Source organism: Streptomyces sp. NPDC101490 (genome assembly GCF_044767145.1).
Taxonomy (GTDB): domain Bacteria; phylum Actinomycetota; class Actinomycetes; order Streptomycetales; family Streptomycetaceae; genus Streptomyces.
The window spans coordinates 1-57,671 of record NZ_JBIWNI010000010.1 but is presented as its reverse complement, the minus strand read 5'-3'; the positions used below and the strand labels follow the sequence as shown (position 1 = coordinate 57,671).

Sequence of the window (57,671 nt, the reverse complement as noted above, 5' to 3'; positions counted from 1 at the left end):
TCTACTTAAGGAACGTGTGGTCATATGGAACGAGCCCGTCCCGCCGATCTCCCCGTGACCACCACGGCCGCCCTGCTGCGCCTCGGCCGGATCCTGTCGACCGTCTCCACGGGCACCGCCCGCCACCTGGCCCGGCGCAACTGGCAGCGATTGAGGGGCCGTTCGGCCACCGCCGAGGAGTGGCCCGAGGAGCTCTCCCGGATCATCGAGCGGCTGGGCCCGGCGTTCATCAAGTTCGCGCAGATCGCGAGCACCCGCGAGGACGTCCTGCCGCCACGCGCCTGCGCCGCGCTCGGACGCCTCCACGACAGCGTCGAACCCATGCGGCCCCGGGACGTCCACCGGGCCCTGGTGGAGCACTTCGGCCCCGACTGGGCGGAGTCACTGCCGGACCTGCGCACCGAACCCCTCGGCTCGGGCAGCATCGCCTGCGTGTACCCGGCCCGTCTGCGTGACGGCCGGCAGGTGGCCGTCAAGCTCCGCCGCCCCCGCCTCACCGACACCGTCCGCCGTGACGTCGCCATCCTGCGGGCGGTCTTCGCGCTCGCGGGCCGCCTGCCGGGCCTGCGCGGAGCCCCCCTGGCCGAGATGGCGCAGGCCGTCGGCGCGAGCGTGCTCCGTCAGCTCGACCTCGACACCGAAGCACGGAATCTGGCGCTCCTGCGCGAGGACCTCTCCACCCTCGAATTCATCACCGTGCCCGCCCCCGTACCGGCACTGTGCGGAGAGTCCTGTGTCGTCATGGACTTCGTTCCCGAGGTACGCGCCCATGTCGAGGTCACCCGGCTGAGCCCCGAGCGCCGCCGGGCGCTCGCCGACCAGACGCTCCGGGCCGTCTTCGAGATGCTCTTCTGCACCGGCCTGGTCCACTGCGACCTGCACCCGGGGAACCTGCGCCTCACCCCGACCGGTTCCGTCGTCGTACTCGACGCGGGATTCGTCTACCGCGTCCCCGACGTCGTGCGGGAGAACCTGGCCCTGTTCTTCCTCAACCTCGGCTTCCGCAACGGCCCCCGCTGCGCCGAAGCGGTCCTGGCCAGTGCGGAACAGGTCGACCGGCACAGCGACACCGCCGCCTTCACCGAGGACATGACCCGTCTCGTCGACCGCTTCGGCGGCACCACCGCCCGGGACTTCGACCTGATCGCGTTCTCCACCGAGCTGTTCGCCAGCCAGCGGCGCCACCGCATCTACGCCTCGTCGGAGTTCGTGTTCCCGCTCCTCGCCCTGCTCATGGTGGAACAGACGGTGCGCCGCCTCGACCCCGACGTGGACTTCCAGGCCATCGCCCGCCCCATCGTCTTCCGTGCGGCCTCGGGCCGACCCGCCGGCGAACGCCGCCGTCGGCTGGAGACGGCGCTCTGAGCGGAAGCCGACGGGTACGGCGGCCCGCTCCGACGGTCGGCGTCACGGGCGGCCACGACTGTCACGGGAGTACGGGCCCGGTGGCCGCCGCCCCCTCGACGGGGTGCGGCGGCGGGGCGAACGGGCCCCAGGTGAAGGCGGGCAGCCAGCTCGCAGGAGCGGCGCTCCAGGACAGCTCGCCGAGCTGCCGGACCGTACGCCGTCCGGTCAGCGCACGGAAGATCTCCGGGCTCTCTCCGCTCAGGGTGACGGCCGGTTCGCCCTGCCCGGCCGTCCACACCCGGTCGGGCGTCTCGACGCGCAACGCCGACAGGCCGTGCCCGTCCAGCGACAGGGTGAAGCCCATGACGGCGAGATCCAGCGCGTCGGGGAGGGCGGGGTGGCGGTCGGGCAGGGGCATGCCGAGGGCGGCGCGGATGTCCAGCTCGTGCGAGAGCGCGTCCAGCGGGAGGACGCGGCGGCGCAGCCAGTCCATCCCCGGCAGCACCCGCGGCAGCTCCTTATCCAACTCGGCCCAGGTGGTCAGGAGTTCGGCGAGAGGGATGCCGGGCGGCGGGGCCGGGGGCTCGCTGATCTCACCCGGGTCCTCGTCGACGGCCATCCGGCAGACCTCGACGAGGTGTCCGACCAGATCGCGCACGCTCCAGCCGGGACACGCCGGGACGAGGAGGTCCGTGACCGAGGGGTCCGAGGTGACGAGCCGGGTGATGTTCTCCCGACAGGCCCGGTAGGTGAGGTGGTGGACGGCTTCCGGTAACAGTTCATCGGTCTTGTCGGTCATCCGGCTGACTCCTCCAGGGGGCGACGTTCGCTGATCGGCCGTCCCGGCCCGAGGCCGCCGTGGACGGAGTGGTACCAGGGGTGGTGCGGCAGCCGGTTCGTCCGACGGCCGGCCGGTTCGGCATCCGGTCGTCCGACGGCCCCGGCATCCGGTGCGGCTCCGCGCCGCACACGGCCCTGACCGCCACGGTGGCGCTGATCCCCGCAGGGGTCGGACAGCGGCAGACGCGGCGGCGGGGGCCGCGGCCCAGCATGTCAGGGGCCGGTGCGGTCGGACACCCCCGGGGAGCAACCCGTCGGCGTTCCCGTACTCAGCCCTCCTCCGTCTCGTCCGCCGTCCGCAGCCAGACCTCCTCGGCCGGATCGAATTCGCTGGTGGTCATCCTGTGCGCGCGCCAGCCGAAGCCGCAGATGGCCAACGGCCCTTCGGTCAGTGGGTCCAGGCCGAATCCGTTCTCGATGTCGATCTCGTTGATCGCGGAGGTCACGAACGCGCCCAGACCGAGTTCGGTCGCGCTCAGGTACAGGGTCTGGGACAGGTGCCCGCTGTCGAGCACCAGGGCGCGGTATGCCTTGGCGTGATGGCGGTACTTCCAGAAGCTGCGCGCGAACCGCGGCGCCAGGACCGCCAGCACGGGCGCGTCGGAGAACCAGTGCTGACCGGCCAGGGCTCGGCGCGCGAACCGCTCCAGCGGTTCGTCCGGGGCGGGCAGGGGCTCCAGGGCGTGATCGACCGCGTGGTAGTGGTACAGCCCGGGCGCGAGCCCGTCGACGTTCTGCACGATCAGATACGCCTCGGTCGGATGCAGACCGCCCCCGGAGGGCGTGTGCTTCTTCAGGAACACGGTGTCGTCGTCGATGCGCACCCGCGACTGTGCGGCGAACACGCGCTGCAGCATGTGGGCGCACAGGGCCAGCGGCAACGCCCGCTCGCCGTCGAAGTTCCGGCAGGTCGCGCGCCGCGCCAGCATCGCGTCGAACTCGTTGCCGTCGACGCGGGGCAGCGGCACCCGGTCCGCCGCGTCCCCGCGACCGGGTGCGTGCGTGGGCGGCGGGCCGAGCTTGCGCCGCAGATCGGCGGCGGTGGTCATCTCGTTGGCTTCCATGCTGCTGACGCTGTCCAGGCCCTCCCACCGCGCGAGCCGGTGCATCATCGCCGCGGGCGGCCACCAGTGACCGGCGCGCAGCACCTCGTCGCGTTCGCGATGGGCGGAGTGGCGTTCGTCATCGGCGATCACCAGCCCGCTGCCGATCAACTCGTCGACCAGAGCCGACTCTTCGGCGTCCAGCGTGTCGGTCTCGTGCCATGCGCCGGGGCTCAGCCGGCCGAGCAGCTCCCGCTGCGGCGCGTCGACCTCGACCTCCGCGTCGAGATGCGCGGCCAGGGCCAGCCAGCGCCGGGTGCGGCTCAGCCCGGCACCTCCGGTCACCAGCGAGTCCAGGTCGAAGTCCACGTCTTCACGGGGCTCCAGGAACAGCACGGCACAGCGGCGGATACGCATCGGGATCCGTTCGGCGGATGGCGGATCCGGAGTGCGGGATCCGATGTCGAAGGCGCCACGGCAAGGCTCCCGTGCCACACGATGGTCGGCTATGGTTTTTATCATGCGGACTCAAGTACTGGGGAACGAGAAGCTGCGTCTTCCGGCCGATGTCGTCGATCGTCTGCTCGATCTGCTGAGCACCGACGACCGCTTCCGTCGGCTGTTCGCGGAGAACCGCCACGCGGCCCTGGCCGAGGCCGGTTGCGCCCTGTCCGAAGAACAGCTGCGCGCGGCTTCGTCGTTCAGATGCCTGACCGTGGAGCGGCTGGCCGACAAGGACGTCATCGCCGGTGCTCGCGAGGAACTGCGCGCGCACCTCCTGGCCGACGCGGCGTACAGCAATCCGCACGCCCTGGAGGCCGGGGCGACACACGCGGTACTGCGCCTCAACTGACCTCATGTGACGACTCGTCAGGGGGAGACACCATGCCACCGACCGTGTCCGACACCAAGCTGCGGATCCCGCCCGAGGTCGCCGACCGGCTGCTCCAGCTGCTCGCGACCGACGACGCGTTCCGCGAACTGTTCAAGGGCGATCGCCACGCGGCGCTGGTCCGGGCCGGTCTCGACGCCGATCCGTCACGCCTCAGGGAGACCTCGGCACTGGCCTGTCTCGTCGTGGACAAGCTGGCGAGCAAGAGCGACATCGCCGCCGCGCGCGAGGCACTCACGGCGCACCTGGCGTCACACAACAACCACAACAACCCGCACGCCTTCGAAGCCGGGGCGATGCACGCGGTCCTGCGCACCGGCTGAGCGCGATCCGCGCCCCGGCCGACAAGCCGTGTCCGGAGCGGTCACGAGCCGTCCAGCGCCGTCCCGGACCGTACGGGTCGCACGAGGCGTTCGGCCCCTGCCCGGCTGAAGGCCGGATCGACCGCCGTGGGCACCCGGTCGATCCGACCGGGTGCCCACGGGCGTCCTCTCCGGGCTCACACCCCCGCCGGAGTCAGCTCCTGTTCGGACTCCGGCGACGGGGCCGCGTACCGCTCGGACCGGACCAGGGCCACGCACCCGGCGGTGAACAACACCAGCAGGACGACGCTGGCCACGACCATGAACGGGGTGAACGGGACCAGCAGTACGGTGCTGATCAGTTCGGCCGCGATCAGGACGAAGAGAACGGCCCTGATGGTGAGCGGCGACAGCCGGGTGCAGATCCACGCCCCGAGCGGAGCGCCCACCGCCACCACCGGAGCCGCCGCCGTCCAGTACCCGACGACCGGTCCGGTGAAGTCGCGGAGCACCAGGACATGGGTGAGGAAGGCGGCGACGGACACCACCGTCATCATGATCACGGTGGTCGGGGTGGCGACCTTCTCGGAGACCCGGAAGAGCAGCACCAGCAGCAGGAACATCACGCAGTTCTCGCCCACGCCCGCCACACCGCTGAGCAGCCCGCCCGAGAAACCCGCTCCCAGGACCACGCCCCTCTCGCGGGGGTTCCAGGCCGGGATCCTCGCGTTGCGCCGGTAGCCGCGCTGCTTCAGCTGCACCGCGAGGGCCAGGGCCAGCGCCACGAGGAGCATGGTGAACAGCGCCCGTACGACCGGGAGCGGCACGTTCGGGGCGATCAGCGTGGCGCTCAGCACGACTCCCACCACCCCGGAGACCGAGCCGTACAGGATGACCTTCTTCTCGACGGGGATCCGGCACAGCAGGATCGACAGCGACGCGGCCGACATGCCGATCGACTGGATGGCGAAGGTGAAGATCCTGGCCTGGTCCGGCGGGACGACCAGGACCTTGGTCATCACCGGGAAGGCGATCGCGCCCCCGCCCTCGCTGGTCCCGCCGCCCACCAGGGAGCCGAAGACCATCGTCACCGCCACGCGCCAGTTCTCCGCGAGGACGTCGAAGTATTCCGCACCCCACACCAGGGCCCAGACCAGCCAGACCACCCCGGCCAGAGCCGCGTTGACCATCAGAACCCGGCGTACCCTCACGTGGCCAGTCACAACGATCTCCCCCTCGGTCGATCCTCGTTCATCAGGCGTCGCCGCATCGTAGAGCGCGGAGAACCCGTCCCGACCCTGGAGTCCCACGAGTCAGCACCCTGGAAGAACGCCCCGGCCCGACCGGGTGGCGACCGGGCGCGCCGGGCGAGCCGCGCCCCCGGCGGGATCCCGTCCGGTGCCGGTCGTCCCGCGTCCGTTCCGACCGCGAAGACCCGTCCGGTCGCTTCAGCGGCGGACCCTCGGCATTCCGAGGCCGATCCAGGAGATGATCTCGCGCTGGATCTCGTTGTTGCCGCCGCCGAAGGTGAAGATGACCGCGGAGCGGTAGCCGCGTTCCAGCTCGCCGTGGAGGACCGTGCCCGCCGAGCCCTCCTTGAGGGCGCCCGCCGCCGCCACGACCTCCATCAGGGCCGCGTACGCGTCGCGGCGCGCCTCGGAGCCGTAGACCTTGACCGCCGAGGCATCCTGGGGGGTGAGCGTGCCGTCCTGGACGGCGCTCACCATCTGCCAGTTGAGGAGTTTCATCGCGTCGAGGCGGGCATGGGTGCGGGCCAGGGTGCGGCGGACCCACGGAAGGTCGATGACCCGCCGTCCGTCGGTGAGGAGGGTCCCGGCGGCCCAGCGCTGGACGTCGTGGAGCGCGCGGATCGCCATCGTGCCGTGCGCGGCGAGGGTGACGCGTTCGTGGTTGAGCTGGTTGGTGATGAGCCGCCAGCCCTTGTTCTCCTCGCCGACCCGGTGCGAGGCGGAGACCTTCACGTCGTCGTAATAGCTCGCGGTGGTGTCGTGGGAGGCGAGGGTATTGATGATCGTGCAGGAGTAGCCGGGGTCGCCGGTCGGCACGAGCAGCATCGTGATGCCCTTGTGCGGCGGGGCGTCCGGGTCGGTGCGGACGGCGAGCCAGACCCAGTCGGCGGTGTCGCCGTTCGTGGTCCAGATCTTCTGGCCGTTCACGGTGTACGTGCCGGTCGTCGTGTCGCCCTCCCGGACCGCGCGGGTCTTCAGGGCGGCCAGGTCGGTTCCCGCGTCCGGTTCGCTGTATCCGATCGCGAAGTCGATCTCGCCCGAGAGGACGCGCGGCAGGAAGTACGCCTTCTGCTCGTCGGTGCCGAACCGCATGATCGTGGGGCCGACCGTGTTCAGCGCCATCAGCGGCAGTGGTACGCCCGCCTGGGCCGCCTCGTCGAAGAAGATGAACTGCTCCATCGGGGTCAGTCCGCGCCCGCCGTACTCGGTCGGCCAGCCCACCCCGAGCCAGCCGTCCGTGCCGAGCCGTCGCACGGTCTCGCGGTAGAAGCGCTTCTGCGCGGCCGGGTCCGCGTACCGGGTGTGGACGTCCTCCGGGACCAGCTCGGCGAAGTAGGCCCGCAGTTCGGCGCGCAGGCCGTTCTGGGCGGGGGTGTATTCGAGGTGCATGAGGGCCTCCCGGGGCGCGGTCCTGCGGCGTCCTCCGTGCGGTGCGACGCGCGACGGCGGCCACGGTAGAACGTGTTCCACAAATGCGGAAGCCTCGGGACGGTCCCGGACGGCCCGGAGGCCTCGGCGCGGTCGTGCCGCGCCGGGGCCTCCGGGAGAGGGCGGCACCGGGGACCGCCGGGCCGGTACCTCCCCGGCGGTCGGGGACCACGGGGGAGGTACCGGAGCCGCCGGGTGATGCCGGGTCCTCCGGGTGATGCCGGATTCCTCCAGGTGCTGGTGGGCCTCCCGCCACCTCAGGGCAGGAGCTCGTCCATGGAGGCGCGCCCCTTCTCCGCCATCCGTTGCTCCGCCCAGGCCAGGTTCTTCGGATTCACGTCCCGCCCGGAGGCGAGGACCAGGTCCTCCGCCGTGAATTCGCCCTCCGACCCGGCGTGCAGCAGCCGGTCGGGCGTCGGGTGCTCCCCCGGGGACGTCTTGTCGGGCTCAGCGTTCATGCCGCCTCCTACGAGTTCTTCCGGCACTCGCCATTCTGGTGTCCGGTCCCGCGCGGCGCATCCGGGACCGGTCCGGGCCCGGCCCGTACGGCCGTCCGTCCGGCGCGGGGGCGGAAACCGCGCCCGCGCCGGGCCGTCCCCCTGCCACCGCCGGGCCGTCCCCCCTGTCGGCGGCGTGTCGGTGCCGTGTCGACAGGGCCGGGGACAGTGGGGCACGTGGCCGAGGCGCGCCCCGGTCCGCCCGATTCGCCCTTCGTCCCGACGCGCACTTCCCGAGGAGCATCCGTGCCCGAATCCCTCCCCCTCCGGCGGCTCCACGTGACCGCCGTCCGGTCCCTCACCCCCCGTATGCGACGGATCACCCTCGGCGGCCCCGATCTCGCCGGGTTCGCGCTCGCGGGGCCCGACCAGCAGGTGAAGCTGTTCTTCCCCCGGCCCGGCCAGTCCGTGCCCGTCCTGCCCGAGGCCGGGCGGGACGGGGACGTCATGCGCTGGTACGCGGCCTACGCGGCGCTCCCCGAACACCGGCGCCCCTGGATGCGGAGCTACACCCTCCGGGCCCACGATCCGGCCGCCGGGACGGTCGACGTCGACTTCTTCCTGCACGGGGAAGCCGCCGAGGAGGGAGCGGAAGCCGAGGGGAGGGCAGGAGCCGAGGAGAGGACAGGGGCCGCGAAGAAGGTGGGGGCCGAGGAGGAGGCAGGAGCGGAGGAGAAGGCAGGGGACGAGGGGCCCGCCACCCGCTGGGCGCGGGCCGCGCGGCCCGGGGACGTGCTGGGCATGTTCGGGCCCTCCGCGGCCTTCGCGGTGCCGGTCGACACCGCCGCGGGCGACTGGACCCTCCTCTACGCCGACGCCTGCGCCCTGCCCGCGCTCGCCACGGTCGTGGCCGCTCTTCCGCCCGGCCGCCGGGCCGTCGCCTACCTCCACCTCCCGGACCCGGCCGAGGAGCAGCCCCTGCCGACGGCCGCCGATCTGACCGTGCGCCCGCTGTCCGCCGCCGCATCGCCGGTGGACGCCCTGCGGGCCGACCCGTGGCCGGACGGCCGCCCGTACGCCTGGCTCGCGGGCGAGGCCTCGGCCGTACGGGCGATGCGTCGGCATCTGGTGGAGGAGCGGGGCGTCGAGCGGCGTTCGGTCCACTTCGCCGGATACTGGCGCCGCAGGCTCACCCAGGACGACGCGCCCACCCCCGAGGACCTGGCGGAGGCCCGGGAACGGCTTTCGGCCGGATGAGCGGGAGCCGGACGGGCCCGGGAGGGCGAGGGACCGTCCGGCCCGGGCAGCGGGCCGACCGGGCACGTCAGGGGGCAGGGGTTCCGCCCCGCCGGGCCCCGCCCGAGGCGGGGGCAGCCGCCGACGCTATCGCCCGGGCCGCAGCGGCGGATCAGGTCGAGGCGACCGTCCCTGTCAGGGCGCGCTGTCCTCCAGCCGGGAACCGCCTCCCGCGCCCCGGACGAGCCGGGCCGCGGCCCTGAGCGTGAGTGCCGCGCCCCGCTCCCGGCCGCGCTCGTACGCCTCCGGGGTCAGCGCGTCCCGGAGCCGTTCCTCGGCGCGGGCCCTGATCCGTGCCTCGGTGTCACGTGTGAAGGGCCGGAAGCCGCCGTCCCGCCCGGATCCGGCGTGGGCGTCGTACGCGCCGAGGAGCCGCGCCCCGGTCTCCGCGTCGCCGGGGCCGCCGCGCCCGGCCAGGGCCCACGCGGCTGTCGCGCACGGGGCGACGAGCAGATCGGGGGCGACCCGGTGGGCGAGGGTCTCCATGTCCCGGACCGCGCGGGCGAGCCGCCCCAGAGCACGGCCGTACGCCCCGTCCGTACAGTCCAGCCAGGCCCACGTCCCGCCGACGAGGCCCCAGAAGAGCGCCGGGGTCACCTCTCCGAACTCCTCTTCCAGACAGGTCAGTTGAGTTCTGGCGAGAGCGGTGCGGCCGGTGCTTCCGTAGTGCTGGGCGAGGAGCAGCCGGGCGGAGCCCGCCGCTTCGGCACCCCACTCCCCCGCCGCTTCGGCGGCCTCCGCGAGGAGGCGTTCGGCCGCCGGGTCGCCGTCCGGGCGGAGCCGGAGGCGTACGGCGGCGAGCCTGGCGGTGAAGACGGGGACCTGGGACCGCGCGCCGACACGGGCGGCGGCGTCCGCGGCGCGCGCGAAGTCGGCGGCGGCCTCGGCCGGCCGGCCGGCGCGCTCGTGGGCCTCGCCCCGGGCGGCGAGGGACTCCGCGACGCCCCAGGAGTCGCCCGCCGCCTCGAAGAGGGTGAGCGCCTCGGCCGCGTCGGGACCGTGGCCGCCGAGTCGGGCACGGGCCAGGAGGGCGAAGGCCAGGTCCCAGCCGGGGGCGTGCTCGCGGCAGTCCCGGACGACGGCCGCGAGGGTCTCGTCGAGACCGGTGAACTCGCCGGTCATGAGCCGGGCCGAGTACCACATGGTGCCGGGCTGGCGGCAGGTCTGCGGAAGCCCCGGGCGGTACGCGGTGACGAGCGCGGCGAGGCGGTCGCGGGCCCCGGGGCCATCGAGGGCGGTGGTGCCCCCGCCGCCCCGGGTCGCGAGGGCGTACAGGTGTCCGCCGCGCCGGGCCTCCCGCAGGCGCTCCCCCGACCAGGGCGGGGGCACGTCCACACAGCGCCCGTCGAACGGGCCGGCGGGCCGGACGGGCTCCGCGAAGGGGTCGGGGCCGAGCCGCCCCGCCTCGACCGCCCATGTCCTGGCGTCCGTACGGTGGTTGCGCAGTTGCCAGAACCAGCTGAGCGAGTGGACCAGGCAGAGCACCTCCTGCTCGTCGCCGAGGGCGACGGCGGTCCGCAGGGCGCCCCGCAGATTGCCGTGCTCGCGCTCCAGCAGCTCGATGGCGGCGAACTGTTCCGGGCCGCGCAGCGCGGGTTCGGCACGTCGGGCCAGTTCCCGGTAGTGGGTCAGGTGCCCGCGCTCCACCGCCGCGCGCTCGCCCGACTCGGCCAGCCGTTCGCGCGCGTACTCGGCGATCGTCTCCAGGAGGGAGTACCGCATCCCGCCGCCGTCACGGGCCGGTCCCGCGACCACCAGCGACTTGTCGACCAGCGCGGCGAGGACGTCCAGCACACCGGACCCCGCCGGGGCGCCGGGAGGCTCGGGCGGCTCATGACCGGTCGGCAGGTCAGGGTGGTCGAGCGGCCCGGGCGCCGCCGGTACGCCGGAGGCCTCGGGTGCCTCGTACACGGCCGGTGCGTCGTACACGGCCGGTGCGTCGGACGCCTCCGGAGGACCGCCCCCGCACACCGCTTCCGCTGCCGTCAGGTCCGCGCCGCCCGTGAACACCGCGAGGCGTCGCAGCACCGCGCGCTCGGGCGCGTCCAGGAGGTCCCACGACCAGTCCACCACCGCCCGCAGCGTCCGCTGCCTCGGCAGTGCCGTGCGCGCCCCCGAGGTCAGCAGGCGGAACCGGTCGTCCAGCCGTTCGGCGATCTGCCCCAGCGACAGCACCCGCAGCCGCGCCGCGGCCAGTTCGAGGGCGAGCGGCAGTCCGTCGAGCCGTCGGCACACCTCCTCGGCGGCGGCCCGGTCCTCCTCCACCGAGAAGCCCGGCCGCGCCGCCGCGCCCCGCTCCTCCAGCAGCCGCAGCGCCGCGTCCGGCGGCAGCGGCCCCAGCGGCCGTACCACCTCGCCCGGCACGCCCAACGGCTCCCGGCTCGTGGCGAGGACGGTCACCCCGGGGCAGTGCGCCAGCAGGGCGTGGACGAGGGGTGCGACGGCGCCCACCACGTGCTCGCAGTTGTCGAGGACGAGCAGTATCCGCCGCCCCGCACACCGCTCCACCAGATCGGCGTACGGTTCCCTCCGCCCGGTCCCGGGAACGGCCCGGCCGTGCCAGAGCACGGTCTCGTGCCCGCCGAGCGCGGCGAGGACGGCGGCGGCGACACCGGACTCCTCCCGTACGGAGGCGAGTTCGGCCAGGTGCGCCGGTCCCGCGTACGTCCCGGCCGCCGCCAGGGCGAGTCTGGTCTTGCCCACCCCGCCGGGACCGGTGAGGGTGACGAGCCGGGGGCCGTCCCACCCGGCGGCCAGCTCCGCGTGTTCGTCGTCGCGTCCGACGAACGAGGTCAGCGGGGCGGGCAGGGTCCGCCGGGGCGGGGCACCGGGGGCCGTCGGCGGGGAGGCGGCGGACCCGGGGGTCCCGGCGGCCAGGAGTTCCGCGTGCAGGGCGCGCAGTTCGGGCCCCGGGTCGGTGCCGAGGCGCTCCGCGAGGTCGGCGCGGACCCGTTCGTACGCCGCCAGGGCCTCCGCCGGATGTCCCGCGGCGCGCAGGGCTCTCATCCGCAGGGCCTGGAGGGGTTCGTCGAACGGCTGTCCGGCGGCGAGGGCGGCCAGGGACGCGAGGGCCCCGGCGGACCGGCCGAGGACGACCTCGGCGGCGAGCCGGTCGCGCCGCGCCTGGCGGTGCCGTTGCTCGACCCGTACGACCAGGGGGTCGGTGTCCCGGCCCGGGAGGTCGGCGAGGGCGGGCCCGCGCCACAGCCCGAGGGCCTCGTCGAGCAGGTCGGCGGCCCGCTCCGGGTGCCCGGCGGTGAGGGCCCCGGCCCCCTCGGAGGCCAGCCGTTCGAAGCGGTACAGGTCGATGTCGTCCGGTTCGGCCGCGAGCCGGTAGCCGCCGGGCGTGGAGAGGACGGCGTCCCGGCCGAGAGCCCGGCGCAGCCGTCCGACGAGGGCCTGGAGCGCCGCCGTGCGGTCCTGCCCGGAGGCGTCGGCGGGGTCGTCGTCGGCCCACACCTGGGCGCCGAGGGCACGGACGGCGACCGCCCGGCCGCCCGTCGCGGCCAGCGCGGCGAGCAGCGCCCGGAGCCTGGCCCCCTTCAGGGGCGTCTCCGTCCGGCCGTCGGCACGGAGGACCTGGCTGGGACCGAGGACACGGTAGGACGGCTGCACCGGGCCATTCTGCCTCGCGGGCGGCGCCGCAACGGCAGGGAGGACGAGCGGGGTCCGGCCGGGCCGACTCCTCTCCGGACGGTGTCCGTGGTCCGCGCGTCCTCCGGGCCGACCGGGCACGCCTCCGACGCCGGCAAAGGGGGCGCCGCCCACGGGTCACACCGGGCCGCACCTGGCCGCATCGAGCCGCATCGATAAGGGGAGGCGGCTCCTCTGTCCGGCGTGGCACCATGCGCCGATGGCCCTGCGACACCCCGACCGCGACTTCGCGATCACCGTCATGTACTCCGTGCCCGATGACGCCTGGTACCTGGAACTGGACCTCGTCTCCGGGCAGCGGAACCTGATGACCGCGATCGTCCCCGACGAAGATCCGGCGCGGGAGCCGACGGTGTGCTTCAACCAGCACGCGGAGCACACGGACGTCCCCTACGAGGTCGTACGCTGGTTCATGCGTCAGGTCGACGAGGAGATCCGCACCTCCCGTGCCTGGATGGGACTGAGACCCGATCTCGTCGCGATCGTCCACCGGCTCCGCCAGGAGCACCTGGGCATCATCGACGACGAGGAGTTTCCCCGGGTGCTCGCGGAGGTGCGCGCCACGGTCGCCGAGGCGGAACTGCCCGCCGTCCTGGAGGCCGCGTTCGGCCGGAATCCCGACGGCACCACCGCGGACCGCCCGGGGGCGCCGAGCCCGTAGACGGACGAGGGGGCGGGGCCCGAACGGATCCGGGGCGGACCACGACCGCTGACGTCCGCGCGGCGAACTCGCGCCACGCCGGGCCGTCGCCATGGCGTCTGCGGGGCCCGGGTTCGACAATGGGGGGGATGACCGAGGAAGACCGGCGCACGCGCAGGGGCGTGATCGAGCCCGCCGAATGGCTCGCCATGAACCGGACCGGCAGCTTCGACTGGGATCTCGACCGGCGCACCATCGACGTCGACGAGTCCGGGCTGCTGGTCTTCGGGGTGGACCCGTACGCCTTCGACGGGCGCCCGGTGTCGCTCCTCGCCCGGCTGACCCCCGCCGAACGCATCCGGCTCGAAGAGATCATCCGGGTGGCCGTGACCGGCGGGGAGGTCTCGTACACCGCGCACTTCCCCATCCCGCAGAGCGACGGCTCACCCCATTGGACGCACGTCCAGGCGCGCATCCTGCGCTCTCCGGACGGGCGGGCCCGGCGGATCGTCGGTGTCGTGCGGGACACGACCGCCGAGGTCACGCGGTTCGCGTTCGTGCGGGAGCTGGAGAAGCAGCGCGAGCTCCAGACCAGCATCGTCGAGCGGACGACGAACGCGCTGTCGCGGGCGGTGACGGTGGACGACGTGACAGCCGCCCTCACCGGCCCCGGCGGGCTGGCCCGGCTCGGCGCGGACGGTCTCGCGCTGGGGCTCGTCGAGAACGGCGCGCTGGACATCATCGCGCTCAGCGGCGGTTCCCTCGACGTCCTCGACGAACTGCGCTTCCGCCGCCTCGACCGGGGGATGCCGCTGGCGGAGGCGGTGCTGAGCGGACGGCCCCGGTTCGTGTCGTCGTTCCCCTCGCTCGGACTGGACTTCCCCGAGCTGGCCCCGTACCTGGAACGGCTGGAGTTCCGGTCCGCCTGCTACCTGCCGCTGGTGGCACAGGCCCGGTCCCTCGGCGGAATGGCCCTCTTCTACCGGAACCGCACGTCCTTCAACCCCGACGAGCGCAACCTCGCGCTCGGTCTCGCGGCGATCGTCGCCCAGTCCCTCCAGCGGGCCATCCTCTTCGACGAGGAGCGGGAGCTGGCGACGGGCCTCCAGGAGACCATGCTGCCGCGCCGCATCCCGGAGATCTCCGGGGGCGAGATCGCGGTGCGCTACCACGCGGCGTGGAGCGGGCGGCAGGTCGGCGGCGACTGGTACGACGTGATCGCGCTGCCGCGCGGCCGGATCGGGATCGTGGTCGGCGACGTCCAGGGCCACGACACCCACGCCGCCGCCATCATGGGGCAGCTGCGGATCGCCCTGCGCGCGTACGCGGGCGAGGGCCACGCCCCGTCCACGGTCCTGGCGCGCGCCTCGCGGTTCCTCGCCGACCTCGACACCAACCGCTTCGCCACCTGTACGTACGCGCAGGTGGACCTGGCCGGGGGCACCCTGCGCGCGGTACGGGCCGGGCACCTCGGGCCGCTGATCCGGCACACCGACGGCCGGGTCGGACAGCCCAAGCTGCGGGGCGGGCTTCCGCTGGGCCTCGCCACCGTGTTCGGCGACGAGGAGTTCCCCGAGACCCGGCTGGACCTGGTGCCCGGGGAGACGCTCGTCCTGTGCACGGACGGGCTCGTCGAGCAGCCCGGCGCGGACATCGACACCGGTATCGCCGCCCTGTCGGAGGCGGTGAGCAGCGGCCCTCCGCAGGCGGAGGCGCTCGCCGACCACCTGTCCGAGCAGCTGTGGGAGCGCTGGGGTTCGGGCGACGACGTGGCCCTCCTGGTGCTGCGGCGGAGCCCCGACCCGGGCACGCACCGGGCGCCCCGCATCCACCAGTACATCCACCAGGCCGATCCCCAGGGCCTGTCCGACGCGCGGGCGGCCGTGGGGCAGGCCCTGCGGGACTGGGGCATGCCGGAACTCTCCGACGACGCCGAGCTGTTGACCGGTGAACTCCTCGTCAACGTGCTGCTCCACACCGAGGGCGGCGCGGTGCTGACCCTGGAGGTGCTGCCCGAGCCGGTGCGGCGGGTGCGGCTCTCGGTGCAGGACCGGTCGAGCGCGTGGCCCCGTCGGCGTACGCCCGGCGAGGCGGCGACCTCGGGGCGTGGCCTGCTGCTGCTCGACGCCGTGGCCTCGCGGTGGGGAGTGGAACCGCGCGGCGAGGGCAAGGCGGTGTGGTGCGAGATCGGCCCGATCGAGGTGCCGGTACCCGTGCCGGGCAGTGTGCGCGCGGAAGGCGGGGAAGGCGGTGGCTGAGAGGCGTCCCCCTGGGGGACGGCGGTCCGGGGAGCGTCGTCGACGGCGGTTCGTGGCGCGGCCTCGCCGGTGGCGGCGGGGAGTCGTCCGCGCCGGTGGCGGCCGGGAAGCGGGCCCGGGACGGTGGCCGCGAGGCGTCCTCGCGGGCGGTGGCTGAGGAGGTGGACGGTGGATCCGGTGACGGCGCTGCGGCGCATCGCGTTCCTGCTGGAGCGCGCCCAGGCCCCGACGTACCGGGCGCGGGCCTTTCGGACCGCCGCCGCCGTGCTCGACGCGCTCCCGCCGGGCGAGGCGGAGCGGCGGGCGGCGGCGGGGACCCTGGAGGCGGTCAAGGGGCTCGGGCCGAAGACGGCGACGGTGGTCCGCGAGGCCCTCGACGGACACGTGCCGGAGTATCTGGCGCGCCTCGAAGCCGAGTTGGAGGAGTCCTTGGGGACCACCGCCGCTCCCCCTGGCGGGGGCGAGACCCTGCGGGCGGCGCTGCGCGGCGACTGCCATCTGCACTCGGACTGGTCGGACGGCGGGGCGTCGATCGAGGACATGGGGCGGGCGGCGGCGGATCTCGGGCACGAGTGGGCCGTGCTCACGGACCATTCGCCCCGGCTGACGGTGGCGCGCGGTCTGTCGCCGGAGCGGCTGCGGGAGCAGCTGGACGTGGTGGCGGGGCTGAACGAGGAGTGGGCGCCGTTCCGGCTGCTGACCGGGATCGAGGTGGACATCCTGGAGGACGGTTCGCTCGACCAGGAACCCGAACTGCTGGACCGGCTCGATCTGGTGGTCGGTTCGGTCCATTCGAAGCTGCGGATGGCGGCGGGGCCGATGACCCGCCGTCTGGAGCGGGCGGTGCGCGATCCGCGCCTCGACGTCCTCGGGCACTGCACGGGGCGTCTGGTGGCGGGGGGAAAGCTGCGGCCCGAGTCGGAGTTCGACGCCGGGCGGGTGTTCGCCGCGTGTGCCGAGTCGGGGACGGCCGTGGAGATCAACAGCCGTCCGGAGCGGCTGGATCCGCCGCGCCGGCTGCTGCGGCTCGCGGTGGCGGCGGGCGCGTACGTCGCCGTGGACACGGACGCGCACGCGCCGGGCCAGCTGGCGTGGCAGATCCTGGGCTGCGCGAGGGCCGAGGAGTGCGGGGTGCCGGAGGACCGGGTGGTCAACACCTGGACGGTGGAACGGTTGCTGGAGTGGACGCGGGGGTGAGGGCGGGTCCTCCCATTACGGGCGCGCTGTGCGGGAGAGCCCCGCCCTTCGCTGGGCGAGGGCCTGCCCGGTCGGCGGGTGCGGGCCCGCCCGGTCGCCCGGTCGCGGCCCGCCCGGTCGGCGGGCGCGCCGCCGGAGGCGGGAGGCCCGTCAGGCGCGCTGCCAGACCGTGGTCACGTTGCAGAACTCCCTGATGCCGTGGCCGGAGAGCTCACGGCCGTATCCGGAGCGTTTGATCCCGCCGAAGGGCAGCGCGGGGTGCGAGGCGGTCATGCCGTTGACGAAGACGCCTCCGGCCTCCAGGTCACGGACGAAGAGCGCGACGTCCTCAGGGGAACGGGTCCAGACGCTGGAACTCAGCCCGAACGGGGAGTCGTTGGCGACGGCGAGGGCCTCCTCGGCGTCACGCACCGGGTAGACCGTGGCGACCGGCCCGAAGGCCTCCTCCTGGTGGATGCGCATCTCCGGGGTGATCCCGGCGAGCACGGTGGGCCGGTAGTACCAGCCGTTGCGCAGCTCCGGCTCCTCGGGGCGGTGCCCGCCGCACAGGACGGTGGCGCCCCGCCGTACCGCGTCGTCGACGAGCGCTTCCAGGTCGCTCCGTCCCCGCTCGGTGGCGAGGGGTCCGACGTCGGTGGACTCGTCGAAGGGGTCGCCGACGGTGAGGGCGTTCATGGCGGCGGTGAAACGTTCGGAGAAGTCGTCGTACACGTCCTGGTGGACGATGAACCGCTTGGCGGCGATGCAGGACTGGCCGTTGTTCTGGACCCGCGCGGTGACGGCGGTCTTCACGGCGCCGACGACGTCGGCGGAGGGCATGACGACGAACGGGTCGCTGCCGCCGAGTTCCAGGACGGTCTTCTTCACCTCGTCGCCCGCGACGGCCGCGACCGCGCGTCCGGCGGCCTCGCTGCCGGTGAGCGTGGCGGCGGCGACCCGGGGGTCCCGCAGCACGGCCTCGACCTCGCGGGAGCCGATGAGCAGGGCCTGGAAGCAGCCTTCGGGATATCCGGCGCGGCGGAACAGGTCCCCGAGGTAGAGCGCGGTCCTCGGCACGTTGGAGGCGTGTTTGAGGAGGCCGGTGTTGCCCGCCATGAGCGCGGGCGCGGCGAAGCGGACGACCTGCCAGAGCGGGAAGTTCCACGGCATGACGGCGAGAATCGGGCCCAGGGGACGGTAGTGGACACGAGCCACGTCCGCGCCGGAGTCCTGGACGTCGCCCTCGTCGGGGTGCTCGTCGGCGAGGAGTTCCTCGGCGTGCCGCGCGTACCAGCGCATCGCCTTGGCGCACTTGGCGGCCTCGGCACGGGAGGCGGCGATCGGCTTGCCCATCTCCAGGGTCATGGTGCGGGCGATGTCCTCGTTGTCCTCGTCGAGGAGGGTGGCGGCGGCGCGGAGCAGCCGGGCGCGGTCGGCGAAGGAGGTGGTGCGGTACTGGCGGTACGCGGCGTGGGCGGCGGCGATCCGGCGCTCGACCTCCTCGGGCCCGTGGGCCTCGTAGGTGCGCAGCGTCTCGCCGGTCGCGGGGTTCACGGTGGCGATGCCCATGGCCTGCCTCCTCCTGCTCCTGCCGTGGTCCCCCGTCCGTAACCTTCCGCGAAGCGGGGGGCCGCGCAACAGGGGCGGGGCGGTGGGGTGACCGGAAGGGTCGCCCCCTCCGGAAGACGTCGGCCCGCCCTGGGGGACATCACTGGGCCCTGGCCCCGCCCTGGGGGGCATCCCCGGGCCCGGGGAAGGCGTCGGGCTCGGGCGGGGGCCGCTCGGCCGTGCGTCAGCCGGCTCGGCGCTCGGATGAGCCCGGAAGTGGGGGAACGGTAGGTTCCGGGGCGCGTCCCCTCCGGGATCAGAGCACCGCGTCGGGCCCCGGCCCCTTCGGCCGATCCGCCGGTCCCGCCCCCGGCACCTCCCTGGTCGACACCTCCAGGAGCGGGCCGAGGAACTGGAGTTCCAGGCTGCCGGGCGGCAGCGCCACCGGCTCCACATAGCTCTGCGCGAGCCCGCCCTCGCGCAGAGCGATGAGGAGCCGGGCGAACCTGTCCGGCTCCACCGTCAGCTCCCGCCCCGCCCTGCGCAGCACCAGCGTGAGCCCACGGGCGATCTCCGCCCGCAGCCGCTCGTCGTACCGGGCGAGCACCCACGCGGCCTGCGGGTCCCGGATGGCGTGCAGGGTGAACTCGGTCGTGACCAGGTACCAGTCCCGCTCGTCCGGCTCCACGCGCGCGGCGAGCTCCGCGATCCTGGTCAGCGTGTGCTCCCCGGGGGTCAGCCCGTCGATCGCCTCGGCGAGCCTCCGCACGGTCCGCTCGCCGTGCTCCTCGAAGAGCGCGAGGAAGAGCTCTTCCTTGCTCGCGAAGTTCGAGTAGTACGCGCCCCGCGTGTACCCGGCGCGCTCACAGATCTGCTCGATCGTCGTCGCGTGGAAGCCGTGCTCGGCGAAGGTCTCCAGGGCCGCCCTCAGCAGCGCCGCGCGGGTACGGGGCCGCCGCCCGGTGACACCTCTCGGCACGGTGGTCCTCCCTCGTCCTGGCCGCGTCCCCACGGCGGACGCCCACCCTACCGGCGGCCCCGTCCCGGGCGCGGACGAGCACCGGCGGATAAAATTCAGCCATGGGAGAGCGGCCCGTCGCACCCGCGACGCCCGATCTCGTCCTCGACATCGACGGGGACGAGACCCTGCTGCGTCCGGGCCACGACTACCGCGTCGGACGGGACCCCGCAGGTGAGATCGTCCTCGCCGACGCGCGCGCGTCCTGGCACCACGCGGTGCTCGCCGTCGTCGGCGGGCGCTGGACGCTGACGGACCAGGGCAGTACGAACGGCACCTTCGCGGACGGCTCCCGGGTGACCGGGCCTCGGGAGGTGGGCCCCGGGACGGTCGTGCGGTTCGCCCATCCGGCCGACGGCCCGCGCGGGCGGCTGTCGGCGCGGCCGGTTCCGGATCCCGGGCCGACGCCACCACCGGTACGGCCGGAGGCGGGGGCCGCCCTCGGGCCGGTCCGGCCCGAGGAGCCCGGAGACGCGGCGAAGCCCGTACCGGCTGCCCCGGCCCTGTCCGAACCCGCACCACGGGAGACTCCGGAGGCGTCCGGGGGTCGGGCGGAGCCCGTACACCCCGACGGGGCCCCGGCCCCGGCCGAAGCGCCGGAAGACCACGCGCGACCCGGCGGGCCGGAGGAGCCCGCGGGCGCGGTGGAACCCGTACCCGCGTCCGACACGCCACCGCCGGTGGACCGCGTGCCCGCGCCCTCGCCCCCACCGCCGGTGGAACCCGTACCCGTACCCCCAACGACCCCGCCGGTGGAACCCGTACCCGTACCCCCGACGCCACCGCCGGTGGAACCCGCGCCCCTGTCCCCACTCTCAGGTGAACCGAAGCCCGCCGCCCCGGCGCGGTCCGCCCCCGTGCCCTCCGCCGTCGCCCGGCCCGCCGCCACCGGGACCTTCCGGCGGCCCACCTCCGTCCGTCCGCTGCCCGCGCACGGCGTGCGGATCGGCCGGGCCACCGACAACGACGTCGTCGTCGCCGATCTCACCGTCTCCCGGCACCACGCCGAACTCCGCGCCCACCCGGACGGCACGTACGCGATCCACGACCTCGGCAGCCACAACGGCACCTTCCTCAACGGGCGTCCCGTCGTCGAGGCGAGGGTGACCCCGGAGGACATCGTCGGCATCGGCCACCGCGCGTTCTGCCTCGTCGGCGGACAGCTCGTCGAGTTCACCGACACCGGCGAGGTCTCCCTCGACGTGCGGTCGCTCGCCGTCACCGTCGACCACGGCCGGCGCACGCTCCTCGACGACGTGTCGTTCCCCGTGGGCGAGAAGTGCCTGCTCGCGGTCGTCGGCCCGTCCGGCGCCGGAAAGTCGACCCTCCTCGGCGCGCTCACCGGCCAGCGGCCCGCCGACCGGGGCACCGTCCTCTACGACGGCCGCGACCTGTACCGGGACTACGCCGAGCTGCGGCAGCGCATCGGGCTCGTCCCCCAGGACGACATCCTGCACCTCCAGCTCACCGTGCGCCGCGCCCTCGGATACGCCGCCGAACTGCGCTTCCCCCAGGACACCGCACCCGCCGAACGCCGGGCACGGGTGGACGAGGTGATCCATGAACTCGGGCTCGCGGACCGCGCCGACCAGCCGATCCACAGCCTCTCCGGCGGACAGCGCAAACGGGTGAGCGTCGCCCTCGAACTGCTCACCAAACCCTCGCTGCTCTTCCTCGACGAGCCGACCTCCGGCCTCGACCCCGGCATGGACCGCTCCGTGATGCACATGCTGCGCGGGCTCGCCGACGACGGCCGGACAGTCGTGGTCGTCACCCACAGCGTGCTCAGCCTCGACGTGTGCGACCGGCTGCTCGTGCTCGCGCCGGGCGGCCGGATCGCCTACTACGGGCCCCCGGAGGACGCCCTCGGCTTCTTCGGGTTCGCCCAGTGGCCCGAGGCCTTCGAAGCCTTCGAGAACGACCGGGACCGCGACTGGGCGGGCCAGTACGCCGCCTCCCGGTTCCACCACCGGTACGTCACCGAGGCGACGGCCCCCGGACCCCCGGACCTCCCCGAGCCCGGCTCCCCGCCCGGCCCGGCGGGGCGCGGACCCGGACCGCCCCCGAAGCCGCAGAGCTGGTCGTCGCAGCTGCGGACCCTGGTGCGGCGCTACGCGGCGGCGCTCTCCGCCGACCGCACCTTCCTCGTCATCATGATCGCGCTGCCGTTCGTGATGGGAGCGATGGCCCGCGCCCTCTCCGAGGGCCGCCTCAACCCCGAGTCGACCATGAACGTCCTGCTCCTCCTCTGTGTGGGCGGAGTCCTCACGGGCGCGGCGAACGCCGTGCGCGAACTGGTGAAGGAACGCACCATCTACCGGCGCGAGAGAGCCGTCGGCCTGTCCCGCTCCGCGTACCTCGCCTCCAAGGTGGTCGTCCTCGGCACCATCACCGTCGTGCAGGCGGTGGTCCTGACCCTGGTCGCCCTGATCGGCGTGCCCCTGAACGCCCCCGGCGGCAAGGGCGTGCTCATGCCGCCGCTGGTCGAGATCACCCTCGCCGTCGCCCTGCTCGCCTTCACCGCGATGATGCTCGGCCTGTTCGTGTCGGCGCTCGTCAGCAAGGAGGAGGTGACGATGCCGCTGCTCGTCCTCCTCGCCATCGTGCAGGTGGTGTTCTGCGGGGCCCTCCTGACCGTGCGGGGCACGCCCGTCCTGGAACAGCTGGCCTGGCTCGTGCCCTCCCGGTGGGCGTTCGCGGCGATGGGCGCGACCGTCGACATCGCGCGGCTCGCGCCCGGCGCGCGGACGGCCGACCCGCTGATGCGGCACACGGCGGAGGCCTGGCTGTTCGACATGGGCATGCTGGTCGTGCTCTGTCTCGCCCTCGGACTCGTGGTCGCCCGGCTGCTGCGCCGCCACGAGCCGGTCGTGATGCGGAGGTAGGGCCGTGAACGTCCCCGTATCCGCGTACGAGCCGGACTTCCGGCCCACTCATGTCGTGCCGCGCGAGGGGCTCGACGCCTGGGAGGCCCCCGACCCGGGGACACCGACGGCGCCCCTGGACGCGTTCCTGCCGGTGCGCCTGGAGGAGCGGGCCGGGGACTGGGGGCGCGTCCGCTGCTCCAACGGCTGGACGGCGTGGGTCGACGCCCGGCTCCTGGTCTCCGTACCGGACGACCCCCCGGCGGCGGGACGGCCGCTCGCCAGGACCGCCGACCCGCGTCCGCTGGTCGCCCGCGCCGAGGACGCGCTCGGGCGCTACCGGCGGGCCGCCGAGGAACTGGCCTCGCACCGCCTCGACCGCGAGGGCTTCCGGCTGCGGACGCGCGGTCTACGGGTGGGCATGGTGGTCGACGGCGAGTCGGTGTGGCTGTACGACGCGGAGCACGAGCGCTGGGTGTACTGCGACGGTGTGGGCCTGAGCACCTACGCGGCCTCCGCCGCGCCCTCGCCCGTCGCGGGCCCCGAGTCCGGCCCGAAGGGGGCCGATGTCCGGGGGGCCGGTGTCCAGGGGGCCGGTGCCGAGGCCGCCCCCGGGACCGTCGTCGTCGGCCCGGGGTCCGATCCCGCGACCGATCCCGCGTCCGGTCCGGAGCCCGATCCGGAGCCCGGGACTGAGGCAGGGACTGAGGCAGGGGCTGAGCCGGGGCCGGGGACTTCCCCGGAGGCCGACGCCGGGACCGCGCCGGAGACCGTCGTCGTGGCGACCGGTCCGCCCGGGACCGTCGTCGTGGCCCCGTCCTCCTCCGGCACCGGGCCCGCGCCGGAGGAGGACGGGGCCTCGCCGGAGGAAGCGGGGCCCGGTCCGTCCGCCGCCGTGCCTCCCGCGCACGAGCCGACCCGGGTGGTGACGCGGATCGACGCCCCGGAGTCCGCCGGGCCGCCGCCGACGCGGGTCGTGACGCGACCGCCCGAACCGGCCGGTGAGGACGGATGACCGGCGGCCCCGACCTGCCCGCGGGGCGGCCCTCGGGGCTCCTGGGCAAGGAGATCGCGGGCTACCGGGTGGAGAGCGAGATCGGACGCGGCGGAATGGCGGTGGTGTACCGGGCGCACGACCTGCGGCTCGACCGTACGGTGGCGCTGAAACTGCTCGCGCCCGAACTGGCCCGCAACGACACCTTCCGCAGGCGCTTCGCGCACGAGTCGCGCGTCGCCGCCTCGATCGACCACCCCCACATCGTGCCGGTCTTCGACGCGGGCGAGACGGAGGGCGTGCTCTACATCGCGATGCGGTACGTGGCGGGGCAGGACCTGGCGGCGCTGCTGGACCGGGAGGGGCCGCTGCCTCCGGCGAAGGCCCTGCGGATCGCGCTCCAGGTGGCGTCGGCGCTGGACGCGGCACACGCGCACGACCTGGTGCACCGGGACGTGAAACCGGGCAACGTCCTGGTGGCGGAGGGCACCGACCGGGACCATCCCGAGCACGTGTACCTCACGGACTTCGGTCTGACGAAGAAGTCGCTGTCGCTGACCGGTTTCACGACGGTCGGCGAATTCGTCGGCACGCTCGACTACGTGGCGCCCGAGCAGATCTCCGGGAAGCCGGTGGACGGGCGCTGTGACGTGTACGGCCTGGCGTGTGTGGTGTTCGAGACCCTGGTGGGGGCGCCGCCGTTCCGCCGCGACACGGACTGGGCGGTGCTGTGGGCGCAGCAGTACGACCCGCCGCCGCCCCTGGCGGAGGTGCGGCCGGGACTGCCGGACGCGGCGGACGCGGTCTTCGCGAAGGCGCTCGCGAAGACGCCGGAGGAGCGGTACGGGACATGTCTGGAGTTCGTCGCGGAGCTGCGGGCGGCGCTGACCTCGGGCGGGAGTGCCTCGGTGGCCACGAGGCGGCCCGAGCCACCGGGTCCGCCGCGCGAACCGCCGGGGTGGGCACGGCCGGTGTTCCGGGAGCTGGGGAACCGGCCCGGAGGGGACCCGTAGGCGTAGGGCCGGGTCGGGAAGCCCGGTCCTGAGGGTCACGGGAACCGTCGCGTGGGGCCGGAACCCGGTCGGGTGTTCGTACGTCCTTAGGGGTCAAGAGGCGCCCCGGGGACGGGTGGTGGGGCGCCGGGGGCCCGGGACGGGCAGGGAGCGGGGACGTACGTGGATCTGTTCGACGTGGAGCCGGGCGGACGGGACGAGCACCACTCGCCGGGCGGGGGCGGCTGTTCGTGGGTGACCCTCGTGCTCCTCGGGATCGCGGTCGGCGCGGCCTTCCTCATGTTCTGGTTCTTCGACTTCGTCAGGAGCCTGTTCTGACGGTCCGGGAGTTCGGCCCGCCGGCACGGAGACCGGTCCCCGCGCGTCCAGAACCGGGACGGGTGCGTCAGGAGCCGGGGCCGGGACGGGGGTCCGTCCGGCCGTCCCGGCGGACCCGGGTGGCAAGCAGTCCGCCGAGGTAGCCGAGGACGAGGCCCCAGAGGAGGGCGAATCCGGCCGTCGCCCACAGGTGCGGACGCAGCACCACCTGCCCGCCGAGCGAGGCGAGGTCGCCGATGCCGAGGACCGAGAGGCCGAAACGGGCCTCGACCAGGGTGAGCGGGACGACGGCCAGTACGGTCAGCGCGAACGCGATCCCGAGGTGGAGGGCGTGCTGCCAGGGCCGGAAGCGGGCCGGGGAGCGTACCGCCGCGACGAAGGCCACGGCGAGGACCAGGACGAAGGCGACCGGCAGCAGCCACCAGGCCCGGGAGTCCTGCGCGGCGAGGGTACTCAGGTCGACGGTGGAGAGGTCCGGGTTCTGCGGGGTGCCGCCGCCCTGCCGCAGGACCGCGTCCAGCACCTGGGGCATGGGCAGGCCGAAGGGTCCTTGGGCGGTGCCCTCCCAGGAGCCGCCGATGCCGACGCCGAGGGCGAGCCAGGCGATGTTGGGCAGGCCGAGGAGGAGGACCGCGAAGGTCTCGGCCGCGTGTCCCTTCACCGCGGCGACGACCAGACCGATGACCAGGCCGAGTGCCACGTACGCGAGGAGCAGTCGGAGCATCGCGTGGGCGGCGGGCCTGACGGGCTCCTGGTAGCGCAGCAGCCGGGGCGGCAGCGGGGTCCCCCGGGAGACGAGCAGGGCGACGAGGAGGACGCCGACGATCCACAGCAGCCCGTAGAACAGGGTCGGTCCGACGTCGGTGCGGAACCCGACGGTGGGGTGGACGACGTCGAGGAGGGCGCCGAACAGGTCCGAGAGGGCACTCTGGTCGCTGCCGCCGGGGAGCGTGATCGGGAAGTCGTGCCGGGCTACGGCGGACAGCCCGGCGAGCGCCGCCAGCCAGAGGACGACGGTGCTCGCGGCACGGAGCGTGAGTTCGCGGGCGCTGGTGACGGCGTGGTGGCGCAGCGGACGCAGGAAGCAGTATCCGGTGACGAGAGCGCCCACGAGGGTGACGCTGAGGGGCATCGCGGTGAGGTCGGCGTGGGTGCCCGCGAGGTCTCCCGCGCTGCCGGAGAGACCGACTTGGCCGCCCGTGGCCATGACGACGACGGCGGCGAGGACGGCGAGGAAGCCGCCGGGGAGGCCGGTCGCGCCCGCGGCCCAGAGGCCGAGGCCCGCGACGACGCCCATGGCGAGGTATCCGGCGACCACCGCCCCGAGGGCCTGGAGGCCGATACGGGCGAGGGGGGCGGCCGTGCTCGTGGTGGACGGCGCGGGGGCGGGGGTGGGGAGCCGACTGCTCACGCTGACCACGCTAGTACCGGTGGCGTGCGTCCGCTTCCGGACGGTGGGGCGCACCGGTGGGCGGGAGGGCTGCGGGTACGGAGCCGAGGGCGCGGGTGGCGGCCGTTCCGCTTGCGGAGGGGTGGCGCCCGGCGCACACAATGGGCCCGGAACGGAAGAAAGGGAAAAACGTGACTTCCCACCCGCCGTCCGGCTCCTCGTCCGGCTCCTCGTCCGGCCCCCCGTCGGTCCCGCCCTCCGGCCCGCCGTCAGGCCCTCTGTCGGGCCCGAGCACGCATCCCGGGACAGCGGGGCCTCCCCCACCGCCGCCGGGTCCGCCCCACGGCGGTTCGGGCGGCGGTGGCGGCTCGTCGGGCGGCGGCCCTCCCGGCGGGGACGGCAGTGGCACCGACGGCGGCGGACCCGGCGGTGCCGCTCCGGGCGGTGACGGTTCCGGCGGCGGCTCCGGCAAGGGCCCCTGGTGGCGTTCCGTCCCGAAGGTCGCCTCGGTCACCGCCATCCTCGTGGCGGCCGCGGCGCTCGCCGTGGTCCTCACCAACCGCCCCGGCGGGAACGACACGGCCGGCTCCGGCGGGGGCGAGGTGTTCCTGCAGAATGCGGCGGCCACCGGCCCCGACCCGTTCACCCGGTCGACGGCCCGCGCCGGCACCGCCTCCGCCCCTCCCGCCTCGCTGCCGCCCCGCACCTCCTCGGCCACGCCCGAGGTGTCGGGCTCCACCCCCGGCCTCTACGGCGGGACGCAGTCGGTGGCCAGCTGCGACGTGGAGCAGCAGGTGCGCTACCTGTCGGCCGATGCCGCGAAGAACGCGGCCTTCGCCTCGGTCGTCGGCGTCTCCGCCGGGGACGTACCGGCATACCTCCGGTCCCTCACCCCCCTCCAGCTCCGCGCCGACACCCGGGTCACCAACCACGGCTTCCTCAACGGCTCCGCCACCAGCTACCAGGCGGTGCTCCAGGCCGGTACGGCCGTCATGGTGGACAGCCACGGAGTGCCCAGGGTCCGCTGCGCCTGCGGCAACCCGCTGACCGGCCCGGTGGCCCAGAAGGCACCGCGCACGACGGGCACCCCCTGGCAGGGCTACCAGTCCAGCCAGGTGGTCGTGGTGGCGCCTTCGGCGACGGTCGTGAACGTCTTCGTGGTGTACGACCCCCAGGACGACAGCTGGTTCGCCCGGCAGGACGGCGACACCGGGCAGCACGACAGGCCGACCCCGCCGCCTCCGCCGCCCTCGGCCTCCTCGTCCGCGTCGCCCTCGTCACCGGTTCCGTGCGCGTCGGGTACCGGGGCCCCGGCTCCGAGCGGCGGCGTGACTCCCTCACCCTGCCCCTCCTCCCCCTCTTCTTCCTCGTCTCCCCCCACGACCACGACGACCCCGCCGACCTCGTCGGCACCACCGACCGGCGACACCTCCTCGCCGGGCCAGTCGACGTCCTCGTCATCGGAGTCGTCGCAGTCGTCGTCATCGTCGGAGTCGTCGCCGTCGTCGGCCGCCTCCTCGGGGCCGGAGTCGTCGTCCGCGACCACCGGCTCAGCGACGACGGCGACAGCGACGAACGACCGCTCGGCCCCGGTCGGCACCTCGCCCTCATCCGCCCCGGACGCGTCCACCGCTCCGGCACCCGGCCCCGGGTCGGAACTCTGGTTCCGGGCCGCGGCGGGCCCGGACACCCGCGCCACGGCCTGAACGGCGAAAGAAGGCAGGGCCGGGGACCGAGCCGCCCAGGACACGGGGCAGGTACGGGGCCGGGGCAGGTACAGGGCCGGGGCACGGCCGGAACCGAGGTCACGGACCGAGTCGTGGCCACCGTCCGAACGGAGGTCTCCGCGCGAACCCGGGGCACCGCCCGGACCGAGGGCACCGCCCGGACCGGGCACTTAATCGGGTGCCCCTCCGGATCGGCCCCTGTACGGTCCATGGAGTGGAACCATTGACCGACCGCCAGATCCGCTCGTCCTTCGTGAACTGCACCAAGGGCGAGGCGGGGCGCCTCAAGCTGCCGCTCGACTTCGCCGAACTCCCCTGGGAGGACATGGACTTCCTCGGCTGGGTGGACCCGGGTGCGCCGCTCCGCGCACATCTGGTCGTGGCCAGGCCCGAAGGGCCGGTCGGGGTGAGCCTGCGGGTCCCGGCCTCCGGCCGGACCAGCGCCATGAAGTCGAGCATGTGCCAGGTCTGTCTGACCGGGCACGCCTCCTCGGGCGTCACGCTCCTCGTGGCACCGCTGGCCGGGCCCCGGGGCCGCGAGGGGAACACGGTCGGCATCTACCTCTGCGCCGACCTCGCCTGCTCCCTCTACGTACGGGGCAAGCGGCAGCCGAAGCTGCGCGGCCGACGTCACGAGGAGTCGCTGACCCTCGACGAGCAGGTCGCCCGGCTCATGGGCAACCTGGACGCCTTCCTCGGCCGGATCACGGCGAGCTGAGCGGAACGCCGGACCTGGCGGACCCGACGGGCCCGCCAGGTCCGGGGCTCAGCGGAAGGCCTGTTCGCCGGTGAGAGCCTTGCCGATGACCAGGGTGTGGACCTCGCTCGTCCCCTCGTAGGTGAGCACCGACTCCAGGTTGTTGGCGTGGCGGAGCACCGGGTACTCCAGGGTGATGCCGTTGGCGCCCAGGATCGTGCGGCACTCACGGGCGATGGCGATGGCCTCGCGGACGTTGTTGAGCTTGCCGACGCTGATCTGCTCGGCGGTGATCGCTCCGGCGTCCTTGAGCCTGCCGAGGTGGAGGGCGAGCAGCATTCCCTTGCCGAGCTCGACGGACATGTCGGCGAGCTTCCGCTGCGTCAGCTGGTACGAGGCGAGGGACCGGGCGAAGACGACCCGGTCACGGGCGTACGAGATCGCCGTCTCCAGGCAGTCGCGGGCGGCGCCGAGCGCGCCGAAGACGATGCCGAACCTGGCCTCGTCGAGACAGCCGAGCGGGCCCGAGAGCCCCCGGGCCTCCGGCAGCATCGCGTCGGCGGGGAGCCGCACGTCCTCCAGGACCAGTTCACTGGTGACGCTCGCCCGCAGCGACAGCTTCATCCTGATCTCCGGGGCGCTGAACCCGGGCGTGCCCGCCGGCACGAGGAAGCCGCGCACACCCTCCCCGGTACGCGCCCAGACGACGGCGACATCGGCCACGGAACCGTTGGTGATCCACATCTTGGTGCCGTTGAGCACCCAGTCGGTGCCGTCGCGCTCGGCGCGGGTGCGCATGGCACCCGGGTCCGAGCCCGCGTCGGGCTCGGTGAGGCCGAAGCAGCCGATGTACTCGCCCGCCGCCATCTTCGGCAGCCACCGCTGCTTCTGCTCCTCGGAGCCGTACTGCCAGATGGCGTACATCGCCAGGGAGCCCTGGACGGAGACGAGGGAGCGCAGCCCCGAGTCCACGGCCTCCAGTTCCAGGCAGGCCAGGCCGTACGCGACGGCGCCGATGCCCGCGCAGCCGTAGCCCTCCAGGTGCATCCCGAGGACGCCGACACCACCGAGGGTGCGGGCGAGTTCGCGCGCCGGGATCTCGCCCTTCTCGAACCAGTCCGCCACGTGCGGCCGCAGTTCGCGGTCGGCGACGGCTCGGACGGTGCGGCGGATCTCGCGCTCCTCGTCGGTCAGGAGTCCGTCGACGGCGAGCAGGTCGAAGGGGTGAACGGGAGCGGAGCTGGACTGCGACGACTGCGACTTCACGGACGGCCTCCTGGCGACTGTGGCAACTCGGCGAGCCGAAGCGTAGCGGCCTCGCGGATATTGGATCCAGTATTGAAAATCCGGTATCCCCGCCGTACGGTCCGACGAGATCCGATCGCCAGCGAGGGAGAACGGAAATGCGCACGACCGAACCGCGCCCGGAAGACCCCTCGGACGCCCGCCCGGACGCCACCCCGGAGGACACCCCCGGCAGCGCGGCGGATGACACTCCGGCGCCCTCGGCGCGGCCGGGAGCGTCCGGGCCCGGTGGCGCGCTCGCCGGATCCGGCGCCCTCCTCGGATCCGGCGCGCACTCCGGGCTCGGCGCCCTCGCCGGAATCGTCGTCGCCGATTTCAGCCGGGTGCTCGCCGGTCCGTACATGACGATGCTCCTCGCCGATCTGGGCGCGGACGTGATCAAGATCGAGCGGCCGGGTGCGGGGGACGACACGCGCGCGTGGGGGCCGCCGTTCGCGGGCGGCGAGGCCACCTACTTCCTCGGGGTGAACAGGAACAAGCGCTCCGTCGCGCTCGACCTCTCCGATCCGGCGGACCTGGCGTCGGCCCGCTCGATCGTGGACCGGGCCGATGTGCTGGTGGAGAACTTCCGGCCCGGCACGATGGACCGGCTCGGGCTGGGGCACGAGCGGGTGCGGGCGACGAACCCCGGGCTCGTCTACTGCTCCGTCACCGGCTTCGGCACCGGGGAGGGCGCCCGGCTGCCCGGCTACGACCTGCTCGTCCAGGCCGTGGGCGGTCTGATGAGCGTGACCGGGGAACCGGACGGGCCGGGCACGAAGACCGGGGTGGCCCTGGTCGACGTCGTGACCGGACTGCACGCGGGCCTGGGCGTCCTGGCCGCGCTGCGCCACCGGGAGCTGACCGGCGAGGGCCAGCTCGTGGAGGTCTCGCTGCTCTCCTCGCTGCTGTCGGCGCTCACCAACCAGGCGGCGGCCCATCTCGGGGCCGGGGTCGTACCGCGCGCGCTGGGCAACCGGCACCCGAGCATCGCCCCGTACGAGGTGTTCGAGGCCCGGGACCGGCCGCTGGTGCTGGCCGTCGGCAACGACCGGCAGTTCCGGGCGCTGTGCGGGCGGCTCGGGTTTCCCGGGCTCGCCGACGATCCCAGGTTCGCCGTCAACACGGCCCGGGTCGCCCACCGGGAGGAGCTGGTCGCGGCCCTCGCCCCCGTGCTGGCGGGCCGTACCGCCGACGAGTGGTTCGAGGAGCTCACCGCCGTGGGCGTGCCGTGCGGACCGATCAACGATCTGGCCGCCGCCTTCGGGCTGGCCGAACGGCTGGGGCTGGCCCCGAGGGTCCCGGAGGCGGCGGCGGGTCCCGGGCAGGTCGCCCATCCGGTCCGGCTCGGCGCCACCCCGGCCACGTACCGGACCGCTCCCCCGCGTCTGGGCGAGCACACCGGGGACGTCCTCGCCCCGGAGCCGGGGACGGGGCCGACCGCCGCCGGAACCCCGTAGCGGACGTGCGGGAGGAATCCATGGGGCGCGGCGGAGGAGAGCCCGCCGGACGGCTCCCGCCGGGAAGCCGTGGGGAGATCCGCCGGAATCCCGAAGGTCATCCGGCGGGAACGCGCGGGGCGTGTCCCGTAGGAAGATGGTCCGGACCGGTGGAGGGATCCGCCGGTGGGCGAGGCGAGGGAACGGAAGGTCACAGGCGATGAGCAGCGCGGTGCAGAGGAGGCGGCCGCAGACCGCCCAGCAGTTCGTCCTGGAGGAACTGCGGCGCGCCATCACCAGTGGTGAGCTGAGCCCCGGCGGGCAGATCCGGCAGGACGCGCTGGCGGCCCGGTTCGAGGTGAGCCGGGTCCCGCTGCGCGAGGCCCTGAAGGCCCTGGAGGCGGAGGGGCTGGTCGTGCACCACGTGCACCGGGGCTATTTCGTGGCGGAGCTGTCGCTCGGGGACCTGGAGGAGATCTACCGGATCAGGGAGCTCCTGGAGACCGAGGCCGTGCGCAGGGCCGTACGGCGGCTCCCGGACGGCATCGTGGCCACCCTGGAGGGGGTCCAGCGCCGGGTGGAGCGGGCGGCCGAGGAGGGCGACGTGAGCACGATGGGCGCGGAGAACCGGCTGTTCCACTTCACACTGATCGAGGCCTCGGGGATGCCGCGCCTGGTCCGGCTCATCACGACCCTGTGGGACTCCACGGACGCGTACCGCGCGCTCTACTACACCCAGGGCCCGCATCGGAAGCGGGCGGTGCGGGAGCACCGGGCCGTCATCTCGGCACTCCGGCAGGGCGACGAGGACGCCGTCGTGCACTGGCTGGACGAGCACCGCGCCCACACCGTGGCGGCCCTGCGGTCGGTCCTGGCCGGGGAGCGGGGGTGACCGGCCGCGCGGAAGGGCCGTTCCACACGGGAGTTGCCGATGGTTCGGGGCGACCTCATGGCCGGAAGACCGGACTCATTGCCCCGAGCAGTGCCCTTCCAGTACTACCTGCAGACGCCGTGAGCGGGTTTCGTGGGACACGTCCCCCTGTCTCCGAAAGGCAGTCCGTTGGCAGAGCACGAATACCACAAAGACCAGCAAACCCGCCGTAAATCTCCGGCGCCCGCCGGATCGGCCCACACGAACCCCGCAGGGCTTCTCGCGCTCCAGCGCACCGCGGGCAACGCCGCTGTCCTGCGCATGCTCCAGCGCTCCGGTCACCCCTACGCCCAGCCCTCCGTCCAGCGCGAGGACCGGACCGCCGGGCGGCACGTTCACGACGGGGGGTGCGGTCACCAGCGGGCCGCGCCCGAGCAGCGGCCCGCTGTGCAGCGCTCGGCCGTCCACGATGTCCTCGCCGGTACCGGCCGCCCCCTCGACGCCCCGCTCCGTGAGGAGATGGAAGCCCGCCTCGGCGCCGACTTCTCGGACGTCCGCATCCACGACAACACCGCCGCCCGCGCCTCCGCCACCGAGATCGGCGCCCGCGCCTACACCAGCGGCACCAACATCGTCATCGGCGACGGCGGAAGCGACAACCACACCCTCGCCCACGAACTCACCCACGTCATCCAGCAACGCCAAGGCCCCGTCGCGGGAACCGACAACGGCGCGGGCCTCTCCGTCAGCGACCCGGGCGACCACTTCGAACGCGAAGCCGAAGCCAACGCCGCCCGGGTGATGCGGGGGGCGGCACCCGCGGCGGGGGCCGTCCAGCGCGCCACCGCGCCAGGACACGCGGCACCCGCCGGAACCACCACGGATGTCCAGCGCGTCAGTTCGGGCCCCAGCATGGACGACGAATACAATCCGGCAGCCCTTGAAAAGCGGAGAAAGGAGCAGAAAAAGAAAGAAGAAGACGAAGAGATGATGTCGGACGAGATGGATGAACGCGTCCCGAACGAACGCCTTGTGGAGGATTACGAAACCGATTCGGATGACTCCGAAGACGAATACGTGAGAAGTAATTCCATGGGGGACTTCGAATCGCAGCCGACCGATCCGGCCTGGGCCGCAGGGGCGGAAAATCGAGATATCTACAACGGCATGACACGGCTCGGAGAGCTGTGGCCGAGAGCTCGCTCCGCGGCAAGGGATGGCGGCCTGGAGGGGCGCGACCTGGTTGCGCGCATGTCCGAGATGAACACGTTCTCCATGAACCAGAAGGTCGACAAATACAGCAGCTTGAATGAAGAGCGCGAAGATCCGGGCATGGACATCGGAGACATCGAGGCATTCCGAGGAAGGATGGAGAATGCCATCGGGGCATGCGTACTCCGGCATTACACCGACAGTGGATCGATAGAGAGAATACTCAGCAGCGGCGGGCTCCTCTCGGACAGGACCCTCCAGGAAAGGGCTCAGCAGGAGGGCGACACCGGCCGCCGGAGCAACACGAGCCCGCTGGACCTGTCAGAGATAGCAAATGACGGATTCGTCTTCTTCTTCATCGAGCAGGAGAGCGCGGGTTTCCGGTCGACACGGTTCGCCGGAGACAATCCGGCGCGCATCACCGTGCCGATCCAGAAGCTGACGGAAAGCGGCTGGATCATGCTGCACGACTTCAACGGCATGGAATTCCTCACCCTGCGCACCGGCCAAGGCCAAGGACTCCTCGCGCACCAGAGGGACGACGTCCACGGCAACTTCTCACCAGAAGGAGCGGCGAATGAAATACCGCAGAGGATAATGCAGTCCCGGAGCGGCCTCGAAGAATACGGAAATCGCCTCGCTTCTCAGCCCGTGGAGAACCTCGAACAGCAGCAGATTCTGACTGGAAAATGGCAACGCGCGATTCTCACTCAGCAGTCTTACGAGGGCGGACTTTTCGCCGAACAGCAAAGGCTGATCAATCAGAGTCAGGCATACAATCTGACGGTCAGGGACTTCGACCACGGCGATTTCGAATCCGGCAAGGGCACGTCCAGATACTACAGGGATGCCGCCCGCCAGGAATACAGTTCGTACAAGGAACGACTCCAGGGCAACATGCTCGCGGGCGCGGACATCATTCCCGGGCTCGCCGCCCGCTGCACCCTCGAACTCCTCCGCATGAGCGAAGGGAACGGCGCTGACGTGGCGCGGGCGATGTTCCAGCAAGCACCTGAGGAAATACTTGATCATCTGTTCAGGAGTTTCCTGCGGCCCCAGGCCATGCTGCCCGGATCGGTCGCTGTCACCCGGAATCAGGTGGAGTATTCCCGGTCCGCCTGAGTGGCTGTTGTCGTTCCGGTCCTGAGGGGTGTGCGTCGAACGGGAGTCCCGATCGGGTGATCGCTGCTGACCGCGGGCATGACAGCGGGGCCTCCTGGTGGCTCGGGGTTGCGAAGCCGACCGAAATCCAGGAGACCCCGCTGCCGCGGTTCCCTTCCATGTGCTCGCGCCGGTGGATTTCGACTCGGCTTCCCCGTCGCGTGATGGTGCCGCCCACCGGTCCGGAGACGCGGCCCGTGGCCCGACGACGGGGGCGAGCGCCCCGAGGGGGCGGCTCCGGACCGCCGGGTAGCGGCGCGGGGGCTGCGGCTACCCTGGCGCCGGACCCGAGGAGGAACCATGGGGCGGATGCCGTCGGCCGTACGGCGCAGGCAGTTGGTCGAAGCCGCGATCAGGGCGATGACCAGGGACGGCGTCGCCAGGACCACCACCCGCTCGATCTGCGCGGAGGCGGGGGTCTCGCTGAGCGTCTTCCACTACTGCTTCGAGTCGAAGCAGGCGCTCCTGGAGGCCGCGATCGGGACGATCACCGGCAACAACCTCGCGCGGGTGATGCCGGCGGTCGAGCGGGGCGCCACCCTGCGGGAGACCGTGCGGGGCGCGCTCCAGACGTACTGGGACCACGTCACGGACCGTCCCGGCGAGCACATGCTCACGTACGACCTCACCCAGTACGCCCTGCGGGAGCCCGGGTTCGAGCACCTGGCCCGTGCGCAGTACGAGCAGTACGTGGCGGCGGCGGGCTCGCTGATCGAGCAGGTCGGCGAGACGCGGGGGCTGGCGCCCCGGGTGCCGGTGGAGTCGCTCGCGCGGTGTCTGGCGGCGGCGATCGACGGTCTCACGCTGCAGTTCCTGGTCCTCGGCGACGAGCGGGCGGCGGCCGAACAGCTGGACCTGACGGCAGATCAACTCGTACGCCTGATGGAGGGTTGAGACCGCAGGAGCCGTCTCCCCGGGGAGTACGGCGGGACCGGCGGGACTCGTAACGGCTCCAACAGGTCATCCGTCCCGGACTCTTGACTCACTCCGTCATCACCGCGATCCTCGGGGCGCCCGGTACTCCCCCACCGTCCGGAGGCTTCCCAGAGATGACCCGACCCTTCACGCGCCGGACGGGTGGCCGATCCGTCCTCCTGGCGCTGTTCCTGGCCCTGGCCGCGGTGCTCTTCGGTTCCGGTCCCGTCCCCGCCGCGGCGGCGGGCGGCGACTGGTGGGAGCCCGTCTCCCGGCCCGCCGCCGATTCACGGATCGACGTCACGGGGACGCCGTTCACCGGGACGGACGCGCGGGGGAAGGTGCGCGGCTTCGTCGACGCGCACAACCACCTCATGTCCAACGAGGGCTTCGGCGGCCGGCTCATCTGCGGCCAGACCTTCGCCGAGGGCGGCGCCCCGGAGGCGCTCAAGGACTGTCCCGAGCACTACCCCGACGGCTCGGGCGCCCTGTTCGAGAACATCACGGGCGGCGCGGACGGCCATCACGACCCCGTCGGCTGGCCGACGTTCAAGGACTGGCCCGCCAACAACTCACTCACGCACCAGCAGAACTACTACGCGTGGGTGGAGCGTGCCTGGCGCGGCGGGCAGCGGGTCCTCGTCAACGACCTGGTGACGAACGGCCTGATCTGCTCGATCCTGCCCCGTGACCGGAGCTGCGACGAGATGACCTCGATCCGCCTCCAGGCCCGTAAGACGTACGAACTCCAGGACTACGTCGACCGGCAGTACGGCGGACCGGGCAAGGGCTGGTTCCGCGTGGTCACCAGCGCCGCGCAGGCGCGTTCGGTGATCGAGCAGGGCAAGCTCGCGGTCGTCCTGGGCGTGGAGACCTCGGAGCCGTTCGGCTGCAAGCAGATCCTCGACGTCGCCCAGTGCGGCAAGGAGGACATCGACCGCGGTCTGGACGAGCTGTACGGGCTCGGGGTGCGCAGCATGTTCCTGTGCCACAAGTTCGACAACGCCCTGTGCGGCGTCCGCTTCGACGAGGGGGCGATCGGTACGGCCGTCAACATCGGCCAGTTCCTCTCCACGGGCACCTTCTGGGCCACGGAGAAGTGCGCGGGCCCGCAGCACGACAATCCGATCGGGCTCGCGGCGGCGCCGGTGATGGCGGCGAAGCTCCCGGTGGGCGTGAGCGTCCCCTCGTACGCCTCCGACGCGAAGTGCAACACCCGGGGGCTCACCAGGCTCGGCGAGTACGCGCTGCGGGGCATGATGGACCGGGGCATGATGCTGGAGCTCGACCACATGAGCGTGAAGGCCGCCGGGCGGGCCCTCGACATCCTGGAGTCCCAGGAGTACCCGGGAGTGATCTCCAGTCACAGCTGGATGGACCTGGACTGGACCGAGCGGCTCTACCGGCTCGGCGGATTCGTCGCCCAGTACATGCACGGCGCGGAGGGCTTCGTCGGTGAGGCGGGCCGGAAGGCGGAACTGCGCGCGAAGTACGGGGTCGGGCTCGGCTACGGCACCGACATGAACGGGGTCGGCGGCTGGCCGGGCCCGGTCGGAGCCGACGCGCCGAACGCGGTGAAGTACCCCTTCCGCAGCTTCGACGGCGGATCGGTCCTGGACCGGCAGGTGACCGGACAGCGCACCTGGGACCTCAACACCGACGGGGCCGCGCACAACGGCATGGTGCCGGACTGGATCGAGCAGATCCGGCTCACCGGCGGCGGGCAGGGCGTGGTGAACGAGCTGGCGCGCGGCGCGGAGTCGTACCTGACGACCTTGAAGGCGACCGAGGACCATGAGATGGGCGTGAACCTGGCGGCGGGCGCGCCCGCCTCGGCCAGTTCCTCGGAGTGGAACCCGTTCACGAGCTACGCCCCGGGCCGGGCCGTGGACGGTGACGTCGGCACCCGCTGGGCCAGTGACTGGTCGGACGACCAATGGCTGGGCGTGGACCTGGGGGCCGTGCGCCCGATCAGCCGGGTGACCCTCGACTGGGAGCGGGCGTACGCGCGCCAGTACCGGATCGAGGTGTCGGAGAACGGCACGGACTGGCGGACGGTGTGGTCCACGAGCACCGGGGACGGCGGTTACGACACGGCCGAGTTCCCGTCGACGTCGGCCCGTCACGTACGGGTCCACGCCGAACGTCGGGCGACCAAGTGGGGCTACTCGCTCCACGAGGTCTCGGTGCACCGGACCTGATCCACGCGCGCGCGTGCGACCGCCGCGTCGGGCGGTGCCGCGGATCTCATCCGCTGCCTGACCCACGCGCGCGTACGACCGGCCGGACCCGTCAGGGGTCCGGCCGGTCCTGTTGCCGGGACTGGTCCTGTTCCCGGGAGGGCTGTCCTGTTCCCAGGAGGCCGTCCCGGCCCCTCGTTCCGCTTCGTCCGCCGGTGAGGGATCATGGGAGCCGTAGCGTGGAAGGGACGGAACGGACGATGAGGCACCGCAGTGTCGCCGACCTGATGACTCCGGCCGCCGTGACGGTGCGCGGGGGGACCTCGTTCAAGGAGATCGCACGGCTCCTCGACGAGTACGGCATCACCGCCGTCCCGGTGGTCGACGACGACAACCGGCCGGTGGGCGTCGTCTCCGAGGCGGATCTGCTGCGCCGGCACACGACGAAGAACGGGCCCAGCACGGCCGAGGCCATGATGTCGAGCCCGGCGGTGACGGCCCGGCCCTCCTGGACGGCGGTCGAGGCCGCCCGGCTCATGGAACGGCACCGGGTGAAGCGGCTCCCGGTGGTCGACGCGGACGGGCTGCTGATCGGCGTGCTCAGCCGCAGTGACCTGCTCCAGCTGTTCCTGCGCAGGGACCGCTCGATCCAGGAGGAGATCCGGGAGGACGTCGTCGTCCGCATCCTGGGCCTCTCGCCCTCTGCCGTGCACATCGACGTCGACGACGGCCGGGTGACGCTGAGCGGCGCCGTGGACCGCCCGGGGCTCGCCCCGGTGATCCTCCGCCTCTGCGAGTCGGTCGACGGGGTCGTGGAGGTCACCGACCGGCTGGCGTACGGGGAAGCCGGGGCGGACGGGTCCTGAGGGGTCCTGGGGCGGCGGGGTCCGCCGGGGGTGGCGGTCCCGTCAGGTGACGGCTTCCGGCCAGCCGTAACCGGGGCCGGTGCGCCGGGGCAGGGTGGCGGCGCCCGCCGCCTCCAGTTCCCGGTCGGCCTCCCGCATCAGCTTGCCCGCCAGGTCCTTCATGGCCCGGCTCGCGGCGATCTCGTCGCCGATCACGGGCACGTCCACGTCCCCCGGGTCGCACCGGGCCGTGCCGTGGCCCGTGAGGGTCGAGGTGCCGGTGCTCAGCCGGGCTTCGGCCCTGGTCCGGCCGCCGTCCTCGACCAGTTCGACGCCGACCGTCCACTCCTGGGTACGGGTCATGGGGTCCGCCTCCTCGTACAGCGGGCCGCGCGGAAGCGGGGCGCGGCCCCTACCACTTCCAGGATCCTCTGGGAGGAGTGCGGGCGCGCGCGGAGACGTGGAACGGGCCTCGGAGCGAGGGGAGGCCCTGCGCCGCCCCCGGGCGGGCGTCTCGCGCCGGGCCGCTCACGGGTCGGGGGCGCGACGGCCGAGTCCGCGCGGGTCACAGCGGTGTCGACGCGGCCCGGCGCCGGGGATCGGCGTCCCAGGTCCGTTCACCCGTCCGACCTGGCGGCGGGTACCGCGCGCGTCCGTCCGTCGGGGGCCCGGTCCGGTGGCTCAGGGGGCGGCGGGGACTCGGTCCGCAGATGGTGGGTGAGGCGGGCGCCGAGGTCATCGGTCAGGGGGCCGGTGTGGTCGATCCCGAGCTGGGCGGCCAGGGCCGGGGCGTGGAGGCGGGCGGCGACTTCGAGCAATCGGGCATAGCTGTCGACGGAGCTGCGCACGCGGTGCCGGGCGGCCAGCGCGAGGACGAGGGCCAGCGGGGCGGCCGGCCACCACCAGCGGGCCAGCGGCGCGTAGAGCAGGGCCCAGCCGGCCAGGGTGGTGGCCCGTACCAGCGCCGCACGGGCCTCGGCGATCCGGGCGCTCAGGGCCTCGGGGAGGACCGGCTCCAGATACGGCCAGAGGACGGCCAGGTCCAGCCGGTGGTCCCGGTCCAGCCGCAGTGCGGCGGCCTGGACGCGGTCGCCGCTCCAGGTGGGGCGCTCGGGTCGTTCCGGGGCGATCCTGGCCCGTCTGCGGGCGGCGGCCCGCAGCAGCGCGGGGGCGGGCCGGTCGGCCGGATCGGGGGCCATGGCCCGCTTCCGTCGCTCGTGGTAGGCGCGGTCGGCCGCGTCCCAGCGGGTCCGTCGGTGCTCCGCCCGGAGCCCGGCCAGGTACGCCAGCGGGGCGGGCCAGGTGCGCCAGCCGTCGGCCACCACCAGCCGTTCGACGAGTGTGCCCACCGCGGTCGCGACGGTTCCGGCGGCGGCCGCGGCGAGCAGTACGGCCACCAGCAGCACGATCTGCCCGCCGAGGCCGGTCATCTCGGGACCGGCGGCGAACGTGGTGATCTCCCGGGCGATGCGGGCGATGTCCAGCGGGTGTCCCCGGCCGAGCGTGCGGGCCGCGAAGGCGACGGCGAGGTAGAGCGCGCCGGGCAGCACCAGGAGGGACACCCAGCGTTCGGCGAGCTTCTTGCCCAGCTCGTTCCAGAGGCCGCCCACCTCAGAAGAGCCGTTCCCGCAGGAGTGCCCTGCGGCCGATCGAGCAGACCGGCCGGGCCTCGGCCACCTCGGCAGCGGACCGGCCCGCACACCGGCGCAGCGGGCACCGGTAGACGATCTCCAGCGCCTCCAGGCCGCTCCCGTCCCGCCCCTGGCCGAACCCGTGGAGGCCCACCATGCCGTCGGTCGACGCCCTGAGCTCCGCGTCCACTTCGTCAAGGAGGGAGCCGAGTTCCGGGTCCTCGTCCGGCGCCCCGGACAGGGTCAGCAGCCGCCCCAGCGGCGTCGCCGGATCGGCGCCCTCGTCACCCAGCAGTTCCGTCAACTCCTGGAGGTGTGTGCACACATACGCCAGTCCGGCCGCGAGATCCGCCCCCAAGCCAGTCCCCCCTCTCAGCGCCGGGGCGGCGACCGCGAGCTTTCCCGCGCCGCCCACGAACGTCCGGCCGACCTGATTCAATGCCGAGATTACCCCGGGGGCGGAGGCGACCAGTGGACACTCGCGAAAACGACAACAGTCCGTCGCACGCTGTCAGTTCGGCGGAGCTGACCGCTCTGCTGCATCAGCTGATGACGCCCTGCCTGGAAACCCGTCAGCCCCACCTCGCCCTGGACCCGGATCTGTTGCCCTTGGCAGCCACGCTGATCCACCGCGTCGGCGCACGGCTGTACGCGGACACCGTGGCCCGGGAGGACGTCGTCGCCGCCCACGTGGTCGCCATCCTGCTCCACACCCGCCTCGTGGCCCTCGGCGACGAGGCGTCCGAAGTCGACCACACCGCCTGGGTCATCCTGTCCGAGCTCGTGCGCTCGCTCGACCCGACGCTCGCCCAGGAGCCCCCGGCCGGGGCCCTCACCGACGTATCAGCGCCCTCACCACACCTGCACAGCCTGCTCACCTCCTTCGCCCTGGTCCTCCTCCAGCACCGGAGCCGGACCGGGGAAAACGCCGGGATGGGAGCCGCCGTACCGCTGCTCCAGGCCGCGGAGCAGACGGCGCCGGCGGACGAACTGCCCCTGATCTGGTACAGCCTGGGCTGCGTCTGGAAGCACCTGGCCGACGAAGCGCCCGAGTGCATGACCCTGGCCGCCTCCGACCTGGAGCGTGCGGCACGGGCGGCCGAGGGCCATCCGCAACGGACCCGCATGTGGCACGAACTCGCGCTCGTGCGCTTGGAGCAGTACGAGAACGACCGTGACATCCGGCATCTCGACGACGCCATCGAGGCCCGGAGGGCGGCAGTGGACACGGACTCCCCGGAGTCCGGATGGCGGTTCCTGATCGGATCGGCCCTCATCTCCCGGTTCCGGCTCGTGGGGATCCCCGCGGACCTCGACGAGGCGATCTCCTGGACCGCCGACGAACTGACGGACATGGGCGACGACAGCCCTCACCTCCCGGGGCTCCTGGGCAGCTTCGGGAACATGCTGCTCGAACGCCACGCCCTCGCCGGGGCCCGTACCGATCTCGAAGGCGCCCTGGCCGCCATGCGACTGGGCGAACAGGCCGCGCCACCCGGGCATCCGCTGCACGCGGCCCTGCACCAGAACGCGCACGCGGTCCAGCGGATGTGGGACCGGGGCCAGGACGGGGGTGCGGAGCCACCGGAGGCGGACGGCGACGTCCGGAGCACGGCGTCGCCGACACCGAACGCCTGGCCGGGCGAGCAGCCGGTCGACCCGGGTACGCTCCCGCCTCTCGTCACCGGCCTGGTCGCGCGGTTCCTACGGTCCGGCGATCCGGACGCGATGGAAGCGGCACTGCGGATCGCCGACGAGGCGGTCCACGCGCTGCCCGGCGACCCGGCCGCCCTGACCGCGCGCGCCGCGGCCCGCTTCTGGCACAGCCGCCGCTCCTCCGAACCCGCCGAACTGACGGGCGCGGTGGAGGACGCCAGGGCGGCGGCGGCCGCCACCGCCCCGGACGATCCGGAAGCCACCGTCCGGCTCGCCGCGCTCTCGCTCATGCTGCGGGTCAGGTTCGAGAACCTGGGCGATCTCGACGACCTGGACGCCGCGTGTGCCGCGGCGGAGACCGCCGTGCGCCTGGCCGACCGCCGGAACCCGGCCCACTTCGCCGCGTACACCAACCTCAGCGCCGCGCTCCTCGCCCGGTTCGTCGTCCTGCGCCGCCCCGAGGACATCGACGGGGCCGTGGCGGCCGGACGGACCGCCGTCGGATCCGCGCCGGACGGCTCCGAGTCCGCACGGGCCAGGACGCACCTGGCCGCCGCACTGCAGACGCGCTACGGCGCCTTCGAGCGGCGGGCCGACCTGGACGACACGATCACCGCCCTCGAAGCGGCCGTCGCCGACACACCGTCCGGTCACGTCGACTTTCCGGTCATGCGGCTCAAGCTCTCCGTCGCCCTGCGCGAACGCGGCGGCGCCCAGGACCTCGACGTCTCCGCCGCGCTGCTCCGCCGGACGATCACGGAACAGGAGTCCCTCCGGGGCCGCGACCCGAACACCGCCCACGCGCGCTCGGAGCTCGGCCTCACCCTGGTGCGGCGCTTCGGTGCCGAGGGGCGCGCCGAGGACCTGCGCGAGGCCGAGGAGGCGTTCCGGCTGGCCGCCGGAACCGTGACCGCCCCGACCAGGACCCGGCTGTCCTCAGCCGGGCACTGGGGCTCGGCCGCCATGGCGCGCGGCGACGCCACCGAGGCGCTCGACGCCTACCGGACGGCCGTCGAGGAACTGCTCCCCCGGCTGGCCGACCGCGGTCTCACCCGGGCTTCCCGGCTGGCGCAGCTCGCCCAGGTGCCGCTGCTGTCCCGCGACGCGGCCGCGGCCGCGATAGCCGCCGGGGACCTGCCCGGCGCGGTGCGCCTGCTCGAACAGAGCCGCTCGGTGATCTGGTCGCAGCTGACCCAGACCCGCACCGACCGGACCGATCTGCGCGCCCACCGACCCGAGCTGGCCGCGGAGTTCGACGCGATCTGCGCCGCCCTGGAAACCGGCTCCCCCGGGGGTGTCACGCGGGACGGTCTGCCCTGGGAGCTCAGCGAACGGTTCGACACCGTGCTGGCGCGCATCCGCGCGCTGCCCGGCTTCACGGGTTTCCTCGCGCCACCGGACTTCGACGCCCTGCGCCTGGCCGCGAAGGACGGGCCGGTCGTGATCGTCAACATCAGCCCCCAGCGCTGCGACGCGCTGCTGCTCAGCACCGCACCCGGCGAGCCTGCCGTCCGACTGGTCGAGCTGCCCCACGTCTCGGCGTACGAGATCGAGCGCCACGCAACGGAGTTCGGCGCCGCCGTCGGGCGCCTGTCCCGGCCGGGGCCCGCTCCCGGCCCCACCGAGGCCCGTGCCCTGGCGGGCCTGGTCACGGGCACGCTGACCCGGCTGTGGGAGGACATCGCCCGGCCCGTGCTGACGGCGCTCGGACTGGACCGTGCGGGGCCGACACCACCCCGGCTCTGGTGGTGCCCCACCGGCCCACTGGCGCTGCTGCCCCTGCACGCCGCCGGGCCCCGGGACGGACCGCGCGTCATGGACCTGGTGGTCTCCTCCTACACCCCGACCCTGAGCTCGCTGATCAGGGCCCGATCGCGGCCCCCGGCCAGACGGCCGCGCGTGCTCGGCGTCGGAGTGCGGCACACCGCCTCGGGCGACGGAACCTCCGGCCGGGGCGAGTTGCCGGGTACCGGTACCGAACTGGCCATGCTGACGCAGGTCTTCGGTGAGCGTCACACGGGCCGGGCCGACGCCGAAGCCGTCCTGCAGACGGTGCTCGCCGCCCTGCCCGCCCATCCCTGGGTGCACTTCGCCTGTCACGGCGTCTACGAGGCGAACGACCCCTCCGGTAGTCATCTAGCCCTGTACGACGGCCCGTTGACCGTCACGGGTATCGCCGAACAGGATCTGTCCGGGGCAGATCTGGCCTTCCTCTCCGCCTGTCACACGGCCCTGGGCGCCGACACGCTCGCGGACGAGGCGATCCATCCCGCCGCCGCCTTCCAGCTCGCCGGGTTCCGGCATGTCGTCGGCACCCTCTGGCGCCTCGCCGACGGCCCGGCCCCCGAGGTCGCCCGCGCCTTCTACCGGGCGCTGGCGGCGGACGGCGGGGCGGACCGCAGCGCACGGGCGCTGCACGACGCCGTCCAGGCGATCCGCCGGGATCCGGCCCACAGGTCTCCCCTGCACTGGGCCTGTTACGTCCATCTGGGCCCGTAGCACCCGGCGGCCCGGCGGGATCCGTACCACCGGGCGCCCGGCCGGGCCCGCACCGGGAAGTGCGGCGGACAGCCCGCCGTCCGACCCTGACAGCCGTGAACCGTGACGGCCGTGATCCGTGACGGCGGTGATCCGTGCCCCTAGAACCCCACGTCCCGGACCCTGAGGTCCGCCAGGGTCTCCCGGCGGACCAGGAGGCGGGCCCGGCCGTCGTGGACGGCGACGACCGGGGGGCGGCCCACGAGGTTGTACGAGGAGGCCATGGACAGGTGGTACGCGCCCGCCACCGGGACCGCGAGCAGGTCGCCGGGGTGGATGTCGGCGGGCAGCGGGACGTCCTCGGCCACGATGTCCCCGGCCTCGCAGTGGCGGCCGACGACCGTCACGCGCTCGGGGTCCGCCGTGGAGTGCCGGCCGACGAGCCGGGGCACGTAACGCACCCCGTAGAGGGCGGGCCGGGGGTTGTCGCTCATTCCGCCGTCGACCGCCACGAAGGTCGTCCCGGGGGTCCGCTTCACCGAGAGGACCCGGTAGAGGGCCACCCCGGCGGGTCCGGTCACGGCCCGGCCCGGTTCGATGAGCAGGCGCGGGACGGGCAGCCCGGCCGCCGCGCAGCTCCCGGCCAGTTCGGCGCGGACCTTCCGGGCGAGCGCGGCGAGGTCGAGCGCGGGTTCACCGGGGCGGTGCGCGATGCCGTGACCGCCGCCGAGATCGAGTTCGGGCAGGGTGACGCCATGGGTGTCGCGGATCCTGGCCATCAGGCCGACGAGCCGCCGCACGGCGACGAGGTACGGCTTGACGTCGGTGATCTGCGAGCCCAAGTGGCAGTGGAGGCCGGTCAGTTCGAGCTGGGGCTGGTCGAGCACGCGCGCGACGGCGTGCTGGGCGTGCCCGTCCCGCAGGGAGAGGCCGAACTTCTGGTCGTCGGTGCCGGTCCGGATCTTCCGGTGGCCGCCCGCGCCGATCCCCGGCGTCACCCGGATCATGACCTTCTGGTGTCCGCCGGTGCCGACGGCGGCGGCGATGCGGGCGATCTCGGAGGGCGCGTCGATGACGATACGGCCCACGCCGAGGCGCAGGGCGGTCTCCAGGTCCTGCGGGGACTTGGCGTTGCCGTGCAGCAGGACGCGCTCGGCGGGGAATCCGGCGGTCACCGCGAGTTCCAGTTCGCCCGCCGAGCAGACGTCGAGCCCGAGGCCCTCCTCGGCGACCCAGCGGGAGACGGCACGGCACAGGAAGGCCTTGGCCGCGTAGTGGATCTCGGCGTCGGGGAAGGCCGCCCGGTAGCCGCGGCAGCGCTCGCGCACCTCGGTCTCGTCCAGGACGTAGACGGGGGTGCCGTGGCCCTCGGCGATCTCGCTGAGCGGCACACCGCCGACGAGGAGGGCGCCGTGGGGCCGCTCGACGGTGGTGCGGGGCCAGACGGAGAGCGCGGCGGTGTCCTCGGGGTCGGGGGTACGGACCGGAGGGGCGGAAGCGGGATCCGGGGCGGGGAGTCCGTCCGGAGAGCCGGAGGTGGCCTCGGCCACGGCGGGCAGGGCCGGAGGAGCCGGGGCGTCCGTCAGGGGAAGGGTGGTCATCTCGGGTCTCCCTTCAGCCCGCGAGGGCGGTGAGGGAACGCGGGAGCGGCTGCAGTGCGCCGACCGCCGCCGGCGGGCCGGGGACGGCGGTGCGGGGGGAGGCCGACGCCGGGGCCGTGAACGTCGGGTCGATCGTCAGGACGCGTACGCCCAGGGGTTCGACCAGGGTCCGCAGGGCCGGTTCCGCCAGCCGGATCCAGGGCTGACCGGCTCCCAGGAGCGCGGTCAGCCGGGCCGGGTCGGTGAAGGCGACGGCGGTCCGGTCACCGACCGGCGTACGGAACAGCCGGGCGGCCACCCTGCCGCGGGTGCCCGGCCGGACGGGGACGCAGAGCCGTCCGGCCGGGGAGGGTTCCGCAGGCTCGGGGTCGTCTCCGTAGGGGGCGTCCGTCATGGCTTCCTCCGGGTTCGGGGGGTGATTCCGGCACGGTCGCGCCGGGTTCTCCCCGACGCTATCCCCGGCGATCACCCCTCCCCGGTCGGCCCTGACACGCCCCTGACGCGGAAGCCCCGGACGTATACGGGCCCCTGACACCCGGCCCCGGCCCCTCAGGGGCTGCGGCCCGTGCGCCCCTGGCGCCCCCACCGTCACCCGCCTGAGAACTGGCTGGTCAGACCCCCTGGGCATCCGGGAGAATGCCCCTCATGCCCGTAGTGGTTTTCCCTTCGCAGTTGTTCGAGCCAGACCGGCCCCAGAGCGGGGCGTCTGGGGAAGGGCTCGAACGATGGCACATTCACCGCACCGGCGCTGGAAGGGCTGCTGCCCGCTGTGCGCACCGCACAAGGTGCGCGGCGTCGGCCGCTCGGAGAAGGATCCCGCGGCCGTACGGCGTCAGCTCGGCAAGTCCCGGCGGTTGACCCGCCGGGACCTGGGCGACCGGAGCTGATCCGGCGTCCCCCGTACGGTGGCCGCTCCCTCGACGGGGGCGGCCACCGGCATGCCCCGGGGCCGTGTCCGGCGGCCCGGCCGGGAACGCGCGGGGCGGCCGGAGGTGGCCGGGAACGCGCGGGGCGGCCGGGAACTCCCGGGGCGTCATGTGCCCCGCCCCGCGCATCACCCTGATCTCTGACCTCTGGTCCCTGACCTCTGACCTCTGGTCCCTGGTCTCTGATCCCTGATCCCTGATCCCTGATGGATCGTGCTGTCAGTCGGCCCGGTCGTCCGTGAGGTCGCGGGCCGTCGCCGCGAACAGCAGCCACAGCCCGAAGCCGACGTCCGGGCTGTCCATGGACGCGCCCAGCAACGTGGCGCACCGGCGCAGCCGGGCCCGCACGGTGTGCCGGTGGACCTCCAGGGCCTCCGCGGTCAGATCCACCCGCGCCCCGTTGGTCACGTACGCGTGCAGCGTGGCCAGCAGGGTGTCGCCGTCCTCCTCGACCGTGAACGCCTCGCGCAGCGCGGCCCGCACCAGGCGGACCCCGGCCGGGTCCAGTGCCGTGCCCAGCAGCTCCGGCCAGCTGAGCCCCTCGTGGGTGATCAGGGCCAGCCCGCGTCGGCGGGCCTGCCTGGCCGTCGCCCGTGCCTGCTCCAGGCAGGTTCCCATCTCGGTCCGGTGGTCGGCACGGGCGAGCCCGGCGTGGACCGGGCGCCCCAGCCGTTCCGCCACGCCCGCCACGAAGGCACGGGCGTCGTGGAAGATCTCGTAACGGCCGACCAGCAGCAGCCCGTCGGCGGTCGGGGCGTCCACGAGCCAACGGCCCAGTCCCCAGGCCGCCTCCACGGCCCGCGTCAGCTCGGCCGGATCACCGGCGAGGACCAGCAGACCGTACGGCCCCGCCACCGGCAGTCCGAACTCGGCCATCATCGTGCGCCACGCCTCGGCGGGCAGCTCCCGGCCGGCCAGCAGTCTCATCCCGGTGCGCAGCATCATCAGCTCGTGGGGCATCGGCGCGCGGCCCTCGTCATGAGCGGCCTGGAGTTCGGCGACCGCCTCCTCCAGGGCCCGTTCCCGCGCCGTGTCCGGGGAAGAGCGGGTCAGGACGACCAGAACGCAGGCGGTGCGGCCGGCCACAGCCACGCAGCGGACCGTCAGCCCGTGCCGGGCCTCCTCCTTGCGGAAGCGGAACAGGGGGTCGTGGCGCGCGGCGGGCGGCAGGGACGCGATCGCGGCGGAGAGGGCCGGGCTCCAGGGACGCGCGGTGCCGGGAAGCGGTCGCAGCTCCGGGTCGAGCAGAGCGACCTCGCTGCCGGGCCCCAGGGCGGAAGCGAGGTTCTCGGCCACGGTCCGTGCGCGGACGGGCGGATCGTCCGTGGCCGGATCCCCGGTCCGGCCGCGGCTCCCCGTGGCGCCCTCCGTGCCGCACGGGTGCGCGTACGGCGGGAAGGAGCCGCGCTCCCAGGACCCCTCGCTGGCCTGCGGCCCGCCCTGGGCCTGGATCATGACGGGCAGTTCGTGCCGCTCGGCCTCCGCGAGGAGCGCGATAGGCAGGACGGTCGTCGCGGGGTCACCCTCCACGACGAGTGCCGCGCCGGATGCGACGGCGCGGACGAACGCCCGCTGCCCGGGCGGATCGGAGGGCAGCCGCTCCGGGCCGCACAGGGTGAGTGCGCCCGGCGGGGCGGCGGGGGCGGGCTGTTCGTGGAGCGGCGCGGCTGAGGGCCCGCCCCGCAGATCGACCACCCGCGTCACGGTCCGCTCCACCCCGGCCGCGCCGACGACCAGCCGCAGACCGGAGGCCTCGCGGAACAGCAGACTTCGTACGGAGATGGCCATGAGCCCATCTGTACCAGTGCGGACCTCCCCCGGACCAAGGCCCATGGTCCCTGCCTCGCGCCCCTCCCCGGCCCCGCCCTGTGGCGTACGTCACCGGAGGACCTGTGGCTCGGGGTGTACGGGTCTTCCGGACCGCGTGCGAGGTGACCGAGGTCCTGTACGCCGCGTACAGCGGGCGCGCGCGGAACCGGACCCGCAGCCGTCGGCCGGGGGGCGGGGCACACGGCCCGGGACCGGGGCGAGGCGTCCGAGGCGTTCGCCCCGGGGGCGAAGGGCGGCCGACGGCCTTCCCCGCACACGCGCCCCGGCAGGCCGGGGGCGGGCCTTTGCGCCCCCGGGGCGCGGGATGGAGCGCACCAGGATGAAGCCACGGCACGCCCCGATCGCCGGTCCCCACCGGGTCCGGCCCGCCAGCCCCCGGGGCGCGCGCATTCCAAGGAGCTGAGGACCATGTCCGACACCCCGGAAACCCCTCCGGGAGCCGCACCCGCCACCGACACCCCTGTCCCGCAGCGGTGGCCCCGGTTCACCGAGCGGAACCCGCGGCGCCGCATGGCTGCCCTGCTCGGTGTCTCGGTGGCCTCCACCATCCAGATGGTGGACCCCAGCCTCAACGCCGCCGCGCTGCCCAAGGCGGCGGAGGCCCTGGGCATGTCCTCCGGCGAGGTGACCCTCGCCGCCAGCCTGGCCACGCTGCTCCTCGCCGCCTCCATGCTGGGCACCGGGGCCCTCGGTGACCTCCGGGGCCGCCGCCCCGTCCTGCTCCTCGGCGCGGCGGGCACCGTCATCGGCTGCCTGATCACCGCGTTCGCGACCGGGCCCCTGCTCTTCGTCATAGGCCGCGCGATCACCGGCATCGCCACGGCCGCCGCCTTCGGCATGGCCCTGGCGATCATCCCGCTCCTGTTCCGGCGGGAGGAACTGCCCAAGGCCTTCGGCATCTGGCTCGGCATCCAGGGCATCATGATCTGCTTCGCCTCCCTCGGCGGCGGCTGGCTGATCACCGCCTTCGGCTGGCGGCTCGGCTTCTGCGTGGTCCCCCTGCTCGGCGCCTGCGCCACCCTGTGGGCCTTCCTGACCGTGCCCGACAGCAAGGCGGAGAAGGCGCGCCGGTTCGACGTCGTGGGCGTGGCGCTCGCGGCGGTCGCGTTGATCTGCCTGATCCAGGGCTTCGCCCAGGTCGGCAGGTACGGCTGGGGCTCCCCCGTCACCCTCGGTCTGCTGACCGGCGCGCTGCTGCTCTTCGCGGCCTTCGCGGTCTGGGAGCGCAGGACCCCCGAACCCGCCTTCCCCCTGACGCTCTTCAGCGTCCGCCCCTTCCTGGCGGCCGTGATCGTCGGCATCGCGTTCAACCTCGGCAACGCCGCCGTCACCATGCAGTATCCGATGATCCTCCAGCAGACGCTGGGGCAGAACGCCTTCACCGCTTCCTTCGTCCTCGCCATGTTCGGGGCGGGCTCGATCGGCGGAGCCTTCGGCGCGGGAGCCGTGCAGACCAGGTTCGGGATCCCGGACCGGGTGATGTTCGTCAGCGGCCTGTCCGTGATCGCGGCCGGTCTGCTCACCATGGTGGTGACCACCGAGACCACGCCGGTCTGGGTCTTCGTCGTCACCGCGACCGTGATCGGCTTCGGTGTCACCTGGTCGCAGAATCCGCAGTCGGCGGTGATGATGCGCTACGCCCCGCCCTCGATGGTCGGTTCGGTCGGCGCGGTCAAACCTGCCGTCGGCCAGATGGGCATGGGTCTCGGGCTGGGCGGGCTGATCCCCGTCGTGAACTCCCTGACGGCCGCGTCCGACGGCACTCCGCAGCAGGCCCAGGCCAACGGCTTCGGGCTGGGGATGGCGCTCGTCGCCGGAATCCTGGTGCTGGCCGCCGTTCCGATCTGGGTGATGATGCGCCCCCGCCCGAGCGGGGACACCACCGCCTCCGGAACCGGTACGGGCCCGCGCGCCGACCGCCGTACGGACACGGACAGCGCATCCGGATCCGGGGCGGCCCAGGACGTGCCGCTCCCCACCCCGGCGGCGGCAGCCCGGCCCTGACGTCCGCGCGACCGCGCACGTCCACCCGCCCCGCCCCCGCTCTCCCCCCACCCAACACCCAGCACCCACCCATCCAATCCTCCGGACCAGGAGCGCTCCCCCATGAGCACGGACCCCGTCACCACCCTTGCCGCCGTCCCCGACACGGTCTTCGTGAACGCGACCGTCATCACCGTCGACCCCGCGCGCCCCCGGGCCGAGGCCCTCGCCGTCACCGCCGGCCGGATCACCGCGGTCGGCACCGAGGCCGAGGTCCGCGCCCTCGCCGGACCGCTCACCGAGACGGTCGACCTCGCCGGACGCACGGTTCTGCCCGGTTTCGTCGAGGCGCACGGCCACCCGACGGTCGCCATGACCATCGACGGCCCCGACGTCGTGGACATCCGGCCCATGACCTGCCCCACCGCCGAGTCCGTCGTCGCCACCATCCGCGAGACCGTGGCCGCCGCCGAACCGGGTGAGCCACTCGCCTTCTTCGGCTGGGACATCCTCCTCCAGGAGGGCCTGGAAGAGCCCACCAAGGCATGGCTCGACGAACTGGCCCCCGGCAATCCCCTGGCCATCCTCCAGAACTCCGCCCATCTCTCCTGGGGCAACTCCCTCGCCATCAAGGCGATCGAGCTGACCCGCGACACGGTCGACCCCGACGGCTGCCACTTCGAACGGGACGAGCGGGGCGAGCCCACCGGCAAGGCCGTCGAGGTCCCCGCCTCACTGATGATGATGGGCACCCCGTTCAACACCTCCCCCGAACGGGCCCCGGAACTCCTGGCCCACGAGCACGACGTCCTCGCCTCGCGCGGGCTCACCATGACCGGCGACCTGGGTCTCAGGGCCGCGATGCGCCCGGTCTGCGCCGAGCTCGCGGTCACCGACCGGGCGAAGGTCCGGGTACGGGCGTACGAGATGTCCGACGCGGCGATGCGCAGCGGGGCGGCGCCGGGCGACGGGGACTCGGCCGGAGGCGCCATGTTCCGGCAGATCGGCATCAAGATGTGGGCGGACGGCAGTCCCTGGATCGGGAACATCGCCACCTCCTTCCCGTACCTCAACACCCCTCAGACCGCCGCCCTCGGCCTCGCCCTCGACCACCGGGGCTGCGCCAACTACACGGCCGACCAGGTACGGGACATCATCGACGCCTACTTCTCCGAGGGCTGGCAGCTCGCCTGCCACGTCCACGGGGACACGGCCGTGGAGATGCTCCTCGACGTCTTCGCGGAGAAACTCCCCGAGTACGACCGCCCCGACCACCGGACCCGCTTCGAACACTGCGGCACCATGACCGCCGACCAGTACCGCAGGGCGGCCCGACTCGGCATCACCTGCAGCCTCTTCGTGGACCACATCTACTACTGGGGAGACGTCCTGGTCGACTCCCTCTTCGGGGAGCGGGCCCACGACTGGGCCAACGCGCGGGCCGCGCTCGACGCGGGCATGCGGATCTCCTTCCACAACGACGCCCCGGTCACCCCCGTCGAGCCGCTGCGCAACATCCAGGTGGCCGTCACCCGGCGTACGCGTTCCGGGGCCCGCGTCCTCGGACCCGAGCACCGGGTGGATCTGGACGAGGCGATCCGGGCCCAGACCGCCGACGCGGCCTGGCAGCTCCAGAGCGAGCACGAGGCGGGTTCGATCGAGATCGGAAAGTACGCGGACCTGGTGGTCCTCTCCGCGGACCCGTACGAGACGGACCCGCACGAGATCGGGGACATCGAGGTCCTCGCCACCTACCTGGCGGGCGCCCCCACCTTCACGGCCGCCGCCACCCCTGTCACCACCACCTGACCGGAGCCCTCCCTCCCACCACCTGACCGGAGCCCTCCCTCCCACCACCTGACCGGAGCCCGTCCCGCCCTCCGCCGTCCCGACCGGCGGAGGGCGGGACCGTCGCCGCGCACGTCCGCCGTCCGTACCACGACGGTCCTCGTCGTGACGTCTCGCCCGGACGGCGGATCGGTCGGCCCACCCGGCCGCGTCCGGCGCGGGGACGGACACCGCCCCGGGCACGCGCCGGATCGCGCTCCGTCCTGCGGGGGAATACGCCCTCCGCCCGCGCGCTCAAGGCCTGAGGAGTCGGTCGAACTCCGTCACTCGGGTCCCGTGGCGCGTTCTCGTGTTCTCCAGGACAGCCGCCTTCAGGACATCGGTGCGCACGTCGGCGACGCCTCGGGGAGAGGTGACCCCGGGCGTGTGCTCGTAGTTCCAGACGACGGCGTCGAGGTGGACCGGTGCGGTGAACCGCCATCCCCGCGACAGGATCGCCCGGGAGATCGCCGGGTAGGGCGTGTGGACCGGATTGCCGAGCCAGCCGAGGAGCGCGGTACGCGGCACGCTGAAGTCCACACCGGCCCTGCCCAGCGCCCGCAGGACGGCCGGAGCGAGAGCCGGTGCGCCGCGGTCCGGATCCAGCACGATGAGCTCGTCCCACATCCGTACCGCGTCCATGACGGCCGCCCGCGCGTCCCGCGCCCTCCCCGCCTCGTCGAATGCCTCGGCGGCGGCGAAGAGTTCCCGTGCGCGTGCGACCGACACCCGGGGGCCGTCGCTCCCGTCGCGCTCCCCGGCCTCCCGCCGGAGGACGTGCGCCGTGCCCGTCGCCGCGGGCAGCACCACCGTCACGAGGACGGCCAGCAGAACGCGTCGGCGGGTCGTCCGCACCCGCGACCGGCCCGACGCCGGGTCGGTCGCGGCACCGTCGTGGTGCCCGGGCGGCGCCCCGGGCGGCGACGGCGCACCCGCGGAACCGGGACGGGGCACGGCGGTACGGGCCGGTGCGCGGGCGCCCGCACCGGACGGCGCGCCGAAGGACTCGGCGGCGCCCGCCGGAAGCGGATCGGCCGGGCGCCGGGCCACCTCGGAGGGCGAGGCTCCGGCCCACGGCCGGAGAGGGCCCGGCCCGGCGGCGCGCGGTGCCGCCGCGGCCGCTGGTGTCCGCGGCGGACCCTTCCCCAGGACGGTCCGGTACACGGCCGTGAGCTCCGCACCGGGGTCGGTGCCCAGTTCCTCGGCCAGCCGCCGTCTGACGACGCCGTAGCGATCCAGGGCCTCCGCCTCCCGCCCGGCCGCGTGCAGCGCCTGGATCAGCACGCATTCCAGGGGCTCGGCCAGGGGGTATTCGGCGGCGAGATCGGGCACCAGGGAGATCACCCCGGCGGGACGGCCGAGGCGGAACTCGGCCTGCGCCCACCACACGGCCGCGTCCAGCCGCCGACGATGGCAGCTCGCCCGGACCCGCGCGGCCCACGCGCCCGAGAGACCGGCCAGCGGCTCTCCCCGCCACAGGCCCAGGGCCTCGGCGAGCACCACGGCCCGGGCCTCGTCGTCGTACCGCCGGTCCGCGCTCCGCTCGACCAGCCGACGGAACCGGTGAAGATCCACCAGCTCGGGGTCGATGTGCAGCACGTACCCGGCGTGCCGGCGCTCCATCCGTGCCGCCGCGCCGCCGCCGGGGGCCGCCGTCTGTCTCAACAGCCCCCGGATCCTGCTCAGGTGGGCGTACAGCACGGGCCGGGCGTTGGCGGGCGGATCGTGGCCCCAGACCCGGTCGACGAGTGTCTCCAAGGCGATCGGTCTCCGGGCGTCGACGAGCAGGGCGGCCAGTACCACCTGCTGCCGCGGCGTCCCCACGTCGAGCGACCGCCCCTCCGACCGCACCTCGATCTCGCCCAGCAGCCGGAAGTCCACGCGTCCCCCTGTATGACCGACCGCGCATGCCGACGTCCCCGCTTCCCATGCTGGCTGGCCCGCAAGGTGGCCGCAAGGTCGGCGCACAGGCCGCGACGCCAGGGTGGGGACGGTCAGGGCTCACCGACGCCGTCCACACGGCCGAGGAGACGCCCTGCCGCCGGTCCGGCGGGACCCGGACGGCGTCCGCCGGGAGGGAGGCACGGCGACGCCCCGGGAAGTCGCTCACGCTCCGCTCCGTCGTACCGGCGACGACCGGCACCAGTACCCGACCCCCACGAAGGAGATCACCATGCGGATACCCCTCGCCCCACGGCCCGACCGCCCCGGCAGAGCCACGGCATCGGCCGCGCCGCCGGTGCGGACCGGGCCCGGACGCTCCCGCCTCACTCCGGCGGCCCTGGCGGCGGCCCTGATGTTCGCCGTCCTCTCGGCGCTCGCCCCGACACCCGCCCAGGCCGCGGAACCCACCCGCTACGAGCTCGTGAACACCCGGACCGGGCTGCGCGCCGACGTCATGTGGGCGTCGGCCGACGCGTACACCGGCGTGTTCCTGTGGCCGGACAACACCAGTGCCTCCCAGGAGTACGAGCTGCTCGACAGCGGCAGCGGGTACTTCCGGATCAAGGCCCGGCACTCCGGCCAGTGCCTCATGCTCGACTGGCGTTCGGGGTACTACGAGAACGGCACCGGTGTCATCCAGTACCCGCACTGTGCCGCCGGTTACGCACCGGCGGAATGGTCCATCGCCTGGGCACGGACGAGTTGTTCGGGGCAGTGCTTCCCCACGACCATGCTCCTGAAGAACAGGGCGACCGGCAGGTGCCTCGACGCGGCGGCCCCGTCCGGCACACCCGCCCAGCAGGCCCGCCTGCAGCAGTGGGACTGCATCTCGGTCGACAACGAGTGGAACAGGGGGAACCAGAGCTGGAACCTCCGGCAGCTCAACAACTTCCCCACCATCCCCTGAACGGCGAGCGGCGCCGGCCGTGACCCGGCCCCGGGCCGTGCGCCGCTCCGGGACGAGACGCCCTCCACGGCCCTCACGACGGCCGTGGAGGGCCCCTGGCCGTCAGGACCCGGCGCCGACGACCGCGCCCCGCCCCGGGTGGAGGCGGCCGTGCCGGGACGGCCGACCCTCGTCGCGTCCCCGCGCCGCCGTCGGGGAGACGGTCACCGCCGAACCCGGCCGCCGGAGCATCCGGCCGGAGACGGGCGCGGTGGACAGCCCACGGATCTCGGCGCGAGCCCCCACGGGGGGACACTTTCGCCTGATACTGGTCCGGGTGTTCGCGCAGGAGGTCCCGGGCCCGTCGGAACGGTCCGGCATCACGTCGGTGAAGTGGGCGTCGCCTCGGCGGAAGTCCGCCGGGAACCGCCTCGGGACCACCGCCGAGCATCAGGACGGATACCTGGCCCTACCCGCCGTGACCTGCAAGGACATCACCCATACAGCCGTCTTCCGATCTGCCGAGGAGATATCGTTGAGGATGCTCATCAACGTTCCCGAGACCGTCGTCGCCGACGCCCTGCGGGGAATGGCCGCCGCGCATCCCGAGCTGAACGTGGACGTGGAGCGGCGGATCGTGGTGCGGCGGGACGCGCCCGTGGCCGGTCAGGTCGCGCTGGTGTCCGGCGGGGGGTCCGGCCACGAGCCGCTGCACGGCGGATTCGTGGGACCCGGGATGCTCACCGCCGCCTGTCCCGGCGAGGTCTTCACGTCCCCCGTCCCGGACCAGATCGTACGGGCCGCGGCGGCGGTCGACAGCGGCGCAGGAGTGCTGTTCGTCGTCAAGAACTACACCGGTGACGTGCTGAACTTCGAGATGGCGGCGGAACTCGCCGAGGACGAGGGCATCCAGGTGGCCAGGGTCCTCGTCGACGACGACGTCGCCGTGACCGACAGCCTCTACACGGCGGGGCGGCGCGGCACCGGCGCCACCCTGTTCGTGGAGAAGATCGCGGGCGCGGCGGCCGAGGAGGGCGCGCCCCTGGAGCGGGTCGAGTCGATCGCCCGCCGGGTCAACGGGCGTTCCCGTTCCTTCGGCGTGGCTCTGAGCGCCTGCACGACGCCCGCCAAGGGCAGCCCCACCTTCGACCTCCCGGCGGGCGAGCTCGAACTCGGGGTCGGCATCCACGGCGAACCCGGGCGGGAGCGGCGCCCGATGATGACCTCCCGGGAGATCGCGGACTACACCGTGGACGTCGTCCTCGACGAACTCCGTCCGGCCGGTCCGGTGATCGCCCTGGTGAACGGGATGGGCGGGACCCCGCTCCTGGAGCTGTACGGGTTCAACGCGGAGGTCCAGCGGGTGCTCGGCGAACGGCGGGTGCCGGTGGCCCGGACGCTGGTCGGGAACTATGTGACCTCGCTCGACATGGCGGGCTGCTCGGTGACCCTGTGCGAGGTGGACGAGGAGACGCTCCGGCTGTGGGACGCGCCCGTGGGGACCCCGGCGCTGCGCTGGGGCCGGTGAGACGAGGGACGGGACGGGACGAGGGATGGGACGGATGGACGACATGACGGAGACCTTCGGCGCGGAGTTCCTGGTGCGCTGGCTCACCGCCGCCGCCGGGGTCGTGGACCGCGAGGCCGACCGGCTCACCGAGCTGGACTCGGCCATCGGCGACGCCGACCACGGGGCCAACCTGAGGCGCGGGTTCGCCGCCGTGACGGCGACCCTGGCGGAGGAGCCGCCCCGGACGCCGGGCGCGGTGCTCACCACCGCCGGGCGGGAGCTGATCTCGACGGTCGGCGGGGCCGCGGGGCCGCTGTACGGCACGCTGCTGCGCCGTACCGGCAAGACGCTGGGCGAGGGGGCGCGGGTCACCCGGGAGGAACTGGCGGAGGCCCTCGGTTCCGGGGTGTCGGCGGTGTCCCAGCTGGGGGGCGCGCAGGTCGGGGACAAGACGATGCTGGACGCGCTGGTACCGGCCGTGGACGGGCTGCGGGAGTCGTTCGCGGCGGCCCGCGCCGCCGCCGAGGCGGGCGCCCTCGCGACCGTGCCGCTGCGGGCCCGCAAGGGCAGGGCGAGCTATCTGGGCGAGCGGTCGGAGGGGCACCAGGATCCGGGGGCGACGTCCTCGGCGCTGCTGTTCGCGGCCCTGGACGAGACCGCGCGGACCCCGCGCGCCGGGACGGCGTCATGAGCGCGGGAAGCGGTACGGGGCTCGTCGGCATCGTGCTCGTCTCGCACAGCGCCGCCGTCGCGTCGGCGGTGGCCGAGCTGGCGCGGGGCCTCGCCGGGGGCGGGGACCTCGCTCCGGTGGCCCCGGCGGGCGGGACCCCGGACGGCGGTCTGGGAACCAGCGCGGAGCTGATCCGGAAGGCGGCGGAGTCCGTGGACCGGGGGGCCGGGGTCGCGGTCCTGGTCGATCTCGGGAGCGCGGTGCTCACCGTGAAGGCGCTGCTCGCCGAGGGTGACGAACTGCCCGGAGGGACCCGGCTGGTGGACGCGCCGTTCGTCGAGGGCGCGGTCGCGGCCGTGGTGACGGCGAGCGTCGGCGGCGACCTCGACGCGGTGACGGCGGCGGCGTCGGAGGCGTACGCCTACCGCAAGGAGTGAGGGACGGGTCCGGCGCCGGGGGCGGCGCCCGCGAGGCGGCTGCGGGCGCCGCCTTCGAGGCGCGCGGTCCCTCGGCCGCCGTCGGGTCGGGCAGGGGCCGACGGCGCGGGGGCACGGGCCGGGGCTCACCGGCAGGCGCCCACGGCTGGGGCGTGTTGCGAAAGTCCCGCCTGCCTGGCGGCGTCTGGCACGCACGCTCGCCGCGTTGTCGGGATCACCCCGATACATCCAGTATCGGGGCGACCCTCCGCCT

At 73.8% G+C, this 57,671-nt stretch carries 44 protein-coding genes; 27 read left to right on the top strand and 17 right to left on the bottom strand.

Annotated elements, in window-relative coordinates; translation table 11 throughout:
- Positions 1–24 precede the first annotated feature (24 nt).
- Positions 25–1,365, top strand: a complete 1,341-nt coding sequence (locus ACIRQY_RS20040) for an ABC1 kinase family protein (protein ID WP_403927436.1) — start codon at positions 25–27, stop codon at positions 1,363–1,365.
- A 61-nt stretch (positions 1,366–1,426) separates the two neighbouring features.
- On the opposite strand, the gene ACIRQY_RS20035 is transcribed toward ACIRQY_RS20040, so the two are convergent.
- Together ACIRQY_RS20035 and ACIRQY_RS20030 are read right to left on the bottom strand one after the other, a co-directional pair.
- Positions 1,427–2,146, bottom strand: a complete 720-nt coding sequence (locus ACIRQY_RS20035; protein ID WP_403927433.1) for a maleylpyruvate isomerase family mycothiol-dependent enzyme — start codon at positions 2,144–2,146, stop codon at positions 1,427–1,429.
- Positions 2,147–2,456: 310 nt separating this feature from the next.
- On the bottom strand, positions 2,457–3,647 hold the full coding sequence (locus ACIRQY_RS20030) for a putative peptide maturation dehydrogenase (RefSeq protein WP_403927431.1): 1,191 nt from the start codon (positions 3,645–3,647) through the stop codon (positions 2,457–2,459).
- 103 nt (positions 3,648–3,750) lie between these two features.
- Here ACIRQY_RS20030 and ACIRQY_RS20025 point away from each other — a divergent pair, with 103 nt between their 5' ends.
- Together ACIRQY_RS20025 and ACIRQY_RS20020 are read left to right on the top strand one after the other, a co-directional pair.
- Positions 3,751–4,083: an NHLP-related RiPP peptide gene (locus tag ACIRQY_RS20025; protein ID WP_351790345.1), complete on the top strand. Its 333-nt coding sequence runs from the start codon at positions 3,751–3,753 to the stop codon at positions 4,081–4,083.
- Positions 4,084–4,115: 32 nt separating this feature from the next.
- A complete protein-coding gene (locus ACIRQY_RS20020; protein ID WP_403927428.1) occupies positions 4,116–4,445 on the top strand; it encodes an NHLP-related RiPP peptide in 330 nt (109 codons plus the stop codon).
- Between the two features lie 176 nt (positions 4,446–4,621).
- On the opposite strand, the gene ACIRQY_RS20015 is transcribed toward ACIRQY_RS20020, so the two are convergent.
- From ACIRQY_RS20015 to ACIRQY_RS20005, 3 genes are all read right to left on the bottom strand, one after another.
- The gene (locus ACIRQY_RS20015; protein WP_403927426.1) at positions 4,622–5,614 is read right to left on the bottom strand and encodes a TSUP family transporter; all 993 of its coding nucleotides are present in this window, start codon (positions 5,612–5,614) and stop codon (positions 4,622–4,624) included.
- A 258-nt stretch (positions 5,615–5,872) separates the two neighbouring features.
- The gene (locus ACIRQY_RS20010; RefSeq protein ID WP_403927423.1) at positions 5,873–7,063 is read right to left on the bottom strand and encodes an acyl-CoA dehydrogenase family protein; all 1,191 of its coding nucleotides are present in this window, start codon (positions 7,061–7,063) and stop codon (positions 5,873–5,875) included.
- Between the two features lie 296 nt (positions 7,064–7,359).
- Positions 7,360–7,560, bottom strand: a complete 201-nt coding sequence (locus ACIRQY_RS20005; protein ID WP_351790335.1) for a hypothetical protein — start codon at positions 7,558–7,560, stop codon at positions 7,360–7,362.
- Positions 7,561–7,845: 285 nt separating this feature from the next.
- Between ACIRQY_RS20005 and ACIRQY_RS20000 the strand changes: the two genes are divergently transcribed.
- Positions 7,846–8,796: a siderophore-interacting protein gene (locus ACIRQY_RS20000; RefSeq protein ID WP_403927420.1), complete on the top strand. Its 951-nt coding sequence runs from the start codon at positions 7,846–7,848 to the stop codon at positions 8,794–8,796.
- A gap of 174 nt (positions 8,797–8,970) precedes the next feature.
- On the opposite strand, the gene ACIRQY_RS19995 is transcribed toward ACIRQY_RS20000, so the two are convergent.
- Positions 8,971–12,450 (bottom strand): ATP-binding protein, encoded by a 3,480-nt coding sequence (locus ACIRQY_RS19995; protein WP_403927417.1) that lies wholly within the window; start codon positions 12,448–12,450, stop codon positions 8,971–8,973.
- Between the two features lie 238 nt (positions 12,451–12,688).
- Here ACIRQY_RS19995 and ACIRQY_RS19990 point away from each other — a divergent pair, with 238 nt between their 5' ends.
- The 3 genes from ACIRQY_RS19990 (at position 12,689) to ACIRQY_RS19980 (ending at position 16,584) form a co-directional block, all read left to right on the top strand.
- Positions 12,689–13,150, top strand: coding sequence for a hypothetical protein (locus tag ACIRQY_RS19990; protein WP_351790327.1), 462 nt, complete (start codon positions 12,689–12,691; stop codon positions 13,148–13,150).
- Between the two features lie 128 nt (positions 13,151–13,278).
- Entirely contained in the window at positions 13,279–15,387 is a 2,109-nt protein-coding gene (locus ACIRQY_RS19985) for a SpoIIE family protein phosphatase (RefSeq protein WP_403927413.1), read from the top strand.
- 168 nt (positions 15,388–15,555) lie between these two features.
- The gene (locus ACIRQY_RS19980; protein ID WP_403927411.1) at positions 15,556–16,584 is read left to right on the top strand and encodes a PHP domain-containing protein; all 1,029 of its coding nucleotides are present in this window, start codon (positions 15,556–15,558) and stop codon (positions 16,582–16,584) included.
- 150 nt (positions 16,585–16,734) lie between these two features.
- Here ACIRQY_RS19980 and ACIRQY_RS19975 read toward each other — a convergent pair whose 3' ends face one another.
- On the bottom strand, positions 16,735–18,132 hold the full coding sequence (locus tag ACIRQY_RS19975; RefSeq protein WP_403927407.1) for an NADP-dependent succinic semialdehyde dehydrogenase: 1,398 nt from the start codon (positions 18,130–18,132) through the stop codon (positions 16,735–16,737).
- A gap of 295 nt (positions 18,133–18,427) precedes the next feature.
- Positions 18,428–19,090 (bottom strand): TetR/AcrR family transcriptional regulator, encoded by a 663-nt coding sequence (locus ACIRQY_RS19970; RefSeq protein ID WP_403927404.1) that lies wholly within the window; start codon positions 19,088–19,090, stop codon positions 18,428–18,430.
- A 101-nt stretch (positions 19,091–19,191) separates the two neighbouring features.
- Between ACIRQY_RS19970 and ACIRQY_RS19965 the strand changes: the two genes are divergently transcribed.
- The 4 genes from ACIRQY_RS19965 to ACIRQY_RS19950 all read left to right on the top strand — a co-directional run bounded on the left by ACIRQY_RS19965 (position 19,192) and on the right by ACIRQY_RS19950 (position 24,318).
- Entirely contained in the window at positions 19,192–22,014 is a 2,823-nt protein-coding gene (locus ACIRQY_RS19965; RefSeq protein WP_403927402.1) for an FHA domain-containing protein, read from the top strand.
- A 4-nt stretch (positions 22,015–22,018) separates the two neighbouring features.
- Positions 22,019–23,008, top strand: a complete 990-nt coding sequence (locus ACIRQY_RS19960) for a hypothetical protein (RefSeq protein WP_403927399.1) — start codon at positions 22,019–22,021, stop codon at positions 23,006–23,008.
- Positions 23,005–24,000 (top strand): serine/threonine-protein kinase, encoded by a 996-nt coding sequence (locus ACIRQY_RS19955; protein ID WP_351790310.1) that lies wholly within the window; start codon positions 23,005–23,007, stop codon positions 23,998–24,000. The genes ACIRQY_RS19960 and ACIRQY_RS19955 overlap by 4 nt, the downstream gene beginning before the upstream one ends.
- A gap of 162 nt (positions 24,001–24,162) precedes the next feature.
- Positions 24,163–24,318, top strand: a complete 156-nt coding sequence (locus ACIRQY_RS19950; protein ID WP_351790307.1) for a hypothetical protein — start codon at positions 24,163–24,165, stop codon at positions 24,316–24,318.
- A 67-nt stretch (positions 24,319–24,385) separates the two neighbouring features.
- Here the strand turns inward: ACIRQY_RS19950 and ACIRQY_RS19945 are convergent, their stop codons facing one another.
- Complete coding sequence (locus ACIRQY_RS19945; protein ID WP_403927396.1) at positions 24,386–25,738, bottom strand: streptophobe family protein; 1,353 nt, start codon at positions 25,736–25,738, stop codon at positions 24,386–24,388.
- 161 nt (positions 25,739–25,899) lie between these two features.
- Here ACIRQY_RS19945 and ACIRQY_RS19940 point away from each other — a divergent pair, with 161 nt between their 5' ends.
- Together ACIRQY_RS19940 and ACIRQY_RS19935 are read left to right on the top strand one after the other, a co-directional pair.
- Complete coding sequence (locus ACIRQY_RS19940; protein WP_403927394.1) at positions 25,900–27,414, top strand: DUF6777 domain-containing protein; 1,515 nt, start codon at positions 25,900–25,902, stop codon at positions 27,412–27,414.
- 235 nt (positions 27,415–27,649) lie between these two features.
- A complete protein-coding gene (locus tag ACIRQY_RS19935) occupies positions 27,650–28,153 on the top strand; it encodes an FBP domain-containing protein (protein ID WP_351790299.1) in 504 nt (167 codons plus the stop codon).
- Positions 28,154–28,201: 48 nt separating this feature from the next.
- Here ACIRQY_RS19935 and ACIRQY_RS19930 read toward each other — a convergent pair whose 3' ends face one another.
- Positions 28,202–29,398 (bottom strand): acyl-CoA dehydrogenase family protein, encoded by a 1,197-nt coding sequence (locus ACIRQY_RS19930; RefSeq protein ID WP_403927391.1) that lies wholly within the window; start codon positions 29,396–29,398, stop codon positions 28,202–28,204.
- Positions 29,399–29,535: 137 nt separating this feature from the next.
- On the opposite strand from ACIRQY_RS19930, the gene ACIRQY_RS19925 reads away from it, so the two are divergent.
- The 6 genes from ACIRQY_RS19925 to ACIRQY_RS19900 all read left to right on the top strand — a co-directional run bounded on the left by ACIRQY_RS19925 (position 29,536) and on the right by ACIRQY_RS19900 (position 38,060).
- On the top strand, positions 29,536–30,876 hold the full coding sequence (locus tag ACIRQY_RS19925) for a CaiB/BaiF CoA transferase family protein (RefSeq protein ID WP_403927388.1): 1,341 nt from the start codon (positions 29,536–29,538) through the stop codon (positions 30,874–30,876).
- Between the two features lie 199 nt (positions 30,877–31,075).
- Positions 31,076–31,747: a GntR family transcriptional regulator gene (locus tag ACIRQY_RS19920; RefSeq protein WP_351790290.1), complete on the top strand. Its 672-nt coding sequence runs from the start codon at positions 31,076–31,078 to the stop codon at positions 31,745–31,747.
- Between the two features lie 168 nt (positions 31,748–31,915).
- Complete coding sequence (locus ACIRQY_RS19915) at positions 31,916–34,060, top strand: DUF4157 domain-containing protein (protein WP_403927384.1); 2,145 nt, start codon at positions 31,916–31,918, stop codon at positions 34,058–34,060.
- A gap of 339 nt (positions 34,061–34,399) precedes the next feature.
- Positions 34,400–34,993, top strand: a complete 594-nt coding sequence (locus ACIRQY_RS19910) for a TetR/AcrR family transcriptional regulator (RefSeq protein WP_351790284.1) — start codon at positions 34,400–34,402, stop codon at positions 34,991–34,993.
- Positions 34,994–35,148: 155 nt separating this feature from the next.
- The gene (locus tag ACIRQY_RS19905; protein ID WP_403927381.1) at positions 35,149–37,215 is read left to right on the top strand and encodes a discoidin domain-containing protein; all 2,067 of its coding nucleotides are present in this window, start codon (positions 35,149–35,151) and stop codon (positions 37,213–37,215) included.
- A gap of 239 nt (positions 37,216–37,454) precedes the next feature.
- On the top strand, positions 37,455–38,060 hold the full coding sequence (locus ACIRQY_RS19900) for a CBS domain-containing protein (protein WP_403927378.1): 606 nt from the start codon (positions 37,455–37,457) through the stop codon (positions 38,058–38,060).
- Positions 38,061–38,102: 42 nt separating this feature from the next.
- Here the strand turns inward: ACIRQY_RS19900 and ACIRQY_RS19895 are convergent, their stop codons facing one another.
- The 3 genes from ACIRQY_RS19895 to ACIRQY_RS19885 form a co-directional block, all read right to left on the bottom strand.
- On the bottom strand, positions 38,103–38,402 hold the full coding sequence (locus ACIRQY_RS19895; protein ID WP_403927376.1) for a DUF1876 domain-containing protein: 300 nt from the start codon (positions 38,400–38,402) through the stop codon (positions 38,103–38,105).
- A 254-nt stretch (positions 38,403–38,656) separates the two neighbouring features.
- A complete protein-coding gene (locus ACIRQY_RS19890; protein WP_403927373.1) occupies positions 38,657–39,649 on the bottom strand; it encodes a hypothetical protein in 993 nt (330 codons plus the stop codon).
- Between the two features lies 1 nt (position 39,650).
- Entirely contained in the window at positions 39,651–40,028 is a 378-nt protein-coding gene (locus ACIRQY_RS19885; protein ID WP_403927370.1) for a hypothetical protein, read from the bottom strand.
- Between the two features lie 113 nt (positions 40,029–40,141).
- Here ACIRQY_RS19885 and ACIRQY_RS19880 point away from each other — a divergent pair, with 113 nt between their 5' ends.
- Positions 40,142–43,825, top strand: coding sequence for a CHAT domain-containing protein (locus tag ACIRQY_RS19880; protein ID WP_403927367.1), 3,684 nt, complete (start codon positions 40,142–40,144; stop codon positions 43,823–43,825).
- A gap of 140 nt (positions 43,826–43,965) precedes the next feature.
- Here the strand turns inward: ACIRQY_RS19880 and lysA are convergent, their stop codons facing one another.
- Both lysA and ACIRQY_RS19870 read right to left on the bottom strand, forming a co-directional pair.
- Positions 43,966–45,405, bottom strand: coding sequence for a diaminopimelate decarboxylase (lysA, locus tag ACIRQY_RS19875; protein WP_403927364.1), 1,440 nt, complete (start codon positions 45,403–45,405; stop codon positions 43,966–43,968).
- 13 nt (positions 45,406–45,418) lie between these two features.
- Positions 45,419–45,799, bottom strand: coding sequence for an SAV_915 family protein (locus ACIRQY_RS19870; RefSeq protein WP_403927361.1), 381 nt, complete (start codon positions 45,797–45,799; stop codon positions 45,419–45,421).
- Between the two features lie 331 nt (positions 45,800–46,130).
- Here ACIRQY_RS19870 and ACIRQY_RS19865 point away from each other — a divergent pair, with 331 nt between their 5' ends.
- Positions 46,131–46,292 carry a hypothetical protein gene (locus tag ACIRQY_RS19865; RefSeq protein ID WP_403927358.1) on the top strand — a complete coding sequence of 54 codons (162 nt, stop codon included), beginning with the start codon at positions 46,131–46,133 and terminating at the stop codon, positions 46,290–46,292.
- 258 nt (positions 46,293–46,550) lie between these two features.
- Here ACIRQY_RS19865 and ACIRQY_RS19860 read toward each other — a convergent pair whose 3' ends face one another.
- Positions 46,551–48,119, bottom strand: coding sequence for a helix-turn-helix domain-containing protein (locus ACIRQY_RS19860; protein WP_403927355.1), 1,569 nt, complete (start codon positions 48,117–48,119; stop codon positions 46,551–46,553).
- Between the two features lie 450 nt (positions 48,120–48,569).
- On the opposite strand from ACIRQY_RS19860, the gene ACIRQY_RS19855 reads away from it, so the two are divergent.
- On the top strand, positions 48,570–50,165 hold the full coding sequence (locus ACIRQY_RS19855; protein WP_403927352.1) for an MFS transporter: 1,596 nt from the start codon (positions 48,570–48,572) through the stop codon (positions 50,163–50,165).
- Between the two features lie 102 nt (positions 50,166–50,267).
- Complete coding sequence (locus ACIRQY_RS19850) at positions 50,268–51,953, top strand: amidohydrolase (protein ID WP_403927349.1); 1,686 nt, start codon at positions 50,268–50,270, stop codon at positions 51,951–51,953.
- Between the two features lie 273 nt (positions 51,954–52,226).
- Here ACIRQY_RS19850 and ACIRQY_RS19845 read toward each other — a convergent pair whose 3' ends face one another.
- A complete protein-coding gene (locus ACIRQY_RS19845; RefSeq protein WP_403927346.1) occupies positions 52,227–53,852 on the bottom strand; it encodes a BTAD domain-containing putative transcriptional regulator in 1,626 nt (541 codons plus the stop codon).
- A 292-nt stretch (positions 53,853–54,144) separates the two neighbouring features.
- Here ACIRQY_RS19845 and ACIRQY_RS19840 point away from each other — a divergent pair, with 292 nt between their 5' ends.
- The 4 genes from ACIRQY_RS19840 to dhaM all read left to right on the top strand — a co-directional run bounded on the left by ACIRQY_RS19840 (position 54,145) and on the right by dhaM (position 57,418).
- Positions 54,145–54,822, top strand: coding sequence for an RICIN domain-containing protein (locus ACIRQY_RS19840; protein ID WP_403927343.1), 678 nt, complete (start codon positions 54,145–54,147; stop codon positions 54,820–54,822).
- Between the two features lie 514 nt (positions 54,823–55,336).
- Complete coding sequence (gene dhaK / locus ACIRQY_RS19835; RefSeq protein WP_403927341.1) at positions 55,337–56,329, top strand: dihydroxyacetone kinase subunit DhaK; 993 nt, start codon at positions 55,337–55,339, stop codon at positions 56,327–56,329.
- Positions 56,330–56,372: 43 nt separating this feature from the next.
- Positions 56,373–57,002, top strand: a complete 630-nt coding sequence (gene dhaL, locus ACIRQY_RS19830) for a dihydroxyacetone kinase subunit DhaL (RefSeq protein ID WP_351790431.1) — start codon at positions 56,373–56,375, stop codon at positions 57,000–57,002.
- Entirely contained in the window at positions 56,999–57,418 is a 420-nt protein-coding gene (dhaM, locus tag ACIRQY_RS19825; RefSeq protein WP_351790244.1) for a dihydroxyacetone kinase phosphoryl donor subunit DhaM, read from the top strand. The genes dhaL and dhaM overlap by 4 nt, the downstream gene beginning before the upstream one ends.
- Positions 57,419–57,671: the final 253 nt, after the last annotated feature.

Coding starts and splice junctions, on each gene's coding strand:
- ACIRQY_RS19920 (WP_351790290.1), top strand. CDS start 31,076: ATGAGCAGCGCGGTGCAGAGGAGGCGGCCGCAGACCGCCCAGCAGTTC.
- ACIRQY_RS19900 (WP_403927378.1), top strand. CDS start 37,455: ATGAGGCACCGCAGTGTCGCCGACCTGATGACTCCGGCCGCCGTGACG.
- ACIRQY_RS19910 (WP_351790284.1), top strand. CDS start 34,400: ATGGGGCGGATGCCGTCGGCCGTACGGCGCAGGCAGTTGGTCGAAGCC.
- lysA (WP_403927364.1), bottom strand. CDS start 45,405: ATGACCACCCTTCCCCTGACGGACGCCCCGGCTCCTCCGGCCCTGCCC.
- ACIRQY_RS20015 (WP_403927426.1), bottom strand. CDS start 5,614: ATGGTCAACGCGGCTCTGGCCGGGGTGGTCTGGCTGGTCTGGGCCCTG.
- ACIRQY_RS20030 (WP_403927431.1), bottom strand. CDS start 3,647: ATGCGTATCCGCCGCTGTGCCGTGCTGTTCCTGGAGCCCCGTGAAGAC.
- ACIRQY_RS19895 (WP_403927376.1), bottom strand. CDS start 38,402: ATGACCCGTACCCAGGAGTGGACGGTCGGCGTCGAACTGGTCGAGGAC.
- ACIRQY_RS19850 (WP_403927349.1), top strand. CDS start 50,268: ATGAGCACGGACCCCGTCACCACCCTTGCCGCCGTCCCCGACACGGTC.
- ACIRQY_RS19865 (WP_403927358.1), top strand. CDS start 46,131: ATGGCACATTCACCGCACCGGCGCTGGAAGGGCTGCTGCCCGCTGTGC.
- ACIRQY_RS19965 (WP_403927402.1), top strand. CDS start 19,192: ATGGGAGAGCGGCCCGTCGCACCCGCGACGCCCGATCTCGTCCTCGAC.
- ACIRQY_RS19955 (WP_351790310.1), top strand. CDS start 23,005: ATGACCGGCGGCCCCGACCTGCCCGCGGGGCGGCCCTCGGGGCTCCTG.
- dhaL (WP_351790431.1), top strand. CDS start 56,373: ATGACGGAGACCTTCGGCGCGGAGTTCCTGGTGCGCTGGCTCACCGCC.
- ACIRQY_RS20025 (WP_351790345.1), top strand. CDS start 3,751: ATGCGGACTCAAGTACTGGGGAACGAGAAGCTGCGTCTTCCGGCCGAT.
- ACIRQY_RS20010 (WP_403927423.1), bottom strand. CDS start 7,063: ATGCACCTCGAATACACCCCCGCCCAGAACGGCCTGCGCGCCGAACTG.
- ACIRQY_RS20035 (WP_403927433.1), bottom strand. CDS start 2,146: ATGACCGACAAGACCGATGAACTGTTACCGGAAGCCGTCCACCACCTC.
- ACIRQY_RS20005 (WP_351790335.1), bottom strand. CDS start 7,560: ATGAACGCTGAGCCCGACAAGACGTCCCCGGGGGAGCACCCGACGCCC.
- ACIRQY_RS19990 (WP_351790327.1), top strand. CDS start 12,689: ATGGCCCTGCGACACCCCGACCGCGACTTCGCGATCACCGTCATGTAC.
- ACIRQY_RS19925 (WP_403927388.1), top strand. CDS start 29,536: ATGCGCACGACCGAACCGCGCCCGGAAGACCCCTCGGACGCCCGCCCG.
- ACIRQY_RS19855 (WP_403927352.1), top strand. CDS start 48,570: ATGTCCGACACCCCGGAAACCCCTCCGGGAGCCGCACCCGCCACCGAC.
- ACIRQY_RS19985 (WP_403927413.1), top strand. CDS start 13,279: ATGACCGAGGAAGACCGGCGCACGCGCAGGGGCGTGATCGAGCCCGCC.
- ACIRQY_RS19860 (WP_403927355.1), bottom strand. CDS start 48,119: ATGGCCATCTCCGTACGAAGTCTGCTGTTCCGCGAGGCCTCCGGTCTG.
- ACIRQY_RS19840 (WP_403927343.1), top strand. CDS start 54,145: ATGCGGATACCCCTCGCCCCACGGCCCGACCGCCCCGGCAGAGCCACG.
- ACIRQY_RS20040 (WP_403927436.1), top strand. CDS start 25: ATGGAACGAGCCCGTCCCGCCGATCTCCCCGTGACCACCACGGCCGCC.
- ACIRQY_RS19905 (WP_403927381.1), top strand. CDS start 35,149: ATGACCCGACCCTTCACGCGCCGGACGGGTGGCCGATCCGTCCTCCTG.
- dhaM (WP_351790244.1), top strand. CDS start 56,999: ATGAGCGCGGGAAGCGGTACGGGGCTCGTCGGCATCGTGCTCGTCTCG.
- ACIRQY_RS19870 (WP_403927361.1), bottom strand. CDS start 45,799: ATGACGGACGCCCCCTACGGAGACGACCCCGAGCCTGCGGAACCCTCC.
- ACIRQY_RS20020 (WP_403927428.1), top strand. CDS start 4,116: ATGCCACCGACCGTGTCCGACACCAAGCTGCGGATCCCGCCCGAGGTC.
- ACIRQY_RS19975 (WP_403927407.1), bottom strand. CDS start 18,132: ATGGGCATCGCCACCGTGAACCCCGCGACCGGCGAGACGCTGCGCACC.